Genomic DNA, 44,989 nt, shown 5'->3' on the forward strand with positions numbered 1-44,989 from the left:
TGTCTCGCAGAGGGAACTGCCTCGACAACGCGGCCATTGAGAGCTTCTTCGGTACGCTCAAGTCAGAGTTCTACTACCTCAATGAGTTCCGAGACGTCGAGGAGTTACGAACTGGCATCGACAGGTACATCAGGTACTACAATCACGACCGGATCAAGATCAAATTGCAGGGATTCAGCCCGGTCGAGTACCGAGCTCAATTTGCGAAGGCATAGTTCGTCCACCGTCCAACTTCTGGGGTTCAGTTCAACGTTTGGCGGGAACCAAACTACACCCGTTCGCCGCTCCCCAGCGCACGGCCGCCGTGAGTCGCCGGCAGCCGCTTACACCGCTACAGCATGGTGACCGAGGCAGCCCCCTTTTCTGCGAGCCTCATGCCATGCTCTTTCGTAAGACAGTCCTCCGTGTGCTCATAACGATCTGCGCGATTTTCGTGCTGCTTTTTGTGCCGCTACCCTGGCAGCCGATGACGCAAATTCACAGCGAGGTCACGATCCAGCGAGCGCCTGAAGAGGTGTTCGAATATGTGTCGACACCCGCAAACTGGCCGGCATGGCATCCATCGTCGCTGGCAGTGCGTGGCGCCACCGATCATTCGCTGCAAGTTGGAGAAAAGGTGACCGAGGACTTCAGGGTGGCGGGCCGCAATGGGACGGTCGTCTGGACGGTGGCGGGGCGCCGCGCTCCGACATTCTGGAGCATCGACGGCGACATCGATGGGAGGAGAGCAGGAACCGTCACATACACGCTGACGCCGATCGGCGCCGGCACGCGGTTCGAGCGCGATTTTACCTACGGGGCGCCAACTTTGCTGTTCTCGCTGCTCAACTGGGCAGCTCTGCGCAAGCAGATCGATGCCGAATCGACCGAAGCGGTGCGGCGCCTCAAGGTCAAGCTCGATGGCGGCGCTTAGATGGATTGCCGCGACTCGCCGCCCGCAGACCAAGGATTCGAATCCGATGGAAGTCCGGCATCAATCGCTGGCTCTGGCGATGGTCCGATTGCGACCCCGGAGCCGCCGGTCGTGCAGGCGGTATTGCGAGGGCGGGTATTTGAGTGGAACGGTCATTCCATACCGTCACTCGATGCGAAGTTATCGGCCTTACCCGACAGTCATCGTCAGATTGCCTGGCAAGCCATCGAATCCGTATGTGCGGCTTCGCACACTACGCCCACCCCGTTGGAGCCGAGACCTCGCTGGTTTACCTATCCTCGATGGTATCTCGTGGCTTCGCCCGAGGGCATGGACGATGCGGAGAACCCATGCGGCAAGTGGGTGACGAACCGTCGCGATGTCGAGGCGTCCACCACGAAGAGCGGGCGTGCCACGAGTCGGCATTGCCATCTTGGAGGGGACATTCGCCATGGAATTTATTGTTCAATGGAAAGGTGAGCCGGCAATGCAGCGGGCTGCAATTGAGCGCTTCATAAAGACAGGCGGCCAGCCGCCCGACAACGTCACGATGCTGGGCCGCTGGCATGCGGCCGGCGAGTTTAGGGGCGTTGCAATCGTTGAAGCGACGGACGCCAGCGCAGTCGCGGCAATGACGGTCCAGTGGGGGGATATCTTCTCCTTCACAACGGCGCCTGCACTAACTGACGAGGAACTCGGTGCTGTTTTGGCATCTCAGCAACGGTCGGCAAACTGAAATCCACAAGCGTTGGATGGGCGGGTCCGGAGCGCGTCGGGGGGGCGCGCTCAGAGCATATTCACGTTATGCCTTTGCCACCAACTCGACGTCCGGCGTCAATGCGGTTGAGCAAGCGGTTATCAGATCAGTGACAAAACATCACAAGGCCCAAGCCTAGATGCATCAGCCGCAGGACTGCTCCTGCATGGCGCGCAACGAAGCGGCTACTACGCCGACCTGCTGACATAAAACCCAAGACGCCTCAATGCTGGCAAACGCTGAATTGTCCGCGTAACTCGTCCGCCGGGTTCCGGATTAATGCAGCCGTTCCAACGGCAGGTTGATTCGCTTACTGAACGACAGGTCATGGCCCGACACCGGCACTTCGGTGGCAGCGGCGCGTTGAACAAATCGAATGCCCCAAAGGCCACCCGCAGCGCGGACCGCGGCCTTTGACGCGTTCCGGTGCCTGCTGCGCTTAGGCATCCGCGCCTCGAGGTATTGGCTCCCGCAGTCGCCGCGTATTGCGTTGACGGGACCCGTCTGCAAAGCGAACCTAGATCGGAGCAAGCATGGTCCCGCGGCAACGCCTGGCGCCACAGCGACAGGCGTACTCGCTGCCTGAATCGCGCGCTTTCGCCGAGACCTCAAGCGCGTAGTCGATAAACAGTTCCTCGCCTGGCTCGATGTCCCTGATCGCGTTGATGTAGACGCGGCCTGATTGTTCGATCGCCTCGCAGTTCGCCTTGCACGCATGGTTGAGCCACCTTGCGCCGTTACCGCTGCGACCGCCGTCAATGACGCGCCCGTCCGACAACCCGAACAGGAAAGTGTGCCCGGTGTCAGCGCGCCGTGCATAGGTGCGGGTCGCTTCCCGCCAGGTGGTGACGAGCCCCTTGTACTCAAAGATGCGCTCGCCGGCGGAGAGTACCCGCAGGGCGAAGACGCCCTTTCCGTGGATGGGAGAGTGCCGAACGGAAACGCGCTTCATGCCGGGAAAGTGTGAGGAAGGGAGGTCCGGAGTATAGCCGCACAACCAGCCCGCAACATGTAGCAGCGGATCGTTACGGGTGGCGTCGTCATGAGCCAGCGCATATGGGCCACTCGGGTCGCGCGCAGTGAACGGTGAGTTCCGCGCTGAGCCGGCGCGCGAACATTGTATTTGTATGGTGCATCCGGTGCGGGCTTGCGCGGCGCGGCTTTTCCGCAACCGGTGCATGAGCCGCCTCGAGGCAGGACACCTGATGCGCGGCGACCTCTCTTCGCGAGAACACTGCCGCGATGTCGTCGACGCCACCGTGAAGACCTTCGGAAAAATCGATGTCCTCGCAAATAATGCGGTTGATCCAGCCCATGCATTACTGCCTCGAAGATATTTGCCCGGAAGATGTGGTGCGTTGCTTTCTTACCAACATCTTCGCCATGTTTGACCTTTGCCAGGCCGCGGTGCCGCATAAGAAACCCGGCTCGGCGATCATCAACACGACCCCGGTCAATGCGAAAACACCGCAAGCAGGAATGCTCGTGTATGCGACGACGAAGGGCGCGATCGCGACCTTCACGGTAGGACTCGCCAAGCTGCGTGCCGCGCAGGGTATCCGCGTGAACTGGGTTGCGCCAGGGCCCGTGTGGACGCCGCTCCAACCATCGACTAAAACCCCGGACGAGCTCGCAAAGCGTGGCGGCGACACGCCGCTCGGGCGGCCCGGACACCCGCCGCTCGCATCCGATGAGGGGCAATATATGACCGGGGCGCTTCTGCCGGTCACCGGGGGCATGCCCACGCTGTGACGTCGGCGAATTCACAAGCGGTGGCACGCAAGTTGCGAGAGAAGTGGCAACCCACTTCTTTTGCGGGAGCCCGCCATGATTTCGCTGCCTTTTCCCCGGCTGCTGCAACGACTTGCAACACCGACCCGAGCCCGCGCTGCCTGCCGGCTTGCCGTACTTGCCCTCGCTGCCACCGCCGGCACCACAGCCTGCACGCAACAGACGGCAACGGTCGCGACCGCACCCACCGCGCCCCAGCCCGCGTCCTCGCCTCGTGCCGGGCTTCCGCAAGCCGCCCGTGACATGCATAGCTGGCACGGTGTCGCGCTCGATGTGAGCAGCATCGTCGAGCAGTCCTCCGCCAAGGCGGCATGAAGTCTTTCCTGGCCTAAGAGGAGGTAAGACCTATGTTTCAGGCGATTGTGTTCGACATAGACGGAACTCTCGTGGATTCGGTTGACCTGCACGCGCTCGCCTGGCAGGAAGCGTTCAGGCAGTTTGGCCATAGCGTCAGTTTCGAGCAGGCGCGCAGTCAGATTGGAAAGGGCGGCGACCAGTTGATCCCCACGTTCCTGTCTGACCATGACATCGCGGATCACGGAGCAGCACTCGAAGAATGGCGATCCGCGCGATTCAAGTCCGAGTATCTCGCCAGCGTTCGACCCTTTTCGTGTGTGCCGGAACTTTTTCTGCGCGCTCGCGATGCCGGGCTCAAGATAGCCGTCGCCTCCTCCGCCAAAGAAGACGAACTGCAGAAGTATCTGGAAATCGCCGGCGTAACGAAGCTGATCGACGCTGCCACCTCGTCATCCGACGCGGATCGCTCGAAGCCCGCACCCGATATCTTCGAGGCGGTGCTGGCAAAACTGCACGTTGACGCGTCCAACGCTCTAGCTGTGGGTGATTCTCCGTACGACGCCCAAGCCGCCAACAAGACCGGCTTGAACTGTATACGACTACTATGCGGTGGCTTCATCGAGAAAGACCTACGCGCCGCCGGTTGCATCGACGTCTATCCGGGGCCGGCCGCGCTTTACGCGTGTTTCGATTGGTCTCCTCTATCGTGCGACACCCGGTCGCCAGTGGGTGCTTAATCGTTTGAGCGTCTGTGGCGGTACGTTGTGCCGGGGATCGCCGTCGACTTCGGTGAACTCGATACGCATGGAACAGCTGCAGTATCTAGTCCACACGGGGCATTGGACGCTTGTCGTGTTCAAGCCATTCTGGCGCAATGCGCGTCGCGTTGTGCTGTGGTCGCACCTGAATTACGCGGACGGGTTGCGCGTCCGTAATTGCAAAAAAGGCGGGGGTCCTTCGCGAAGGACCGCCTGTGAAGTACGCCTGGATTGACGGGCAGTGCCGGCATTATCCGTCGTCGGCACTGTGCTTTGGACCGCCCTCCCGTTACCTGTCCGCGGTCTCGGCTATCGCTCGGCCAAGCTCGCAGAAAACAAGCAATCAAACAGGTGGCTCAAGACTCGCCTTTTCCGGCCTTGGCGGCGCGGCAACGCGCTGCCTTTCCACGACGGCCGCCCCAATCGCGGCCGCCGTGATGCCGTTCGTTACCCTGATACGACCTTAACTGAATGGCACTCCCGACCGATCGGATCAATTTCCCTTATAGAGTTGTTGTAGGCGCGCTGACTCGCCGCTATGTTGCGATTGCAACAGCTCGCGGTAGACTTGTTCTCTGGTTTTTCCAGTAGGCGATCCCGTCTCGCTGGTCGGCGCGGAATAGCCCCCAAAGGAGGTCGTGGTCACGTTGTTTGGAGTCGGTTCCTCTGCGGGCTGAACCGCAATAGCCGTGTCTTGCGCTAAAGCGCTCGTGCATAGAAGGGCAGCAGCGAAGGCCACCACGATGTGAAGTCTGTTCATTTCCAGGCACTCCAAAGAATATACATTCAGGAAAGAAGGCCTAGTCGTCCAATCAGGCGACACCTTCTTGGCCGGTGTCCGTCACCGCTCCGGCGTTGACGAGCCGTGTTATGGCGGGTCGACCTGATTTAAGGCTACGAAATCACAGTAAGCGATGCATCCATCAATTGATGGAAGTCAGGCAAATAGTTTGCTTCGCATTGCTACACATTTCTCGATACGAATTTGATATTACGGTTGCCTCTCCCAACGATCGGCAGCCTTCGCTCGCCCCCGGGAGCGACAACCCTGGGGGTGAAAGGAAATGACTAGGAAATTCAAGGCAGACCTGCTGCTCAGAAGGGGCCGGTCAACACGGTCAAGCGCTGAAATGAAGGCGCAAGTGCCGCGCCCGAGCATCGGGTGGCAGCCCGAAAACGGAGCTTGAGATACCCCTTGCCGCTGCTCGGTGGTTCAGTATGCCCAAACGCGGGGGGCCGGTCGGAGCGCGTGCGCCGGAGGCACGTAGGTCGCGGCGGCTCCGGCTAAGCGCACCGCGAGCAGGGCCAAAACAAGTCGTTTCATTTCGCTCATATCTGCCTCCAACGAAAGAGATCTTGCCCAAATCAGTCATCGTCTGTTTCGAGCAAGACTGGTTTGAACAAGTGCACGAGCTGGGAACCGCCGGCCCACTTTGACTATATTTAGATGGATCCCAGCTCGCCTCCTCCACCTGATGGAGATTTGCCAGTGATGCATCGCTCGAAGCGTGCGCATTCATCACGAAAGCTAGATGTCGGGCAGCAACGTGAGTGCGTTTCGCGTTCGGATCAGCGTGGAGGTCGCGATGCCATCTGACGGCGAGCTTTCAAAGGTCATCACTTCTATATACGATGCGGCAGTAGAGCCAGAGCGGTGGCCGACTGCACTCGAACGAGTCGTCGGCTTTCTGGGTGCCATGCACGCGCATCTGTGGGAGGGCGATGCGAAGGAGCGGCTGAGATCGGTCGGCTGGGCGGGCACTGCGCCGCGATTCGTCCAGGCGTATGACGAGCATTACGTGCGGATGGATCCGTTTGCATTGGCGAGGACCTGGCCATCTGGCACCATTTTGACCGATCCGATGATGGCTCCGAGAGCCGTAATCGAGCGCAGCGAGTTCTTCCAGGATTGGGCACGCCCCCAAGGTATGAATACCGCTGTCGGTACAAACGTTGCGTTGGACGGCGGCAACGTCGCCGTGCTGGTCGCAACGCGGCGTCAGCGTGACGGAAACTTTGACCAGGAACATCTCGACTTGCTGGCCGGACTCCTGCCTCACTTTCAACGCGCGCTGAGGATGAACCTGCACTTATGCGGTATGGACCTCGTACAGCACACTGCGAGCGCAGCGCTTGACGCGTTGAGTCATGCCGTTCTGATCGTCGATACCAGCTGTCACGTGATGTTTGCCAACCGCGTTGCTGAAGAATTTCTGTCTTCGGCTGACGGGATCGGATCAGGGCCGCTCGGGTTGTTCGCAATGACGACAACGCTGACGAACAGTCTTCGCTCGCTTGTGGCGCGGGCTACCGCTGTCGGCAAGGACCCGCCAACAGGTAGCGCACTCGCGCTGAGCCGCACGTCAATGAAACGCCCGTACCAGGCGCTCATTTCTCCTCTGGCTGTCGACGCCGCGCGGGCGCGGGGAGTATCGCGAAAACCTGCCGCGCTGATCTTGGTCGTCGACCCGGAACGCGTGCCCGATAGCGCCGAGCGACGGCTGCGGACCCTCTATAACTTGACCCGCATCGAAGCACGGGTCGCGTGCGAGATTCACAAGGGCGCGAGTCTGGATGCGGTCGCCGAATCGCTCAACGTTCAGCAATCGACCGTGCGGACACATTTGCATCACATCTTTCAAAAAACGGAGGCTCGGCGTCAATCCGATCTGGTGCGACTGATCGAGCAGATGTCCGGCTTACTTGACAACACTTGATCTGATAGGGCCATCAGAACGATGAGCTTTTCAAATGCCAGCCTTGGCTTTGCTTGCATTCTCCTCGCGAGGAAATGGTGTTGTCGCGCTAAGAAAGCAACTGTAGTGAAGGTCAAGGTTGAATGCGCAAAAGATCTTGCTTGCATGGCGTTGAGCTGGGTAAGCAGCTTGCGCATCCCTGCCACGAATGCGACCTTGGTTTTTTTGCCTCTGGCACGTAACTGATCGCAAAACGCGTTGATCCGCGGATTGGCCTTCTGGGCTGCAACGCACGCCATGTAAAGGGCACGCCGCACGATGTGGCGACCGCCCCTGATATGACGCTGTCCCTGATAGCCGCCGCTATCGGCGTTAAACGGGGCGAGGCCAACCAGTGGCGCAATCTGTCGCCCGCTAAGCGTGCCAGTTCAGGCAGAAAGGCGATGAGCGCGGCCGCTGTTCCTCTGCCGATGCCGGGCGCTGAGCGCAGCAAGGCTTCAGTTTTGCGCCAGAGTTCGTTCGAACGCATGAAGGAGTCGATGTCATTGTCGGCGTCCTTGAGACGTTGCTGAAGAAACCTGATGAGTTCGTCGATGCTGGCGAGCGTGGCCTTGCGAGCGCGTTTGCGGCGATTCTGCTCGGCGGTGAGCGTCTCAACCAACTGGGCTCTGCGCAGAACGAGAGCCTGCAACGGCTGGGTCTGCTCATCGTTCAAAGCCCGCACGGCGGGTTTAACCGCAGCACCGTAGTGAGCGATGACGCGTGCATCGATGCGGTCGGTCTTGGCGAGCCGGCCGGTGGATTTAGCGAAGTCGCGCACCCATTTGGGGTTGACTGCAACCCTGGGAAGGCCGGACTGGCACAAGGCTTCCAGAACAGCTCTTTCGAGCTTGCCGGTGGCTTCGAGCACGACCAGCTGAGGTTTGAGAGGCAGCAAACGGTTGATCAGATCAGATCGGCGATACCTTCGGGTGAATTGGTAACCCGGAAGTATTCAGTGGACTCGTGACAGGCCACGTCGAGGAATTCGCCGCTGACATCGATGCCGACAAACAAGGGAGAAGCGGAAGATGAATGGATTTGGTTCACCACAGCACCCATACTTGCAAAGTGCGAGCTCGATGCTCCAGTCAACTGTCCGGGTTCGGAGCGGTAAGTGGAAGCGGCGCCACAAGCTTTCTTTCGGGCTGCGAACCCTTGTAAGACAAACGGGCTGCCGCTTCCTGCGAAAGGAGAGGATCAGTCTCCAGACGCACTAACCAATATACAAGTTAGAGCCAGAGCTTATGGCAATATCGCCGATACTGTTCCGCAACGGACCGAGGTCCGGTCATCCAGCGGCGCAATGCTAATGTCTCTTCCTGGCCCGCCTCCGCCCGATGCGGTCGGCTGATGTCGACTGCCAGGAGCGGCCGTTCACATGCGGCGTCGCTCGGAGATTCAAGCGTCCGTGATCCCCCGATACCGTTCAAGCGAGAAGGTAGCCGGGCAGTGGGGAGAGTGTCGGAACGACGCGGGCTCATCTGTTTTGATAGGAATACTTATCCTAGTAGTTAAGTTGTTTTCACGTTTCCTATGCGGTCTTTGCGCTCGAGACCAGGGGCGAACTTTGGATGGACGTGGATTGATCACAGCAAGTATGCGCGAACTCGAGCGGGTTAAGGGCATCCGAGGCGGTCATTGACGACCGCCTGCGCTATTTTCAGCTGGTTGATCAGCAACTCGGCGAGCTACTGATCAACCAGCTGTGCCGGCGCAATGAAGCCTGCGGGCCGGCGGGACTAGTCTCGGTCAGGCGTGGGCGGCCGAGCAATTGGGAGATGTCAGTCGATCTGCAAACCCGCTTTAAGGCGAGGCTGTATGTGCACTTTGCCGATATCCAGCCTCGCCAGGTCGAATGGGGAACGTATCGCAAAGGTGTGTCACGGTCGAGGTGTCAGCTTTTGTGTACCACCTCAAACGAATATCCATCGGGATCGAATACATCGGCTGCATAGTAGCCTGGGTAGTATTCCATCCGGGCGCGGGGCGAAATATTGTTCGTCGCGCCAGCTGCAATGGCGGCGTTGTAGAACGCATCGACCGTCTGTTGATCGGGTGCCATGAAACCCCAATGGATCGCAGCAGGATTCGGTGTTCCCTGCTTCAACCAGAAACACGCGCTCTGGCCGTCGCCGAATCCCCATAGATCCGGATGGCCGTTTTCGCCTTTGTAGGGCATGAAACAACGGATGCCGAGCGGTTCTAGCGCGGCTTCATAAAACGCGAGCGAGCGCTCTACGTCGCTAACGGTCAGGATGATGTGATCGAGCATGGGTTCGGTTCTCCATTGAAATCGGAGGTTGATCATAAGCGCCGGTGCTGACAGTTCCTGTCAGGAGGGGGATTTCCCGCCGGCTAGCGGTTGCCGTCGACGGCTACAATCGGGGAGCGCTGGCGGACCATCTGCCAGCAGGCGCGATTTTTGTAGAGAAGAGGCATTGCATGTCACGTTCGGGGCGGTTGCTGCGCCTGATGGAGTTCCTGCGCACGAGTCGGCGCCCGGTAACGGCCGCCCGGCTCGCGGACGAGCTCGCTGTTTCGGAACGGACGGTCTATCGCGACGTCGCTGAGTTGATGGTGCAGGGTGTGCCCATCGAAGGCGGTGCGGGTGTCGGTTATGTGCTGAAACCCGGTTACTTCCTGCCGCCGCTAATGTTTGCCCGCGAGGAGCTGGAGGCGATTATGCTGGGTCTGCACTACGTCGATCAGCGCGGCGATGATGTACTGAAAGCGGCTGCAAAGGCAGCGAGGGCGAAGATCAGCGCCGTGTTGCCGCCGGATGCGGGAGTGACGCTCGATTTGCCGCTGGCGATACCCGGGCCGTCGATACCGTCCTTTCCCGACAACGTGGTGGAACTCGACCGTCTGCGTGCGGCAATACGGGCGCAACGCCGCCTGGAGATCGTCTATGCCGATGCAGCCGGGCGTCGCTCGCAGCGCGTGGTCTGGCCCGTACAGATCGGTTTCATGGACAGCGCCCGCGTACTTGCCGCCTGGTGTGAACTGCGAGGAGCCTTTCGTACGTTCCGGACCGACCGGATTCTCTCGGTAGTCGAGTGCTCGCGCTATCCGGCCCGTCGTGCTGATCTGATACTCGGATTGCACGAGCATCTCGCGCTTTCAACCTACGCGCAGGATGCTGACAAAACCTGACAGCTGTTTCGGCCACACTGCGGGTTCCCTGTACATAGGAGTTCGGCAGGTAGCCGAATACGCGCGTCATGACCACTATCCAGACACCTACGCCGCTGAAGCAATCGATGGGGGAAAGGCAGTTCCACATGCTGGCGACTGTATTGCAATCGATCGAGCCCGCATTTGACCGACCAACGTTCCTGACGATCGCACTTGACAGTCTCGACTCCCTGACGCTGATGGAACGCGTCAGGCGTGCCAGTGTCGCGATCGATGCGGGGGCACAGGCGCTGTCCGGCGGTTACGATGCCGTGCTGGCGTTGCTGATGGAGGCCGCGCCCATGCTCGGCCGGGGCTTCGTCTCACTCGTCGCGCCCGACTATATCGGGCAGTACGGTCGGCATACATTCGATCGTTCGATGGGCGCGCTGAAGTACTTCACGCCGTTTGGTTCATCGGAATTCGCGGTACGCGAGTTCCTGCGTGACGATGTGCGGCGCGCACTGTCGATCATGCAAGTCTGGTCGCAGGATACCGACGCCGCAGTGCGTCGGTTGGCGAGCGAAGGCAGTCGCCCGCGCTTGCCATGGTCGTTCCGGCTTCGGGAAATCGAGTCCGATCCATCTCTGGCGGCTTGGATTCTCGACAATCTGCGCGCAGACCCGAGCCCGTACGTGCGCCGCTCGGTGGCGAATCACCTGAACGACGTGACAAAGACACATCCCTCATGGGTGCTCGAGCGCGCAGCGCAATGGGGCACCGACCACCCGCATGCCCAGTGGACCATCCGACACGCGCTACGGACGCTGGTCAAACAGGGGGACGCAAGGGCACTAGCGGTATTGGGTGCTGAAAGCACGCCGGGTATCACCGTTGGTTCATTCCGCGTAACTCCAGCAAACATTGTCCTTGGCGAGACGATCACGCTTGCCTGTGAGGTAAGCTCCACGGCCGGGAGGGCGCAACGTCTGGTTGTCGACTACCGGATCGCTTATGTCAAACAGCGTGGCACTACGGCGCCGAAGGTCTTCAAACTAAAGTCTTTGATGTTGGAGCCGGGTCAGCACATCGTGCTCAGCCACGATCAGGTCATTCGCGATTTCACGACACGCACGCATTACACCGGTCGTCACGTAGTCGAGTTGATTGTCAACGGTGGCGTCGTTGCACAGGCAGCCTTCGACCTTACCCGGTGAGATGTTCGGTCAGCGTCAGCAGCCAACGTTGTCCAGCAATCGACCGATGGTGCTTTGAGCGATCTGGTCTGCAGCTTTCCTCCATCGACCGACGCCCGCGACACGTGAATCCGTGCGAAGCCGACCATGCCGCAGGCGAGCCGGGCGGCGCGCTCGGCCCGGCGCTTGCCGCGTATGATCGAGGCGTCTGAACTGTGTCCGCGGTCTCCGAACGCCAGGGCGCGGAAACAGGTTCCGCCATCTGTCGCGTGCCATTGAGCGAGGAAAGGGGAATACAGCGGATCCGGGAGTGCTATGCCTCAATCAGCAAACGCGAGCGCGAGCGCGAGGTCGAGGCGTCGGTGGTATTTGCCCCACTGAACAAGCAGGTGAGAGCCAAATTGACCATCAGAGAAGTCGCGGCGAAGGTGCACTGCAGACACGCCATGCGAAACGAGGCGCATCGCACCGAGACGCCTCCCATCACACCGGTTCACTTTCAGAGGATTTGTTCCGCGCGACGAATCGAGCTGATCATGGAACTCTCCTGCAGGAACGCACGGCTCCTTTCCCGATCGAGCGAGATCTCGTGCAGATCGCTCTGATTGCGCCTTCGAACGTCCGGGTCGCGCTCTTCCATCAGTTTCTTATTGCGAATGCTGTTCTGCTGGACGATCTCCTTTGCAACCGTGCGTCGCTGTCGCGAATATCGCTCGAGCACATCCTGGCCGGTTTCGTTCAACCACACGTCCGCAAGTTTGTGCGCGAGGTTGAACGCGTCATGGATGCCGCCGTTCAGGCCGAATCCCCCAATCGGATTGTTGATATGCGCAGCGTCGCCGGCCAGCAAGACGCGCCCCTTGACGAACGTATCGGCGACCCGTTGATGAACCCGATAGGTGCCTGAATAAGCGAGAGAAAACTCCCTGTCGGCGCCGAGCACCGCTCGCAGCCGGGCTTGTACTTCAGCTGGATCGAGCAGGGTGTCATCGGCGACGTCCGGGTCGGCAGGCATAGCGACGCGCCAGAGATTGTCCCTGGCGTCGTCATAGAGTTTCAGCACGACGGCCCACGCGTCGGGATCGGAGACGTAGGCCGTTCCCGTATATCCGAGTTCCTCGAGTGGATCAGCGACGTTAACCACGATGAACTTCTCGGGCCATGTGAAGCCGTCGTACGTGAAGCCTCCGGCCTTGCGCACATTGCTTCGAGCACCGTCGGCGCCGATCACCCACGGCACCACAGTCTCAAAGGGGCCGTCGCTGCAAGAGAACGTGAGATGAGCCGCTTCGCCGTTAGTGCGGACAGCCTCTAGCGTGACGCCAAAGCGCAGCTCGACGTTCGGTTGGCGGCTCAGCTCATCGAGCAGAACGCTGGAGAGATAGTGCTGCGGCAGATGAAACCGAAACGGAAAGTCGGTGACATCGGCAAGCAGCCCTAGGTCGAATTCGGCATATACGCCAGCGATTCGATCGCGCATCTGCCAGACCGGGATACGCAGGCCCATCTTCATTAATGCCTGCTCGACGCCGAGCGAGCGGAGAATTTACAGTGTAGGGGGATGGAACGCAGCGCCGCGCTGTTCGCGGGCGATTGTCGTGCCGGCTTCGTAGACGACGCATGGCACGCCGCGTCTAGCGAGACCGAGGGCCGTTGTCAAGCCGACCGGACCGGCGCCGATGATTGCGACTTTGTTGTCGTGGTGCATTTTCCTGTTCCGCTGGTGAGTTGACTGACACGCGCAGGGAGGGGCCCGAGCGTGGCTTAAAAGTTGTGCTGTATACCGAGCAGCACGCCTGTCTGCTTCGTGCCGGCCGTGGTGAAGTAACCCGATCCGACGGAGTACGAAGCGTTGCTGTTGTTCTGCATGAAAGCGACCATTGAGTAGACCGAAGTTCGCTTCGAGAGCAGATAGCTGCCTCGCAAAACGTAGAAGTTGGCATTTTTGTGGTCGGTGGTCGTGATACGCGATATCTCGCCGTCAAAGCGGATATCGGGGCGAAGCGAATACGAAAATCCGCCGTAGAAGATATTGGTCTCGTAAATGGATGCGGCCCGGGTTCGCCGATGCACGACACCTCCTGCAATTCTCAGCTTCTCGAACTGGACATATCCGCTCGCCATATAGCGGGTGGTCTTGTCGCTGCTGCCGGGAAGGGGAAGGGGCGACGAAGGGTCGAACGCGACACTGTTCGCAAGAGCGCCGGGGCCGCCGCGCAGTTCGTCGTAGACGAGTTGGCCGCCGGCAGCATCTCCCCAATATCCGATCAGGGCCGTGATCTGCCGGCACGCGAGCGGGTCGCCGGCCACGCCACCGGGGCAGTTCGACGCACTCGGGCTATATCCTGCACCACCATTGGCGGGGGTGGTACCTGGGCTCGACGCCGCGTCGCGCCCGAAGCTGTATGTGACGCCGAGCACGAACTGATGGTACGTACCGAGATAGCTGACGGCGTTGTCGGACCGCGCGTTCGGCAGATAGGGGTCGAGTGACGCAATCGAATAGACGCTGGGACCCAGCACCGTGCTGTTCATGAGGCCCATGTAGGTCATGTTGATCTGCCGCCCGAGCTTCAGCGTGCCGAGCGGACTCTCGATGCCGACCCAGGCCGAGCGGCCGAACAGTCGGCCACCATTCTGGAGTGTTCCCGAGCTGGGCGAAAAACCGTTTTCGAGCTCGAAGATTGCATCGACGCCGCCGCCCAGCTCCTCCCGGCCCTGCACCCCCCAGCGCGACGGAACGGCAGACGAGAGAGAAGTCATGCGTATGGCGGAGCCGTCCGGCGCCTGTTGGCCCGGTCCGCGCGCGACGTGGTTCTCCCAGTCGATGCCGGTATCGATGATGCCGTAGAGCGTGACAGAGCTTTGCGCATAGCATGTTGTGCTGATCATGAGTATGGACGTTAGCGCTGCGCCCCTGAAAGCAGGTTTGAACATGCGTCTCCAACCAATGTCGTAATGTTGATTTGTACCTGCAAACTAACGGCGCTCTTGCGCGATGTCGATTCGCAAGACGGCATTCGTTCTATTAGAAATCTGAATGGGGCCGGCGAGCCGCGCGACATATGGCTGTTCCTGATTGACGCGCGCGCGCTTGCAAAGGACCATATCGATCGGATTCAGCGTCTGGGAGACATGTCGGTGGCGATCAACAGCGGGTTGGGCGGGGCGCTCGACTTACGGTTACTCGTGGTGTTCGACGCCGTGATGCGCAGGGGCAGCCTGACGCTCGCGGGCGATAGCCTCGGCATGAGTCAGCCGTTGGTGAGCCAGTCGCTGGCGAAGCTGCGCCAATACTTCGGCGATCCGCTATTTGTGCGCACGTCGGCCGGCATGTCGCCGACGCCGCGTGCGCGCGAGCTTGCGCCGAAGATCGCGGCGATGATTCAGCTGATGGAAGAGGCGCTGGGAAGCCCGGATCAATTCAATCCCGCGACATCGACCCGGACCTTCAGCTTTGCCGCGACCGATTTCGGGGCCGCGCACCTGCTGCCGAAGCTATTGCGATATCTGGCGCAGCACGCGCCGGGCATACGCGTGAGAGCGACACATGCGCCTCGGCATGGCGTTGACGATCTGCTCGAAGACGGCGAGGTCGATCTCGCGATCGGCAGCTTCGCAATCAGCCGGGCTCCGTTCTATCAGCGTCGTTTGTACTATTCCGACTACGTCTGCCTTGCCCGTGCGGAGCATCCTGGCGTTCGTGGGGCCCTGACGCGGGAAGCTTATCTCTCGGCACAGCACGCGCTGGTCGCACCGCTGCCTGGCGGCTACGAAGCACTGGAGCGATTTCTGCTCGAGAACGTTCCGGCTTCCAATTTCGTGGTGACAGTGCCGAACTTCCTCACGGTGCTGACGACGCTGCCGAATTCGGATGCGCTTTTTACGCTGTCGAGGCGTGCCGGCGAGCAGATCGTGCAACTGCTTCACGCGCAGATGCTGGAACTGCCTGTCCAGATCCCAGGGTTCGTCGTGCGCCAGTTCTGGCACGAACGTTTTCACAAAGACCCAGCCAATAAATGGTTTCGCGATCTGATCTATTCGCTGCTTGCGGCGCCCGATGAGGCGGCGAGCGACGGCACGCGCGCCGTCGATTCCTCCGCGCCGGGCACCTGAATCGAGCCACCCGGCACCCTGCATGCCGTTTTGGCATGCGATGCATTAGCGCATGAGTCTGGCGGTTCACCCCCGCCGCTTCCATACTGCCTCCCATGCCTGCCGGCGAACCCGCCAGGCAACAGACGCCGCGCTGGCGCCTCACCCATCGGGAGACACTATGGAAACGGGTTTGATTCACGGGCTTCATCACATCACACTGTGCACGTCGACGGCTCAAGGCGACGTCGACTTCTTCGTCAAGGTCATCGGCCAGCGCTTCATCAAGCGCACGCTGTTCTACGATGGTCGCATTCCGATCTATCACCTCTACTTCAGCGACGCCGACGGCACGCCGGGCACGGTGATGACAACCTTTCCGATGCGCCGCACGGGCCTGATCGGGCGCAGAGGATCGGGTCAGTTCACAGCGGTTGCCTATTCTGTTCCGGCAGGATCACTCGACTTCTGGCGCGAGCATTTCGGCAGGAACCGCGTCGAGATCGTGGAGGAATCGGAGCGCTTCGGCGAGAAGTACTTGCGCGTCGTGCATGCAGGCATCGATTTCGAAGTCGTCGAGGACCCGTCCGACACCCGCAAGCCATGGAAATCGGACTATGTGCCCGAGCAATACGCGGTCCGTGGCTTCCACAACTGGACCGCGACGGTACGCGAGTTCGAGGATATGGACGTGTTCATGAAAGCGGCGTGGCACTTCCGTCCCACGATGCAGGACGGCAAATTTACGCGTTACGAAGCGGGTGATGGCGGTGCCGGACGGCGCATCGACATCCTGCACGAACCCGACATGCGGCAAGGCATGTGGACGCTCGCAGAGGGCATCATTCACCACGGTGCGTTCGACGTACCCGACTACGATGCGCAGTCGCGGGTCAAGTTCGACACCGAAGGCATGGGCTTCACGGACTTTTCCGACCGCAAGAACCGCGGCTACTTCGAATCGGTCTACGTGCGCACACCGGGCGGCGTGATGTTCGAGGCGACCAAGTCGCTGGGCTTCAAAATGGACGAGGAGGAGTCACTGCTTGGCAGCGAATTGAAGATCTCGCCGCAGTTCAACATTTCCCATGACGAACTTCGCAAGCTGATGCAAGTGGAGGATCCGATCCATGTTTGAACAATTCATCTTCAAGACACGCGCCGGGCGCACGGGAGTATGTCCATGAAATCCTTCAAGCTGGTCGGGCAGGGACCTCGCAAGGTGCTACTTTTTCCTGGCTTGCTCGGCACGCGCGATGCATTCGACGACATGCTGCGCTACGCCGATCTCGATGCGTTCCAGTACGCCATAGTCGAATACCGCGGCTATGGCCACTCGAAGAACGAGCCGGGCCTGTTCACGCTGCGTGAGGTCGTGATCGACGCCGTGCGCCTCGTGGAGTTTCTCGGCTGGAACCGGCTTGCCGTTGCCGGCCATTCGCTCGGCGCACTTGCGGCGCAGATGCTCGCGGTGGCGTTGCCGCATCGGGTTGATGCGATCGTGTCGATCGCCGGTTTGAGCGCGAAGGGTGCGAGCGCTGATCCGCAAAGACAGCGCTTTATGCAGGAACTCGCACACTCGCGCGAGAGGCGCGAGGCGCTCGTTCATGGGGCGACTGGCAACCGTTACGCGGACGGGTTTGCCCGCGCACTGGTAGCCGTGACGTGGGACAACATCGATGGCGACGCGCTGACAAGCTATGCGATCGATGCGAGCCGCACCGATATTCACGCTCAGGTTGAGTCTCTCGAGACGCCGGTTTTGGTGCTCGTCGGCGAATGCGATCCCAACTGCTCCGCAGCGGCTGCCCGCGAAACGATGCTGCGCTGGTGCCGACTCGCGACGTTGCAGGTCCTGCCTGGAGTCGGCCATTTTCCGATGGTCGAAGCTCCCGCGCAGACGCTCTCCGCACTGGAGCACTACGTTGCAGCCGGGCATGCCGGCACGTCGGATCAAGCCGTGAGCGAGGCGGCAATCCCAGCCTGAGACAGCATTGCGCCAACGGCGGCGTGCTGGTTGGAATCTGCACCGCACGCTGCTGCGTGGCGTCCGCTGGCGGTCAGGCTTGCTATTTCAAACCGACTTTATACGGGTTCGCGATGTTGCAACGATCGTTCGTCTATTCTCCGCTGCCCGCACGCGTGGTGTTCGGCACCGGCAGCCTCGGCAAACTCGTCGACGAGTTCCTCGAGTTGCGCGTGAGCCGCGCGCTCGTCGTCTGCACGCCGGAACAGTCCCATCTTGCCGACGAGGTGGCCGGCCGCCTTGGCGGCCAATGCGTCGGCGTCTTCCCGAAGGCCGTCATGCACGTGCCCATCGAGGTCGCACGCGAGGCGCGCGATTGTGCGAGGCACGTCGGCGCGGACTGCATCGTCGCAATCGGCGGCGGTTCAACGATCGGCCTCGGCAAGGCGATCGCCCTCGAGTCGGACATGCCGATCCTCGCAATCCCGACGACCTACGCCGGGTCCGAGATGACGCCGATCTACGGCATCACCGAGGGCCGCGAGAAAAAGACCGGGCGCGATGTACGCGTGCTACCGCGCACGGTAATCTACGATCCGGCGCTGACGAAGTCGCTGCCCGCTAACATGAGTGCGACGAGCGGCATCAACGCGATCGCGCACTGCGTCGAGGCGCTCTACGCGGACAACGCGAACCCGATTACGTCGATGATGGCCGAAGATGGCATCCGGAGTCTCGCTAATGCGCTACCGGTGATCGTGCAGCACGCCGAGGATCTCGACGCGCGGACCGAGTGCCTGTACGGCGCGTGGCTGGCTGGTTCGGTCCTCGCGGCAACGTCGGTCGCCTTGCACCACAAGCTTTGTCACACGCTCGGGGGCATGCTTGACCTCCCGCACGCTGCGACTCATACGGTCGTGCTGCCTCATGCGGTGGCGTATAACGCCTCGGCCGCTCCCGTGGCGATGGTGCGCATTGCGCGCGCGCTCGGTGCCGACGATGCCGCCCAAGGCTTGTTCGATCTCGCACGGCAGCTCGACGCGCCAACGTCGCTCGCGGCGTTAGGTGTGTCGTCGGCGGATCTCGATCGGGTCGCTGACGCTGCATTGCAATCCGCCTATCCCAATCCGCGTCCACTGGAGCGCGCTGCCATTCGTCATCTGCTGGAGGACGCCTGGCACGGTCGGCGTCCGCGGCCCATGGCGGGGATGATCTAGCGCAGGACCGCAACCTGGATGCGGGAAGTGTGCGAGATACCCACCCGCACGGTCGAGATTCTCAATGTCTCATTAAATAGGATTCCTTTATGGATACCCAGCAAAAGACGGGCAGCCTCACCCTGCGGATGACGATTGGCGACTTCCTGCTTCGCCGTCTCGAGGAAGCCGGCATTCGGCACTTGTTTGGCGTTCCCGGCGACTACAACCTCACGCTATTGCAGCAGCTCCACGATAGCGGCGCGCTGGAATGGATCGGCACGACGGGTGAGCTGACGTCTTCCTATGCTGCGGATGGCTATGCCCGGCTCAATGGGCTCGGCGCTCTGCTCGTCACGAATGGGGTTGGCGCCCTGAGCGCGCTCAACGGCGTGGCCGGTGCCTACGCGGAGCACGTTCCCGTAATCTGCATCTGCGGGTCGATACCGCTAAGGTCCATCGATCGCGGCCTCGGCATGCACCACACCATGGCCGACGGGAACTTCGACCACTTCCTCCGCGCGTTTGCGCCGGTGACCGCGGCGCAGACCAGGATCACCCCGCGCAACGCGGCCATCGAGATCGACCGCCTGATCCTCACCGCCTGGCGCGAGAGGCTCCCCGTGTACATGGAGTTGCCGTCCGATATCGCTTACCTCGAGATCGAAGTGCCTGTAGCTGCGCTCGCTTTCGCCGATGAGCCCAGCGATCCAGAACGGCTGCGCTCGTGCATCGCCGCGCTCGCGCAACGGCTGTCCGCCGCTACGACGCCCGCGATCCTCGTGGACGCGGATGCGAGCCGATTTGGCGTCGTTCCCGAACTCGTGGAACTGGCCCGCAAGATAATGGCTCCCGTGGCCGTGATCAACGCAGCCAAGGGCGTATTCGACGAAACCTTCACACATTACGTTGGCATCTACAACGGCAAGGGCAGCGAACCGGGGGTTCGTGAGACGATCGAGAGCAGCGGCTGTCTGCTCGCCATTGGCTACCGCCCGATCGGAGTGACCACCGGCGACTTCACGGCAACGCTCCCTATCGGCACGATCCACGCTCGCGGCTATGCCGTGGACGTCGGTGAGGAAAACTATCAGGCGGTCACGCTCAAGGAAGTGCTACGGGGCGTCATTGATGCGGTCCCACAGGTCAGCAACAGCGCTGCGCGCCCAGCGCGCGCCGTTGCCGCTGCCGTGCCGGACACGGCCATCGACGTTTCCGCCACGTTGACCCAGGCTGCCTACTGGCAGGCCGTAGAGGCCTGGTTGCGGCCCGGCGACGTCCTGTACGTCGACAATGGCACGTCGTTTTCCCTGCTCGGGCTGAAGCTCCCTCCGAACTGCTCCTTCATCGGCTCGATCAACTGGGGGTCGATCGGTTATTCGGTTGGCGCCCTGCTCGGTGCGCTGACTGCGGCGCCACATCGTCGCCACGTGCTGCTCATCGGCGACGGCTCCTTCCAGGTCACGGCGCAGGAGCTATCGACCATTCTGCGGCACGGTCACAAGCCGGCGATCCTGCTGATCAACAACGGCGGCTACACCATTGAGCGCGGCTACCTCGGCAAGACCGAACCCTACAACGACATCGCCAACTGGGCTTATGCCGATCTGCCAAAAGTGCTCCATCCAGGCGACACGGCACGGTCGTTCGTGGTCAAGACCTGTGGGGATCTGCGAAACGCCTTGAGCGCGCCGAACGACAAACTGCTCTTCGTCGAATCGATCATGGACCCCTGTGACGCTCCGGCCGCCATCACCCGAAGCAGCAACCTGGGAGCCGAGCTCGACTACGGGCCTCGCGGCCCGCAACACCGCGCCAACTTGCAACTACGTCCCGACTGACTGGCAACGAAGGCAACACCGTGATGACGGGACTCAACAAGATGTCTGGTTTCGACCGGTTTGACCACGGCGTCTATCTTTTGCGTCGGAATCGAGCGCTTATCGCGTGCTGCGCAGGTCCTCGCACCAACACCACCGACGGTGTGCCGCTAGCAGGCTTCCGAAGCCCTGATCCGGTAGCCATACCGATCATGGAATGACTGCTAGCAACCCAGCTCACTTGCCAGTTCTTCGAGGCCGTCCACCATCAAATCGAAGTGACCAGGCTTCGGTATCGCCTCGACCACGCGACCGGCGCCATATTCCAGCGGACGCGAGACATAACATGTCCGCAGCCCGCACTTCGCCGCCGCATCCAGATCGGACGGATGCGAGGCCACCAGCATGACTTCATCAGGCTGACAGCCGAGGAACGCGGATGCACCCAGATAGGTCTCGGGATCCGGCTTGTAATGACGAAACACGTCCGCCCCAAATATTGCATCCCACGGGAGTCCTGCCGTTTTCGCCATCCGCACGAGCAGCGCAACGTGCCCGTTGGATAGCGGCGCAATGACATATCGCGTACGCAGTCTCTGCAACCCCGCCACAGAATCGGGCCACGGCGGCAACTCATGCCACATTCGGACCATTTCATCGGCCGCGGCATCATCCAGCCCGATGATGCCGAGCTCGAGTGCCAGCTTTTGCAGCGACTCCAGCTGCAATACATCCAGCACGGCCCACTCCCGCTCGCCAGTTCGTACGCGCTGCAGCGACGGTGGATAGGCCATTCGCCATGCATCCACGAGCCGAGGCCAGTCTGCGGCGATCCCACGCGCTTTCCCCCATTCATCGAGGCTGGAAATCAATCCTCCCCGCCAATCCACGACGGTCCCAAAGGTATCGAACAGCAGCGCCCGGACAGTCATCATGATCGATGTTCCTCGCTTGTGTCAGTCCAGCAGGTCCGGTTGTTCCTTGACGATGCGGGCATAGAGGAGCTGGAACTGGAACCAGCCCGCCTGCGCGGTGCCAACGATCGAATACGCCTGACGCGCAGCGGCGTCGGAAATCGTCCTCAGCGGTGCGCCGGTGCGTGCCGCCGCGGCCTCCGCCAGCAGTTGTACCTGGCAGGAGCGCTCCATGGTGATGAACCACCACGCGGCCTCGTCCACGGTATTGCCAACCGTCAGCAAGCGGTGGCTCTGCAGGATGGCCGCCTTGTGCGGACCCAGTGCATCCGCTATACGCTGGCCTTCGTCCAGTTCAACAGCCACGCCGCCGAAGTCTTCGTAGACGGCGTGGTCCTTGTAGAACGCGCAGACGTCCTGCGTGATCGGGTCTAGCAAGCGGCCCAGCGTCGACCATGCCCTGCCGTAGGTACTGTGTGAATGCGCGGCGGCCACTGCGTCAGACCGGGTCTGGTGCACGCGAGAGTGAATAGCGAAGGCGGCCGCGTTGACCGGATAGTCGCCCTCCACGACATTGCCGTGGTGGTCGCAGCGAATCAGGTTGGAGACTTGCACCTGACTGAAGTGCACGCCGAACGGATTGACCCAGAACGTATCAGTGAACTCCGGATCGCGCGCCGTGATGTGACCTGCCGCGCCTTCGTCGAAACCGAACTTCGAGAATAGCCGGAAGGCTGCCGCGAGGCGCTGCTTGCGATGAAGGCGTTCCTGCGCCGGCGTATCAAAATGCGGAGGGCGAGGGAGATTCCGATATCGGGCTTCGAGTCTTTCGGGGAGGCACGCGACGATTCCATTGTCGGGTGCGGCCTGCGTTTGCGGGGCGTTCATGATGGTGTCTCGTGGAGGGATAGTTGAGTGATTTGACGGGTATCGCGCCCGCCCGTCACCGTGAATCGACCGCCCAGTCTCGTGAACAGGTTGGACGTACGCGTGATGTCACGGATCAGTTCGCTTTAGGTCCAGCACTCGGCCTCCCGATATCCGGCTGCGGTCAGAAAAAATGAGAGCGCGGGCGCCGACGGATCGATTGCTGCGCCGCGGCGGATCATCTCGTAGGTGTTGGCCGGGAGGTCAACCGGCAACCCTTGCGCTTCCAGCGCCAGCACGTCGTGGCGGTTCGCAGTGCGTTTCATGCTGATTCGTCCACAACGTGGTTGTATTCGCGGGCGCTACCGGCTGACCCGCTGACCTGTGCGACTGCCGGCGGCGGGTTTCTCGGGCCTCGCTCGCCGTAATCGAAGTCGGCCAGTCGACCGGCGAACTGTTTCAAAAGCGCAGGTGCGTCCATCGCCGGCAGCACCAGTTCGATGAAGACGAGCCGGTCGGCCGTTTCCGCCTGCGTGAGCGCAGCCTCCAGTTCGCCAACCGTTTGCACAACGAACGACAGCGTGTTGTCGCGCCGGTTGAACACACGTGGTAACTCCGCATAACGCCAGTCGTCGACATCGTTGTAGGCGGATCGTGCACCCAGAATCAGCCGCTCGATCGTGTAGCCGCCATTGTTCAGCAGGAAGATTACGGGCTTCTGGTCACGACGCAGGATCGAAGAAAGCTCCTGCACGGTGAACTGGAACGATCCGTCGCCGATGAAGAGCAGATGCCGCCGCGACGGTGCGGCCGTGAGCGAGCCGAACAGCGCAGGCAGCGCGTAACCCACGGCGCCCCAGGTCGGCGCCGCGATGTAGCTTGCGGCGGCCGGCAGGCTCAGCGAGACGAGCGCTGCATGCGCCGTGCCGGCCTCGCCGATGATCACGTCACCGGGTCTCAGGAAACCACGCACGCGCGGCCATAACGTTGCGTGCGTCAGCGCTTCGTCGGCTTGCGACGGGTCCCGCTCCACGTTGCTCGCGACAACCGGGGAATCGATTGCCGCCGGGCGGGCGACTGGCTTCGCGCCTTCCACGATCCTGGCGAGCAGGTCTCGCAGCATGACGCCCGGCATTTGCACCGCGCCGATGCTCAGATCGTGCCGGCGCAAATCAATGAAGGTATCGCGGCCGATGCGCTGCGAGAACAACCCCGTGCTCGAATCGGTAAAGCGCAGGCCGACGCCGATCACACAATCGGCATTCTCGATGGCGTCGCGCACCGGGCCTGCGCTCGCCGCGCCGGCATAGATGCCGAGATAGCGCGGCGACGTTTCGTTGAGCGCGCCCTTTGCCGGCATGAGCGAGGCACAGGGAATGCCGCATTTTTCCGAAAGCTTCTGCACCAGATCAGTCACGCCGAAACGGTCGGCATCCGCATCGACGACGAGCACCGGAGCTTGGGCTGCATTCAGCGCGTCGACAATGCGCTGAACCGCAACGCGCAGTTGCTCCGGATCGCTGGACGGGTCCGTCATCACGAGCGGGACGTCCGGAACCTCGACGAAGATATGCGTGACATCCGATGGCAATTGCAGATGAACTGGCCGCCGTTCGAGCCAGCACGCGCGCAGCACACGGTCGATTTCGAATGCGGCGTTTGCGGGTGTGATGCGCGCCTGAGCAACGGTGAACTCGGCCATGCAGCGGCCGACGTTGTCGTAGTCGCCGTCAACTAGCGTGTGGTGGACCAGCGCCCCGCTATGAATGGCATGCAGGGGCGGCGCGCCGGTGATATGCACGACTGGCACGTTCTCCGCATAGGCGCCCGCGATACCGCCGATCGCAGCGAGATCGCCCACTCCGAAGGTCGTGACGAACGCGGCGAGGCCCAAAGTACGGGAGTAGCCGTCGGCCGCATAGGCGGCATTCAGCTCGTTGCAGTTGCCGACGAATTCAATGCCGTCGGCATCCTGAATCTGTTCGAGGAACGACAGATTGAAGTCGCCGGGCACGCCAAAGAGGTGGCGTACACCTGCCTCCGAGAGCCGTCGGGCAAGAAAGGCGCCAATTTGCATGCGCATGTTACAAATCTCCACGGTGAAACGGCTGGCAGCGGGCTGCGGCTACGAGGGGACATCAAGGCTGGACGAGCCGGGCATGGTCCGAGTCGAGTGACATGCCGGGGCCTGCGTCGTTGCGCATATTGGCGAGCCGGGCGCCTTCCTGGCGCGTAATTTCATACAGCTTCTCGGGATGGTCCCGCATGATCTGCAGTGCGGCGCCCTCCATTCCGTCTGCCACCACCACCTCCCTTCTTTGCTCTGCGATGCCCTCGAGGATGCTGCCGGCAGCAATGTTCACGTCGATTCCACGCTCGATGTTCGGGTCTGAGCGCCCGCGCCGCTCGCCGTTGCCCTCGACGGCGTTGATGGCAATCGGCGTTTTTACGGAGCCCGGCAGGATCACGGTGACCGCGATGCCGTGTGCGGATTCGATTTCGGCCCGCAGTGCAGAAAAGTATCCGACCACCGCATGCTTGGCGCCGCAATAGCCTGTCCTGAGCGGCACGCCGATCTTGCCCGCCACGGAGCTGACCGCCGCGATGTGACCGAAACCTCGCTCGATCATGCGGGGAAGTACGAGCTGGGTGAGCGCGACGGGCGCCAGGTAGTCGACTTCCATCAGCGCGCGGTACACCGGCAACTGCGTATCGACGGCGAGACTGCGCTGGCTGATGCCTGCATTGTTGACGAGTATGTCGATTGCCCCATGCCAGTTCCATGCTTCGTCGACGACGTCCGGCAGTGCATCCCAGTTCGTGGCCTCGAATGGGAGGACGAGCGCCCTTTGCGGTGCGTTTGCCGCGACGCGTCCGAGCGCAACCGTTTGTCTTCCCGACAAGATGACGTAGGCGCCGCGATCCAGCAATTGGCGGGACAATGCTTCACCAATGCCCGACGACGCGCCCGTTACCCATACGACCTTGCCTTCAAACGCCATTACATGCTCCTCGTATTTTTCTTCGCGTGTTTCCGGTGCCTAGTTCAGGTAGCTATCGTCGACGCGAGCCAGTTTCCGCAGCAACGCGGACCAGACAAACTGGCCACCCAGTCCTTTGGTCTGGGTTCGTGCCGACTCCTGAGCGCTACTGACGATTGCGGAGTCGATGAACTGCAGCTCGTCGCCGGTCTGCGCCGCGAGCTGTATCTGGCAGGTTTGCTCGAAGAGATACATGGCTAGAAACGCATCCGCAATTGTGGCCCCGACCGTCAGCAGCCCGTGATTGCGCAGCATCAGGAATGTGGAATTGCCGAGGTCCGCCTGGAGTCGCGGTTTTTCCTCGTCGTGTAGTGCAACGCCTTCGTATGCGTGATATCCCAGAGACCCGAGCACGAATGTCGATTGCTGCGATATGGGCAAGATGCCACGCTTTTGCGCACTCACCGCAACGCCTGCGCGCGTATGCGTGTGGATCGCGCATTGCACGTCGCTGCGCGCTGCGTGAATCGCGCTGTGAATGACGAAGCCCGCGCGATTGACGTCGAATTGCGAGTCACGCACCTTGTGGCCCTCGCCATCCACGAGCACGAGCGACGAGGCTGTGACCTCGTCGAACAGCAGGCCATAGGGGTTGATCAGAAAATGATGCTGCGGTCCCGGCAGCCGCGCACTGATGTGCGTGAACACGAGATCGGTCCAACCGTATTGGGCAATCAACCGGTAGCAGGCGGCAAGATCGCAACGCAGCGCCCATTCTTCCGCACTGACGACGTCTTTGAGGGAGGGAATATTCATGGTCGTAGCAATCCTTGAGGGTGAGGGCGATTATGTTGCTGCGTCGGCGTAGATGCTCGTGCGCGGACGCGCCATCAAACGTCGGAGCATGGGTTCGAATTCGCCGATCGGCAGCGTTTGCGCGTGCGGATCGAAGGCCGGCGCGTCGTACAGTTCGCAGAACTCGACGGTCCGCTCGTAGTGCGGGTGTTCCCGCAAACGCTCACGCATGTCCCGATCCATGCCGAGATGATGGAAGAAGTAGTGACCCTGGAAGATTCCATGGTTCTGAACCATCCACAGGTTGGCTTCGCTTACGAACGGCTTCAGGATGGCCGCTGCAATGTCCGGATGATTGAACGCGCCGAGCGTGTCGCCAATATCGTGAAGCAGCGCCACCACGACGTACTCCTCATCGCGCCCGTCGCGCAGCGCGCGCGTGGCAGTCTGCAGGCTATGGGTGTAACGGTCGACGGGAAAGCCGCCGTAGTCACCCTCAAGCAGCTTCAGATGCGCGATCACGCGATCTGGCAACGCGCGCGCAAAGCCGGGAAATTCGGAGCTGATGTGCTCCCAGTCTTCCCGGGTACTCTCCTTCATGTCCTTGAACGTGGCTCTCGCAGTCACTGTCCTGTCTCCATTCGCGTTGGACTTGTCGGGCCGCCTAACCAGGCGGCTCGATCACATGCTACGATCGCGGATGTTCGCCGGTCTGTAAGATCTCAGGCATTTCAAGGCTTTTCAGCCAGCTTTCGATGCGTCCCACTATGGAATTCAGCGCTTCCCTCGTTGAGAAGTTGTCCCGCAACGGGTGGTTTGCCTCGCTGCCCCTCGCGGAACAACAGAACCTGGTCGTCAACAGCACGCTGATCCGGATCGACATGTGCGAGCCGCTGTTTCGGCGCGGCGACGCGCCAGACGGCTTTTACGGCGTCGTCGACGGGCGTCTGAAAGCATCGAATGTGCGCAGCGACGGCAAGGAAGCGATTCTCGCGATCCTGGAAGCGGGCAACTGGTTCGCGCAAATGTCCGCCGTTACCGGCTGGCCATATGCTCACGACATTCTTGCGCTCGAACCCGCGCAAGTTCTGAGGTTTCCGCTTGAAGCGTTTAACGCGTCGATGGAACGCGCCGTGTTCGCAAAGGCAATCGCCACGCTGGTCTGCCAACACACGAGCCTTCTCTATCAGATGATCGAGGACGCGACGCTGCATTCCACCCGCACGAGGATAGCGCGTCGTCTCATGCGCCTCGCGCGTGGCGACGCTACGCTGGCGCCGGAAAACCGGGCGGACATCCCCGTCTCGCAGGACACGCTGGCGATGATGCTTGGCATCTCACGTCAAACGCTCGCGCTCGAACTCAAGGAGATGGCCGCGCAGGGGGCGATTGCGCTGCGCTACGCGCATGTGGAAATCGTCTCCATGGATATCCTCAGGTCATTTGACGACTAGCTCGCGACAACCCCGGCCGCAACGGCGCCGCGGTGCGCCCGGCGCGCAGGAGGCCCATCAGAAGCGATGCGTGGCACCCACGGCAACGAGCGTCTGGGACGCCCCAAAATCTGCCGCGCCGGTGGAAGTGACGACCCGGATGCCAGGCCAGCTCGTCGCGGCGCTGCCATTGTTCTTCATGTAGCCCGCCCGCAGATACAGGCTGGTCCGTTTTGACAGAAAGTGGTCGTAACCGATCTGGACGCCGGGCGTGTTGTCGTGCGCGCCGCGCACGTTGCGCTCGAAGCCCTCGATCTCGACGACGTCCACCGAAGTTGCCTGGATCGTTGCGCCGACACCGGCAATGCTCACGGAATGTGCCGCCCCGACGAGCGCCGCTGCAGAGCCCCCTTGCGGGTCCTTCGGACGCGCGTACGTATACACGAGCTGAATATTCGCGATGCCGATCCGGTAGGCGAGGGCGCCGGTGTAGTGTTCGCTTGCGACCAGATTCATCGAAGTGAACGGGCCCACCGTGATCGTTTCCGTTCCCGGGCGCTGGGCCTGATAGGCAAAGCCCGCGTAGAGCCCGTATCCGGTGTAGGTTGCCGCCACGTCGAGCACGTTCCCCGTCGTGGCCGGCACGGGTTGCGTGACTGTCGTGCTGAACGCGTACATCGCGTAGAGCCGCACACCGCCCATATTCGGCGACTGGTACTGCATGGCATTGCTGGTGCGCCCGGTGATGGACTGGGTCGCGAGCGTGTTGCGGTCCACGGCCAGCACGGCGGCGGAAAGCGGCGACAGGACCTCGTTCAGCGCAAACGGATCGGCGTTATAGGCCACGAGGAAAGTGGGCTGGTACTGCCGTCCAAACGCGAGCGATCCGTATTTCTCGTCGAACAGTCCGACCCAGGCCTGACGATAGAACAGCTTCGTCGTGTCGGCGAACAGGGTTCCGTTGTTGAGGTTGTAGCCCGTTTCAATGTCAAACCTCGCCTCGGTTCCTGCGCCGAGATCCTCTTTCCCCCGTAGCCCGAAAAGCGAACCCGTCGCTCCTCCGCTTCTTTGCGAATACGAAGCCGCGCCGCCGTTATTCAGGTATTGCACGAATGTATCGAGCACGCCGTACATCGTCACGCTCGACTGCGCCGCCGCGCTTCCGACCGTGAGCAGTAACGTCGCGCCGCATAGTGCCTTTGCCGTCAATTGCATGTGTCTCCCTTGGGTTGTTTGCCACGCCTTGGCAGCGCGGCGAGTTTTTCTCTTTGCGAATCTGACTTCTGGCGGCCTACCTATCACTGCGGGACATGGCTTGGCGAGGGCAGAACCGAGAGCGCGCGCTGCCGCCACGTGAGAACGCTCGCGCAGACGAGCAGGACCGCGACGAGATACAAGCCGATAGCCGTGCTCCCGGTCAGCGTTTTGATCAGACCCATCGCAGACGGGCACAGTGCGCCCGCGAGCCCCGATACGGTCGTGATGGTGGCGATCCCGACTGGCGCGGCTTCTTTCGGCAGCATGCTCGTAGCCAGCGCCCAGAAAAGCGGAAATGCTGCAATGAGTCCCGCCATCCCGGTCGTCACGAGCGCCATCGACATCCAGAAGCTGCATGAGGTGCAGTTCGTGGCGGCAAGTCCGAGCGCCGCCACGCCAAAACAGACGGCAAGGTTCTTCCGGTGTCCGCCGCGCGCATCTGAGCGGCCCGCTAGCCAAAACATGGCAAGCATCCCGAACGAATAGGGAATGACAGAATAGAAACCTATTACCTGAATACTCGAAGCCTTCCACCTTTGAATCATCGCGGGCAGCCAGAAGCTCATCGTGTAGGTGCCGTAGCAGAGCGCGAAATACAGGTAGGCAAGGATCAGGAGCGAGGGAAGTCGCCAAGCTGCCTGTAGCGCGCCATGCACAGGCGTATGAAATGGCTGGCGTGCTTGCCCGACTTGTGAGGCAATCAGCTCGCGCTCCTCTTTACCCAGCCACTTCGCCTGTTCAGGGCGATCACTCAGATGTACATAGGCGAGGATCCCCAGCAGGCAGCAAGGCAAACCCTGCAGTACATACATCCACTGCCATCCGCTAAGGCCGCCAAGTCCATCGAGATGCTGGATAATCGCTCCCGACAGCGGACCGGCCAGGATTCCGGCCACGACGCCGGCGGACATGAGCATCGCGACGATCCTGGCGCGTCGCTCAGGCGGATACCAGAATGTCAGGTAAAGCATGACGCCCGGAAAGAACCCCGCTTCGAACACACCAAGCAGAAAGCGCACCACATAGAATTCAAACGGAGTCCTGATGAACATGGTCGAAGCCGATGTCATCCCCCAAAGAAACATGATTCTCAAGAGCGTCTTACGGGCGCCGATTCTCTGCATCGCGAGATTGCTCGGAATCTCGAAGAGGAGATAGCCGACGTAAAACATGCTCGCGCCGATGCCATACGCCGCGTCGGTGAAGCCCAACTGCGGCTTCATTTGCAGTTGTGCGTAGCCGATGTTGATGCGGTCGATATAGTTGAATACGAAGGAGAGGAACAGCAGCGGCATTAGCCGCAGCGTGATTCGCCGCCAGGTCGCATCCGTATCAGCATTCCAGAGCGCTGCCGTGCAGACATCATGCGTTACAGCGCTATTGCAGAACGCGCGCAGGGCGCCCGCATCAGCTTCCGAAGGTCTTGTCATTGCGTCGTCTCCGCGTGCCATTGTTCGGAACGCGCTTGTGCGCGATCCGTGAGGCGCTCGACGGAGTCATCGCCGCGCCGTTCCTGATCGACGTGGCGATGGTAAACAAACAGAGACTTTGCAAAAGTTAAGTTCGTTGCAATCCTGGGGATAACTCGGGGTAGAAACGAAACGCGGCGACGGCAGCGCGTTCAGGCCGTCAAAGCTGGTATGCGCGAATGGAAGAGCGCAACGTCCCGGCCTGGCGCGAAGTTCGCCGGTCGTCTGCAACCTGTCGCATACAAACGTGGCATTTGCTCGGTGACGCGGGCCAGAGCTCGTGCAATCCGAGCGTGCAGAGCACTATGTTCTGCTCACCCGGTCAAGTCCTGATTAACACGTGGAATTGGGATCGGGATGAGGGTGACTGTCAGCGATCGAATCGGGTTACCATGCTTGTTTAACCTAAATATAAAGGGCAACTTTTCGCTTGTTGCATCCTTTAGCTTTCTCGGAAAACCCCAAAGGGGAAGCGAGGTTGGCGGGGGGCTGAATCTCAATTTCGACGCCGATGTTGCAGTATCTGCACTCGCAGCAAGCATGTCCCGAACCGGAAGCCGTTTCGAATACTTATCTTGTCGATACGATTTGATGGGAAAACGTCTCTTTAGGATATCGGTTGCGTAAGCATATTTCTGAAAACTGCGGCTCAAAGTAATCGATACGGGCGGCGTATCCCTTCTTGCGCCATAATGGCGCCTGTCCAGACGAACCATCTAGCAGGCGGAGAAGTGGAATTAAGAGACATCAAGATTTTTATTCGCGTGGCGGAAGATGGTGATTTCTCCGCAGCGTCAAGGAATCTCGCAATAACGCCATCCGCGGTAAGCAAAGCAATCACGCGACTGGAACGCTCTTTGAATGTGCAGTTGCTGAGCCGCAATTCACGCGCGTCCAAGCTGACCGCTGAGGGGGCAATCTTTCTCGGTGCCGCCCGCAACGTTGTTGAAGCCGCGCGTGAAGCCGAGTCCATTGTTTCCGCGGAGCCTTCAGGAACGCTACGCATTCGCTCCATACCGACTTTCGCAGTCTGTCAACTCGCGCCCTACGTACCGGACTTTCAGCGGCGGTTTCCAAAACTGCGCCTGGAGTTTTTATTGACCAATGAGAGACTCGCAACCCTGGACGACGGCGCTGATATCGCTTTCGCACTGGGGACCCTCGAGTCATCTGCTCTTGTTGCCCGTCAGATGGGTTCCACACGCTGGATTGTATGCGCGGCACCGGCCTATCTCGCCGCACATGGCCTTCCCCGCACTGCGGGGGAACTTGCCGAACACCAATGCCTGAACCTCTCCGGTCCGGCGCAGTGGCGGGAGTGGCCTGTTGCAAAGGGCATTGAAGCAACCTGTGGGTCTGCGTCCAATCAGGGCGAAATGGTTCTGGCCCTTGCGCGCGCCGGCGCGGGAATTGCCCGCTTGGCGGAATTTCATGTTAGCCACGACCTTGAACTGGGCCGATTGGTTTCTCTGCCTGAGGCACTGCAAGATCCTATGGAAACGCCCGTCTGGGCCGTCTACGAGAAACGGACACATCTGAGCCCCCGGATCAAGGTATTCTTGGACTACTTTGAATCGATTCTCCGCCCCTCTCCCTGGCAGCAACCCTCTCCCCAGTAGCCGAAGTTTGCAACCTCCATGCGCCGCCTTCCATGCTGGTTGGCGTAGTGGCATTCGACCTCCACGCAGCCTTTGCCTGCCAGGCACAGAAGCTATTCCTGGACATCCCTAGATGCGGGATGAGCGACCAATTACTGTTCATGCATTCGTAGCCAGAGCTTATTAGCTTTGGCAACTTTACTTTTCGAATCCATGAAGCAAATCCTCGCAAATTCCGGAACTCCCCCAGCAGACACGATGGCAGTGGGTCGATACATTTTCGCTGGCCTATGCGCAAGCCTCGTCAGCATTGGGCTCGCCAGGTTCGCCTATACGCCATTGATCCCCTTTCTTATCGAGGCGCACTGGTTTGGCGCAAGCGACGTCTTGTTTCTCGGTGCTGCCAATCTGGCCGGATACCTGATCGGCGCCGTCATGGGGCCCACCCTGACGCGATGGATCTCGCGCGTCAGTCTGCTGCGACTGATGATGCTGGCCGTGTCTGCCTCCTTCCTCGCATGCGCCTTTCCTGTCTCCGTACATTGGTTCTTCGCGTGGCGCCTGGTTTCTGGCGTTGCAGGTGGAACCATAATGGTCTTGCTCGCCGGGACAATACTTCCCCATGTTCCACCGTCTCGCAAAGGGCGCGCTAGTGGTGCTATCTTTGTGGGATTGGGGATAGGCGTGGTGGCCTCCGGCACTATCGTGCCCCTATTTCTTGCGTGGGGGCTACGAGAAGCGTGGATTGGGCTTGCCATGGTTGCACTGCTGCTAACTTGCGCCAGCTGGTTCGCCTGGCCGGCACATGGCGTAAGCGAGCCGGCAGGTCTTCCGTCGTCGGTTGGGCGAGTATCGCCGGCAAAGTCGTCGGTGAAGCTACTGTACGTACAGTACGCGCTGATGGCGATAGCACTCGTCCCGGCGATGATTTTTCTGGTTGATTTCGTAGCACGTGGTCTGATGGCAGGAGCGCAAATTGGCGCCGCTTTCTGGATTCTCTATGGTGTCGGCGCTCTAATTGGGCCGCCCGCCTATGGATTCCTCGCCGACCGTCTCGATGGACAGCGAGCCGCCGCGGGAGTCTTGACTCTTCAGTTGTTTGCTGTGCTGGGCCTCGCGACGTTCCACAACCTGGTGGCGCTGGGCGCGGTGACCCTCGTCGTTGGCAGCTTCCCGACAGGAATCGTGCCACTGACGCTGACGCGTATCCACGAAATCATTCCCCAACATGGACCGAGCCAGAATAGTGCCTGGAGTCTCGCAACTACCGCCTTTGCCGCGTGCCAAGCCATTGCCGCATATGCATTCTCCGCAATCTTCAGCATCAGTGGTGGCAACCATCGGCTACTGTTCCTGCTTTCTTCTGCCCCGCTCGTTATCGCGATTCTTATCGCGGCGGGACCGCGAATTCTGGGCAAGGGCGTCTATTCAACGACCACTACCCTTTAAGAGCACCGCGCACGCGTCGCGTCGCCGCCCGAAATGGCGGAAACGGATCGCAGTCCTATCTTTTTACGGTGATTTTACCGACAGTAGAAACTCTCAGCTTGTGTCCGCCTGCATCGATATTGCTGAGGGCTTACGTTTGGCGTGAGGTCTTGAGGAAAAGGTTCACAAGGAATGTACAAAAGATACGTGGCGGAAAGTCGTCGAAGGCATTTGATCTACGCGCGGCAACGCAGCAAGCCGAATCGACGTTCGATGGAGCATGGCAGCATGCTTACCCTTCACGATGCAGTCAGCCAGGCGTCTGGCAGTCGAGTCTCAAGGCGTCGTTTGAGGCAGCGTCGCGCTCTGCTCAAGAGACGATCGTGGTCTGAGCTGGATTTCCTTCGTCACGGCTGCTAGCTCGCCCGAGCCGCAAGCCCTTCCGTTTCCCGCCTGGCGACTGAGTGCCGGATTCAAAGGCCCCTCAACGCTTCATGCAGCGTCGAGCGAAACTGTTGCACAGCAGGCGACATGTACGTTCTTCGTCTATAGAAAAGTCTGATCCTGCTTTCGAATAGTGCTGTTTCGTAGGGCAACGCCACGAGGTCGCGCCCCACATAGGTTTGAAGCATCTGCTCGGTCAGCATCGTGATGAGATCGCTGTTACGCAGCAACGCTGTCATCAGCGAAATCGATGCGTCCGTTTCGACCACTGCCCGTGGGGGCGCCAGATCATGATCCTGGAAGTAGCGGTCAACGATCCTGCGCAGTCCGTGACCGGGCTGGGGCAGGAGCCATTTTGCCGCTTGCAGCATGCCTGGATCGGCAGGCGCGCGTGCAAGCGGATGGCCTTGTCGCGCGACGACCCGATAGCGCTGGCTACTGACCTCGTCGGACTGAAGTTCGTCGTCCGTTTCCCCATCCGGCATGAAGCAGAGCGCCAGATCCAGTTGCCCATCCTTTAGTTCATCGAACAGCAGTGCTGAAACCTGGACGGAAACCCGGAACGAGACCGCGCTTTCACGCATTGAATAGCGGGCGACAGTGGGCAGCAGCGCGGATTCCAGCAGCGCGGGCACGACACCCATTCGAATCGTACCCGCGGACGCCGACTTCGCCGCTGCCATTTCCGCATAGGTTTGTGCGACCGACGTGCCTATGTCGGCTGCCCGCTCGACCAGCACGCGTCCCGCGGCGGTCAGCTCAATGCCTCGACCCTTGCGGTCGACCAGGCGCGTGTCGAACTCGGCTTCGAGCCGCTGCAGAATCTTTGACACAGCGGATTGCGTGAGCCCTGTCTTCTGTGCGACCCGATGCAGATTGCGCGTTTGTGCGAGCAGGGAGAACACGCGTAGGTCTTCGATTCTCATTCTATGCCTGCCACCAGTTGCCCCAGCCTGACTCTAGCCGAAAAACGCCGCCCGCGGTGCCGGTATTCCTCGCGGGAATCAAACGGCGCCGCGCTTTCTGCACCGCGCGCCGAATAATGAAGGCATCTCGTTCGGATCGAATCAAGGAGGGTATCGTGTCTAACGTTTCCAGCGCCGGCACACGTGGTATCGACGCGCAAATGGCACCGGGTAACCGCCTGGCGATGGTCGCTGTCATGCTGGCCGTTGCACTGGCAACGCTCGATACCGCCATAGCGAACACGGCGCTGCCTGCTATCGCCACCGGTCTCCACTCGACGCCATCCGAGTCGGTCTGGGTCGTCAACGCCTATCAGCTCGCGATGGTCGCGACAATCCTGCCGTGCGCTGCCCTGGGCGACGCCATCGGCCACCGGCGTGTCTACATTGGCGGCCTCATGGTATTCACGGCCGCATCGCTGGCTTGTGCAACGGCACCGACGTTGCCGCTGCTCGCCACCGCGCGGTTGCTGCAAGGGCTGGGCGCAAGCGCTATCACCAGCGTCAGCATTGCGCTCGTCAGCGCGCTCTATCCCCCAGGCAAGCTCGGACGTGGCGTTGGGGTCAATGCGCTCGTCGTGGGCGTGGCTGTTGCCGTCGGGCCCACCACGGCGTCGGTGATCCTGTCTTCGGCGTCATGGCCGTGGCTCTTCATGATCAACGTGCCGTTGGGCCTCATTGCGCTGGTCTTCGCGTTGTCCGCACTGCCACAGACGGCCAAAGGCGTGCACCCATTCGATCCGGTTGCCGCCTTGTTAAATGTCGTCACCTTTGCGTCGCTGATTTTCGCACTCGGCGAAGGGGGCCAACGCGCGCCTGCTATCCGCATGCTCGGCGCGCTGGCCGTTGCAGTCCTGTTCTGCGCTTGGCAGATTCGACGCGAGGCAGGGCGTTTCGCGCCGATGTTGCCCGTGGACCTTCTCAAGCGACCGGTGTTCGCACTGTCGGCAGTGACCGCCGTTTGTGCATTCGCCGCGCAGGGCCTGGCATTCGTCTCGCTACCGTTCTATTTCGAAAACGTGCTGCATTGCAGCCAGATCGAGACGGGTTTCCTGATTACGCCGTGGCCTGTCGTCGTTGCGCTTGTAGCGCCCTTTGCCGGGCGGATGTCCGACCGCTACCCACCGGGATTGCTGGGCGCAATCGGGATGGTTTGTCTGTGCGCCGGGTTCGTGTCCCTCGTGCTCTTGCCCGCGCAGCCCTCCGTGTATGCCATCGCGGCTCGGATGGCGATCTGCGGCGTGGGATTCGGCTTCTTTCAGTCACCGAATATCAAAGCGCTGATGGCAAGTGCGCCGCAGCCGCGCAGCGGCGGAGCAAGCGGGGTGGTCGCAACCGCTCGTCTGATCGGGCAAGCCGCGGGTGCTGCCCTGGTCGCACTGTGTCTGGGTGCGCACCGCGGACACGGGCCCACGTTCGCACTGGCAGGCGGTGCCATGTTTGCGGGCATAGCTGCCATCGCGAGCGGATTGCGTTTGCGGGCAAATTCGAAGCAGACGGGGAGCTTCGGGGGCTGATTGTTTTCAACCCTCTCGCCCCTACAGGCGGTAGTCCGTTGAGGAACGCGTGTGCCAGGATGGCGGCAATCGGCTCACCGGTACGAGTAACTGATTCCCGAACCCGACGCGGGGTAATCGTCCTGTACTGCACAAACTGCCGAGTTGGTTGGGCCGAGCCGGTATTCCAAAGCGGAATATAGACGCAGCGATGTTTGATTACCGTGCCGACGACCCACTACCTAAACTGGGGTCATCAGGCAGCGATTGGTCTTCCAGGCGCCGCCGCTTTCGTAATAGTAATGATGGGGCAAGTTAATGGATCAGACAGCTCAATCTCGCTTGGTGGCGGGTAAGGCCACCCCGCGCGGACGTTTCCCCCACGTGGTTCGCGCAGGCGATTTTCTTTTTGTGTCGGGGACCAGCTCGAGGCGGCCGAACAACACGTTTGTCGGTGCCGAAGCGGACGGTTTTGGTACGGCGAATGTCGATATTCGTGAACAGACGCGCGCAGTAATCGAAAACATCCGGGATATCCTGCGTGCCGAGGGCGCAGACCTCTCAAACCTGGTCGAGGTGACGGCGTTTCTCGTCAATATGAACGACTTCGGCGGTTACAACGAAGTTTATGGCGAGTACTTCGACGAGACCGGTCCGACGCGCACGACGGTGGCCGTGCATCAGCTTCCCCATCCTCTGCTGGCTATCGAGATCAAGGCGATCGCCTATGCGCCGCGTGCGGGCGAAGGCAACGCATAGCCATCCATGGCAACGTACAAAGCCAAGAGGAGGGGACATCCATGCTGAAATATGGCAAGCCGTTCAGCTTCGCGCGCTGGATCGAGGAGCACGCGGATCTGCTGAAGCCGCCGGTCGGCAACCAGCAGATCTGGGAGGACAGCGATCTGATCGTTACAGTCGTCGGTGGTCCGAATCATCGGACCGACTTCCATGACGATCCGCTTGAGGAGTTTTTCTATCAGATTGCGGGCAACGCATACCTGAATCTGATGATCGACGGCAAGCGGGAGCGCGTCGATCTGCGCGAGGGTGACGTGTTCCTGCTGCCACCTCATGTGCGCCATTCGCCGCAAAGGGCGGAGACGGGCAGCGCCTGTCTCGTGATTGAGCGGCACCGGCCGCAGGGTCTGTTCGACGCATTCGAGTGGTACTGCCCGAACTGTGACCATCTCGTGCACCGAATCGAGGTGCAGCTGAACAGTATCGTCGACGATTTGCCACCGCTTTTTGCCGGTTTCTATCAGTCTGAAGAAAAGCGCACGTGCCCGCATTGCGGCACGCTTCATCCGGGCCGCGACGCCGCTTGACACTGCAGTCGCTTCCAGGCCTGGGCGTCGTCCCGGCTTTCTGTCTGCTTCTTCACGCGGTGGTCCCAGCCGATGCATCGATGAGTAATCGCTCGTGCGCCGGGCCGGACGACGCGGCGAGTGGACATCTTCGCACCCTACGGCCGGCTGGGCGGCCCCAACTACTGCCTCACGACTCGCGCGAGGTTGCCTCTGCCGAGCTACCTGCCCGAGGTCGGCGTGGCGCGCGAATGACGGCTGTACCCGCCGCGCGCGATGCGAAGCTGGCACGTCCCGCAGGCTCGGCGGCGCGCCACGCAGTGCGTCCGGGGAGTACCGCTGCTAAGATCGAAACTTACCGTTCCCTACGATCGGCAGTCTCAACATGCATCGGTATCCTCTCAGCCAGATCGGACTTAGCCGCAATCTGAAGCTCAGCCAGCTGCTCATCTTCGACCGGGTGCTGGAGACCGGATCGATCCTGCGCGCCGCTAACGACCTTGGCCTGACTCAGCCGGCGGTGACGAAGGTCATCCAGGAGCTGGAGTCGTCGCTGGACGGCGCCTTGTTCGCGCGCTCGAACCGCGGCGTTGTGCCGACGGATCTGGGGCGCGTCGTCGGGCGGCGCGTCAAGTCGCTTCTGGCCGAGTTTCGCCACATGACCGACGAGCTCGATCATTTCCGCTTTGGCACGGCGGGGCATGTCGTCGTCGGCACACTCATCTCGGCGTCCGCGCATCTGCTGCCGATGGCGATCACGCGTTTGAAGTCCCGCGCGCCGGACGTCCTCGTCACTGTGCGCGAAGGTCCGACCGCGCAGCTTTTTCCGGCGCTCGCCACGGGCGAACTCGACATCGTCGTCGGGCGGCTGCCCGAGGTCGACCTGCCGATCTCCGACGCGCATGCGTTGACCCATCACCCCCTGTTCGACGATTCGCTCGCTGTCGTGGTCGGCAGCGGGCACGAGCTCGCCCGCGCGCCCGTCGCCTCGCTGCGCGATCTTGCGAACGTACCGTGGATCTTGCCCACTTTAGAGTCGCCGCTGCGCCAATCGGTCGAACGGATGTTCCGGCAGGCGGGCCTCTCGCTGCCCGCCGATCTGATCGAATCATTGTCGGTGCTGACCAATCTGGGCCTTCTGTTAGAGGCGCCGCGCGTGGCCGTGATGCCCCGCGTTGCGGCCACGCAGTTCATGCGCGTCGGCTTGCTGCGGATTCTCGACATTCCCGAGAGCGGTTCGTTCGGCACCATCGGCTATTCGGTGCGCACAAACAAGGCGCTGAGCCCCGTGTGCGAAACCTTTGTGGCCTGCCTGCGCGAGGTGTCGGAGGCGTCGGCACCGGGTTGAGTATGGCTGCACGGGTATTCCAGCCGCTTATATCTGCAGTGCAATGTTTGATTGTTCAGCGTTCGGGGGCATTACTACACTGGCTGTACACCATTCAGCTAGCAGGAGTGCCCATGAATACCGATGCCCGCCCGCAGGTGGCCTTGCCGACGCGGCTGCGCAATTTCATCGACGGTCAATTCGTCGACGCGGCCGAAACCTTTGCCAACCTGAGCCCGATCGACGGCCGCGAGCTGTCGCGTGTGGCCGAGGCCGATGCCGCCACGGTCGATGCCGCGGTCAAGGCCGCGCGACGCGCGCAGCAGGGGCCTTGGCGCAAGCTGAGCGCCCCGCAGCGCGCGGACTGGCTGCATCGGATAGCCGACGGGATTCAGGCGCGCTTCGACGACTTCGTGGCGGCCGAAGTGGCCGACACGGGCCGCCCGATCGCGCAGGCTCGCAGCCTCGACATCGCGCGCGGGATCGCCAATTTTCGGACCTTTGCCGACCTCGTGAAGACCGCGCATGGCGAGTTCTTCGAAACGTCGACGGCCGACGGCGAAATGCTCAACTACGTGACGCGCAAGCCGCTCGGCGTCGTCGGTGTGATTTCGCCGTGGAATCTGCCGCTCCTGCTGTTCACATGGAAGGTGGCGCCCGCACTCGCAATGGGCAATTGCGTCGTCGCGAAGCCTTCGGAAGAGACGCCGACCTCGGCGACGCTGCTGGCCGAAGTGATGCGTGACATCGGTCTGCCAGCCGGTGTTTTCAACCTGATCCACGGCCACGGCGCGAACGCAGCCGGCGAGTGGCTTACGCGCCATCCCGGCATCGACGCGATCACGTTCACGGGCGAGTCGAAGACGGGCAGCGCGATCATGAAGGCCGTCGCTGACGGCGTGAAGAACGTCTCGTTCGAACTCGGCGGCAAGAACGCGGCTGTCGTTTTCGCGGACGCCGATTTCGACGCAGCCGTAGATGGCCTGCTGCGCTCGAGCTTCACGAATGCAGGGCAGGTGTGCCTGTGCTCGGAGCGCGTGTACGTCGAGCGGCCGATCTTCGAGCGCTTCGTTGCCGCGTTGAAGGCGAAAGCCGAGACGCTCAAGGTCGGCTCGCCGTATGCGGCTGGCACGACGACTGGCCCGCTGATCTCGCAGGGACATCGCGAGAAGGTGCTTGGCTACTATCGGCTCGCGGTCGAGGAAGGCGCGACCGTGGTCACAGGTGGCGGCGTTCCGCGCTTCGGCGACGCGTGCGACAGCGGCGCGTTCGTTGAGCCGACGATCTGGACGGGGCTGCCCGATGACGCACGCTGCGTGACCGAAGAGATCTTCGGGCCGGTCTGCCATATCGCGCCGTTCGATTCTGAGGACGAGGTGATCGGTCGCGTCAACGGCAGTGCGTACGGTCTCGCAGCAAGTGTGTGGACGACGAACCTCTCACGCGCGCATCGCGTCGCACCACAGATCGAAACGGGCATCGTCTGGGTCAACGCATGGTTCGTGCGCGACCTGCGCACCCCGTTCGGCGGCGCGAAGCTCTCGGGCTTCGGGCGCGAAGGGGGGCGCCATTCGATGGACTTCTACTCAGAGTTGACCAACGTTTGCGTAAAGGTGGCGTGATGGCGACTCAGGTACAGACCCTGCAGGCGATCGCCGATGCGCTCTGGAATGCTCAGCAGCAACCGTTCGCGCCGGTGCCGCCCGTGCGGGACGCGATCGCAGCGATCGACGGCAACGCGCTCGAAAACGCATACCGCGTGCAGAGCCTCAACATGAAGCGGCAGATAGCGTCCGGCGCGCGGCTTGTCGGGCGCAAGATCGGGCTCACGTCGAAGGCCGTGCAGGCGCAGCTCGGTGTCGATCAGCCCGACTTCGGCATGCTGTTCGACCACATGGCTTACGGCGACGGCGAGGAGATTCCCTTCGCCCACACGCAGCAGCCGAAGGCCGAGGCGGAGGTCGCGCTCGTTCTCGAGCGCGACCTGCTGCACGAGCGGCACACGATCGCCGACATCCTCGGCGCAACCGCCTATGCGCTCCCGGCGATCGAAGTGGTCGGCAGCCGCATCGCGAACTGGGACATCCGTCTTTCCGACACCGTCGCCGACAACGCGTCGAGCGGGCTCTTCGTGCTCGGCAGCCGGCCCGTGAAGCTCGACGCATTCGATATCGTCGGCTGCGGGATGGTCATGGAGCGCAACGGCGACCCGGTCAGCGTCGGCGCGGGGGCGGCCTGCCTCGGCAATCCGCTCATCGCGGGGATCTGGCTCGCGGACACGATGGTCCGCGTCGGCGCGCCGCTTTGCGCCGGTGACATCGTGCTCACGGGCGCACTCGGTCCGATGGCCCCGGTCGCCCGCGGCGATGTGTTCGAGGCGCGCATTCAAGGCCTCGGCAGTGTCCGGGCTCTGTTCTCCAATCAAGCGGGATCGACATCATGAAAGACAACTATCCACTCTGCGTCGCCGTGATCGGTTCGGGCAATATCGGCACAGATCTCATGATCAAGCTGCTGCGGCATGGAAAGCATCTGAAGATGGGCGTGATGGTCGGCATCGACGCGGCGTCCGAAGGCCTTGCGCGCGCGGCGCGGCTCGGCGTGGCGACGACGGCCGAAGGCATCGATGGTCTTCTCGCCATGCCCGAATTCCGCGACGTGGCCATCGTGTTCGATGCGACCTCGGCAGGCGCGCACCGGCGCCATGCGGAACTGCTCGGCGCGCACGGCGTGACCGTGATCGACCTGACGCCGGCGGCCATTGGCCCGTTCGTGGTGCCCGTCGTGAACCTGAGCGAGCATCTCGACGCGCCCAACCTCAACATGGTGACCTGCGGCGGGCAGGCAACGATTCCAGTCGTGCGGGCCGTCTCGAAGGTGACGCCCGTCCATTACGCGGAGATCGTTGCCTCGATCTCGAGCCGCTCGGCAGGTCCCGGCACGCGCGCGAACATCGACGAGTTTACCGAGACGACCTCGCGCGCGATCGAAAGCGTCGGCGGCGCGGCGATCGGCAAAGCGATCATCGTGCTGAACCCGGCCGAGCCGCCGCTGATGATGCGCGACACCGTCTACTGCCTGGTCGACGATGCGGCCGACCGTGGCCGCATCGAAGCGTCGGTTGAAGCGATGGTGCGCGATGTCGCGGCCTACGTGCCCGGCTACCGCCTCAAGCAGGCGGTGCAGTTCGACCGCATCGCGTTCCCTGCGCAGTTCGCCCCCGGCGGCGACCGGCCCGCGCAAGGCCTGAAAGTCAGCGTGTTCCTGGAAGTTGAGGGCGCCGCGCACTATCTGCCGTCCTACGCGGGCAATCTGGACATCATGACTTCGGCCGCGATGCGGGCGGCCGAGCAGCTTGCGGCCAGCCGGCTCGCAGCGTGAAGCGAGGAATACGATGAATCCCACTGAACGGAAAATCTACGTCTCCGACGTGACGCTGCGCGACGGCATGCACGCTGTGCGCCACCAGTATTCGCTCGAGCAAGCCGTCGCGATCGCGCGCGCGCTCGACGACGCGGGCGTTGACAGCATCGAAGTTGCGCACGGCGACGGGCTCGCCGGATCGAGCTTCAACTATGGGTTCGGCGCACACACGGACCTCGAATGGATCGCCGCCGTGGCAGCGACCGTCGAGCGCGCGAAAGTCGCGACGTTGCTGTTGCCCGGCATCGGCACCCTGCACGACCTGCGCGCGGCCTACGACGCCGGCGCCCGCATCGTCCGCGTTGCGACGCATTGCACTGAGGCTGACATCTCAAAGCAGCACATCGAGTACGCGCGCGAACTCGGCATGGATACGGTCGGCTTTCTGATGATGAGCCACATGACCACGCCCGGGGACCTCGCTCTTGAAGCGAAGAAAATGGAGAGCTATGGGGCGACCTGTATCTATGTCGTGGACTCGGGCGGCGCGCTCAACATGCGCGACGTGATCGAGCGCGTTCGCGCGCTGAAGGCCGTGCTGAAACCCGAAACGCAGACCGGTATCCACGCGCATCACAATCTGTCGCTCGGTGTCGCGAACTCGATCGTCGCACTGGAGGAAGGCTGTGACCGCGTTGACGCATCGCTGACCGGAATGGGCGCTGGCGCGGGCAACGCCCCGCTCGAGGTCTTCATCGCGGCCGTGGACCGGATGAAGATGAACCACGGCTGCGACGTGAAAAAGCTGATCGACGCAGCCGAAGATATCGTGCGACCGCTGCAGGAGCGGCCCGTGCGTGTGGACCGCGAGACGCTCGCGCTCGGATACGCGGGTGTCTACTCGAGCTTTCTGCGCCACACAGAGGCGGCCGCCGCGAAGTACGGGCTCTCCGCCTTCGACATCATGGTCGAACTCGGAAGCCGCCGGATGGTCGGTGGCCAGGAGGACATGATCATCGACGTAGCGCTCGATCTTCTGAAGCAGGGGCAACCAGCCACCGAGGAGGCCCGATGAACATCGAACAGGCGGCACGACGCGTCGACGACGCGGCGCGTTATGCGAGCGCGATCGAACAGATGGGCACGAGCGAGGCATTCCAGGTTGAGGACGCCTACCGGATTCAGCGCGCTTCGATCGCTCTTCGCGAGGCGCGCGGTGAGCGGACGATCGGCATCAAGCTTGGCTTCACGAGCCGTGCGAAGATGATCCAGATGGGCGTCGACAGCCTGATCTGGGGCTGGCTGACCGATGCGATGCTTGAAGAGGAGGGCGCGCCGGTCGACCTCGCGCGCTTCATTCATCCGCGCGTGGAACCCGAGGTGTGCTTCCTGACGAAGCGCGACATCGACCGCCCGCTGACGGCGCTCGAGGCCCTTGGCCATCTTGAGGCCGTTGCGCCTGCGATGGAGATTATCGATTCGCGCTACCAGGCATTCCGCTTCACGCTCGAAGACGTAATCGCCGACAACTGCTCAAGCGCCGGGCTTGTGGTTGGTGCATGGTCGAACCGGTTCGATGTGCTGCGCAACGCGGGCGTGCTCATGCGCTTCGACGGCCGCGACGTGCAGGTCGGCTCGACCGCCGCAATTCTTGGAGATCCGCTGCGCTCGATTGTGCAGGCTTCTCGCGTCACGAGCGAAGCGGAAGTGGTGCTGCCGGCCGGCTCGCTGATCATGGCCGGTGCGGCGACCGCCGCGCAGGCCCTGAGACGCGGGTTGCACGTGCAGTGTGTGGTGAGCGGAATCGGACAAGCGGAATTCACGACGCAACACGAAGGCGGCCACGTGAACGAGACAACGCGGAACGACTAACGCAGGAGCCCAACACCATGACATTGCGAATTGACATGCATGCGCACTTCTTTCCGAAGATTTCGCGGGAGGCGGCGGCACGCCTCGACGCGCAGCACGCGCCGTGGCTTGCGATCGATGCCGACGGGGAGAGCGGCATGATCATGAGCGGTGACCAGCCGTTTCGGCCGGTCAACCGACCGTTGTGGGATACCGCAAGGCGCGTTGAGGAGATGGATGCGCTTGGCATCGACATGCAGCTGATGTGCGCCACGCCTGTGCTGTTTGGCTACGGCTACCCCGCGACGGCGGCGCTGGAGTGGGCGCAGCGCTTGAACGACTATGCGCTCGAATTGTGCGCAACCGCGCCGAACCGGCTGATGACGCTCGCGCAGGTGCCGCTGCAGGACATCGAGCTGGCCTGCGCGGAGGCGTCGAGGGCGTTTGCTGCCGGGCACCGCGGCGTTCAGATCGGCAATCACGTCGGGCCGAAGGACCTCGATGACGAGGGCCTCGTCCAGTTTCTCACGCACTGCGCGAACGAAGGCATTCCGGTGCTCGTGCATCCGTGGGACATGATGACCGACGGCCGCATGAAGCGCTGGATGCTGATATGACTCCGCGTGTCAATCGGGATCGTTTTTGCCTGTTTGAGTTGCACGCAATCTGAATTTCCTGAGGGCGGCGTAGCAGTAAATCTCGACGGTGAATCACGCTGATATCCGCGGGTTGGGTACCGCATTACAGTGGTCCGTCCGATGAGCCTGCCGCTATCTACTGACGCAAGTCGGATGAGATCCGTTGCCTAGCATCTCCGCGGGTTACTCGTATGCCGGGCTACGCCGCCTTCAGG

At 61.6% G+C, this 44,989-nt stretch carries 41 protein-coding genes and 3 pseudogenes; 27 read left to right on the forward strand and 17 right to left on the reverse strand.

All coding sequences use genetic code 11. The annotated features are described in order from the left end of the window. The 3 genes from M3I53_RS33935 to M3I53_RS33945 form a co-directional block, all read left to right on the forward strand. The coding region (locus M3I53_RS33935) for an IS3 family transposase (protein WP_254320160.1) at positions 1–215 on the forward strand (215 nt) is incomplete at its 5' end. Positions 216–379: 164 nt separating this feature from the next. Then, positions 380–913 carry an SRPBCC family protein gene (locus tag M3I53_RS33940; RefSeq protein ID WP_254320161.1) on the forward strand — a complete coding sequence of 178 codons (534 nt, stop codon included), beginning with the start codon at positions 380–382 and terminating at the stop codon, positions 911–913. Positions 914–1,364: 451 nt separating this feature from the next. Then, on the forward strand, positions 1,365–1,649 hold the full coding sequence (locus M3I53_RS33945; protein WP_254320162.1) for a DUF3303 domain-containing protein: 285 nt from the start codon (positions 1,365–1,367) through the stop codon (positions 1,647–1,649). A 538-nt stretch (positions 1,650–2,187) separates the two neighbouring features. Here the strand turns inward: M3I53_RS33945 and M3I53_RS33950 are convergent. Both M3I53_RS33950 and M3I53_RS33955 read right to left on the reverse strand, forming a co-directional pair. Continuing rightward, entirely contained in the window at positions 2,188–2,622 is a 435-nt protein-coding gene (locus tag M3I53_RS33950; protein WP_254320163.1) for an SET domain-containing protein, read from the reverse strand. Between the two features lie 88 nt (positions 2,623–2,710). Beyond that, positions 2,711–2,986 (reverse strand): hypothetical protein, encoded by a 276-nt coding sequence (locus tag M3I53_RS33955; RefSeq protein ID WP_254320164.1) that lies wholly within the window; start codon positions 2,984–2,986, stop codon positions 2,711–2,713. Here M3I53_RS33955 and M3I53_RS33960 point away from each other — a divergent pair. From M3I53_RS33960 to M3I53_RS33970, 3 genes are all read left to right on the forward strand, one after another. Continuing rightward, positions 2,985–3,422: an SDR family oxidoreductase gene (locus tag M3I53_RS33960; protein ID WP_254320165.1), complete on the forward strand. Its 438-nt coding sequence runs from the start codon at positions 2,985–2,987 to the stop codon at positions 3,420–3,422. The genes M3I53_RS33955 and M3I53_RS33960 overlap by 2 nt on opposite strands. 75 nt (positions 3,423–3,497) lie before the next feature. After that, positions 3,498–3,776 (forward strand): hypothetical protein, encoded by a 279-nt coding sequence (locus M3I53_RS33965; RefSeq protein WP_254320166.1) that lies wholly within the window; start codon positions 3,498–3,500, stop codon positions 3,774–3,776. 32 nt (positions 3,777–3,808) lie between these two features. Continuing rightward, entirely contained in the window at positions 3,809–4,495 is a 687-nt protein-coding gene (locus tag M3I53_RS33970) for an HAD family hydrolase (RefSeq protein ID WP_254320167.1), read from the forward strand. A 514-nt stretch (positions 4,496–5,009) separates the two neighbouring features. Here the strand turns inward: M3I53_RS33970 and M3I53_RS38725 are convergent. After that, the gene (locus M3I53_RS38725; RefSeq protein ID WP_375542621.1) at positions 5,010–5,276 is read right to left on the reverse strand and encodes a DUF4148 domain-containing protein; all 267 of its coding nucleotides are present in this window, start codon (positions 5,274–5,276) and stop codon (positions 5,010–5,012) included. Between the two features lie 772 nt (positions 5,277–6,048). Between M3I53_RS38725 and M3I53_RS33975 the strand changes: the two genes are divergently transcribed. Continuing rightward, a complete protein-coding gene (locus M3I53_RS33975) occupies positions 6,049–7,233 on the forward strand; it encodes a helix-turn-helix transcriptional regulator (RefSeq protein ID WP_254320168.1) in 1,185 nt (394 codons plus the stop codon). 143 nt (positions 7,234–7,376) lie between these two features. Here M3I53_RS33975 and M3I53_RS38730 read toward each other — a convergent pair. Together M3I53_RS38730 and M3I53_RS33995 are read right to left on the reverse strand one after the other, a co-directional pair. Next, positions 7,377–8,313, reverse strand: a pseudogene (locus M3I53_RS38730) (IS110 family transposase); the annotation flags it as partial. Positions 8,314–9,148: 835 nt separating this feature from the next. Next, the gene (locus tag M3I53_RS33995; protein WP_254320170.1) at positions 9,149–9,526 is read right to left on the reverse strand and encodes a VOC family protein; all 378 of its coding nucleotides are present in this window, start codon (positions 9,524–9,526) and stop codon (positions 9,149–9,151) included. 170 nt (positions 9,527–9,696) lie between these two features. On the opposite strand from M3I53_RS33995, the gene M3I53_RS34000 reads away from it, so the two are divergent. Beyond that, positions 9,697–10,407 (forward strand): YafY family protein, encoded by a 711-nt coding sequence (locus tag M3I53_RS34000; RefSeq protein WP_254320171.1) that lies wholly within the window; start codon positions 9,697–9,699, stop codon positions 10,405–10,407. A 68-nt stretch (positions 10,408–10,475) separates the two neighbouring features. After that, complete coding sequence (locus M3I53_RS34005; RefSeq protein ID WP_254320172.1) at positions 10,476–11,585, forward strand: DNA alkylation repair protein; 1,110 nt, start codon at positions 10,476–10,478, stop codon at positions 11,583–11,585. 478 nt (positions 11,586–12,063) lie between these two features. Here M3I53_RS34005 and M3I53_RS34010 read toward each other — a convergent pair. Next, positions 12,064–13,272: pseudogene (locus tag M3I53_RS34010) on the reverse strand (FAD-dependent oxidoreductase). Positions 13,273–13,328: 56 nt separating this feature from the next. Beyond that, positions 13,329–14,501: a porin gene (locus M3I53_RS34015; RefSeq protein WP_254320173.1), complete on the reverse strand. Its 1,173-nt coding sequence runs from the start codon at positions 14,499–14,501 to the stop codon at positions 13,329–13,331. A 21-nt stretch (positions 14,502–14,522) separates the two neighbouring features. Between M3I53_RS34015 and M3I53_RS34020 the strand changes: the two genes are divergently transcribed. From M3I53_RS34020 to M3I53_RS34040, 5 genes are all read left to right on the forward strand, one after another. After that, a complete protein-coding gene (locus M3I53_RS34020) occupies positions 14,523–15,680 on the forward strand; it encodes a LysR family transcriptional regulator (RefSeq protein ID WP_254320174.1) in 1,158 nt (385 codons plus the stop codon). A gap of 160 nt (positions 15,681–15,840) precedes the next feature. Next, positions 15,841–16,797, forward strand: coding sequence for a VOC family protein (locus M3I53_RS34025; protein ID WP_254320175.1), 957 nt, complete (start codon positions 15,841–15,843; stop codon positions 16,795–16,797). A gap of 45 nt (positions 16,798–16,842) precedes the next feature. After that, positions 16,843–17,646, forward strand: a complete 804-nt coding sequence (locus M3I53_RS34030) for an alpha/beta fold hydrolase (RefSeq protein WP_254320176.1) — start codon at positions 16,843–16,845, stop codon at positions 17,644–17,646. A gap of 113 nt (positions 17,647–17,759) precedes the next feature. Further along, entirely contained in the window at positions 17,760–18,842 is a 1,083-nt protein-coding gene (locus M3I53_RS34035) for a maleylacetate reductase (protein WP_254320177.1), read from the forward strand. An 89-nt stretch (positions 18,843–18,931) separates the two neighbouring features. After that, entirely contained in the window at positions 18,932–20,662 is a 1,731-nt protein-coding gene (locus M3I53_RS34040; RefSeq protein ID WP_254320178.1) for an alpha-keto acid decarboxylase family protein, read from the forward strand. Positions 20,663–20,865: 203 nt separating this feature from the next. On the opposite strand, the gene M3I53_RS34045 is transcribed toward M3I53_RS34040, so the two are convergent. The 7 genes from M3I53_RS34045 to M3I53_RS34075 all read right to left on the reverse strand — a co-directional run bounded on the left by M3I53_RS34045 (position 20,866) and on the right by M3I53_RS34075 (position 26,825). After that, positions 20,866–21,576 carry a haloacid dehalogenase type II gene (locus M3I53_RS34045; RefSeq protein WP_254320179.1) on the reverse strand — a complete coding sequence of 237 codons (711 nt, stop codon included), beginning with the start codon at positions 21,574–21,576 and terminating at the stop codon, positions 20,866–20,868. A 21-nt stretch (positions 21,577–21,597) separates the two neighbouring features. Continuing rightward, complete coding sequence (locus M3I53_RS34050) at positions 21,598–22,443, reverse strand: class II aldolase/adducin family protein (protein ID WP_254320180.1); 846 nt, start codon at positions 22,441–22,443, stop codon at positions 21,598–21,600. Positions 22,444–22,568: 125 nt separating this feature from the next. Beyond that, entirely contained in the window at positions 22,569–22,748 is a 180-nt protein-coding gene (locus M3I53_RS34055; protein ID WP_254320201.1) for a hypothetical protein, read from the reverse strand. Beyond that, positions 22,745–24,505 (reverse strand): alpha-keto acid decarboxylase family protein, encoded by a 1,761-nt coding sequence (locus M3I53_RS34060; RefSeq protein WP_254320181.1) that lies wholly within the window; start codon positions 24,503–24,505, stop codon positions 22,745–22,747. Before M3I53_RS34060 ends, M3I53_RS34055 begins: the two co-directional genes overlap by 4 nt. A gap of 55 nt (positions 24,506–24,560) precedes the next feature. Beyond that, positions 24,561–25,424 carry an SDR family NAD(P)-dependent oxidoreductase gene (locus M3I53_RS34065; protein WP_254320182.1) on the reverse strand — a complete coding sequence of 288 codons (864 nt, stop codon included), beginning with the start codon at positions 25,422–25,424 and terminating at the stop codon, positions 24,561–24,563. 39 nt (positions 25,425–25,463) lie between these two features. After that, a complete protein-coding gene (locus tag M3I53_RS34070) occupies positions 25,464–26,219 on the reverse strand; it encodes a class II aldolase/adducin family protein (RefSeq protein ID WP_254320183.1) in 756 nt (251 codons plus the stop codon). Positions 26,220–26,249: 30 nt separating this feature from the next. Beyond that, on the reverse strand, positions 26,250–26,825 hold the full coding sequence (locus M3I53_RS34075; RefSeq protein WP_254320184.1) for an HD domain-containing protein: 576 nt from the start codon (positions 26,823–26,825) through the stop codon (positions 26,250–26,252). A 128-nt stretch (positions 26,826–26,953) separates the two neighbouring features. Between M3I53_RS34075 and M3I53_RS34080 the strand changes: the two genes are divergently transcribed. Beyond that, positions 26,954–27,652 (forward strand): Crp/Fnr family transcriptional regulator, encoded by a 699-nt coding sequence (locus M3I53_RS34080; protein ID WP_254320185.1) that lies wholly within the window; start codon positions 26,954–26,956, stop codon positions 27,650–27,652. Between the two features lie 57 nt (positions 27,653–27,709). Here M3I53_RS34080 and M3I53_RS34085 read toward each other — a convergent pair whose 3' ends face one another. Together M3I53_RS34085 and M3I53_RS34090 are read right to left on the reverse strand one after the other, a co-directional pair. Further along, a complete protein-coding gene (locus M3I53_RS34085; RefSeq protein ID WP_254320186.1) occupies positions 27,710–28,846 on the reverse strand; it encodes a porin in 1,137 nt (378 codons plus the stop codon). 83 nt (positions 28,847–28,929) lie between these two features. Continuing rightward, complete coding sequence (locus tag M3I53_RS34090) at positions 28,930–30,318, reverse strand: MFS transporter (protein WP_254320187.1); 1,389 nt, start codon at positions 30,316–30,318, stop codon at positions 28,930–28,932. A 770-nt stretch (positions 30,319–31,088) separates the two neighbouring features. On the opposite strand from M3I53_RS34090, the gene M3I53_RS34095 reads away from it, so the two are divergent. Both M3I53_RS34095 and M3I53_RS34100 read left to right on the forward strand, forming a co-directional pair. Further along, the gene (locus M3I53_RS34095) at positions 31,089–31,976 is read left to right on the forward strand and encodes a LysR family transcriptional regulator (protein ID WP_254320188.1); all 888 of its coding nucleotides are present in this window, start codon (positions 31,089–31,091) and stop codon (positions 31,974–31,976) included. Positions 31,977–32,168: 192 nt separating this feature from the next. After that, positions 32,169–33,404 (forward strand): YbfB/YjiJ family MFS transporter, encoded by a 1,236-nt coding sequence (locus M3I53_RS34100; RefSeq protein ID WP_254320189.1) that lies wholly within the window; start codon positions 32,169–32,171, stop codon positions 33,402–33,404. A gap of 452 nt (positions 33,405–33,856) precedes the next feature. Here M3I53_RS34100 and M3I53_RS34105 read toward each other — a convergent pair whose 3' ends face one another. Then, the gene (locus M3I53_RS34105; RefSeq protein ID WP_302057955.1) at positions 33,857–34,753 is read right to left on the reverse strand and encodes a LysR family transcriptional regulator; all 897 of its coding nucleotides are present in this window, start codon (positions 34,751–34,753) and stop codon (positions 33,857–33,859) included. A 200-nt stretch (positions 34,754–34,953) separates the two neighbouring features. Here M3I53_RS34105 and M3I53_RS34110 point away from each other — a divergent pair, with 200 nt between their 5' ends. From M3I53_RS34110 to M3I53_RS34155, 10 genes and pseudogenes are all read left to right on the forward strand, one after another. Next, positions 34,954–36,309: an MFS transporter gene (locus M3I53_RS34110; protein WP_254320200.1), complete on the forward strand. Its 1,356-nt coding sequence runs from the start codon at positions 34,954–34,956 to the stop codon at positions 36,307–36,309. A 297-nt stretch (positions 36,310–36,606) separates the two neighbouring features. Continuing rightward, positions 36,607–37,047, forward strand: coding sequence for a RidA family protein (locus tag M3I53_RS34115; protein WP_254320191.1), 441 nt, complete (start codon positions 36,607–36,609; stop codon positions 37,045–37,047). A 41-nt stretch (positions 37,048–37,088) separates the two neighbouring features. Continuing rightward, the gene (locus M3I53_RS34120; RefSeq protein WP_254320192.1) at positions 37,089–37,616 is read left to right on the forward strand and encodes a 3-hydroxyanthranilate 3,4-dioxygenase; all 528 of its coding nucleotides are present in this window, start codon (positions 37,089–37,091) and stop codon (positions 37,614–37,616) included. A gap of 364 nt (positions 37,617–37,980) precedes the next feature. Further along, the gene (locus M3I53_RS34125) at positions 37,981–38,943 is read left to right on the forward strand and encodes a LysR family transcriptional regulator (protein WP_254320193.1); all 963 of its coding nucleotides are present in this window, start codon (positions 37,981–37,983) and stop codon (positions 38,941–38,943) included. 113 nt (positions 38,944–39,056) lie between these two features. Then, entirely contained in the window at positions 39,057–40,544 is a 1,488-nt protein-coding gene (locus M3I53_RS34130) for a 2-hydroxymuconic semialdehyde dehydrogenase (protein ID WP_254320194.1), read from the forward strand. Beyond that, positions 40,544–41,365: a 2-keto-4-pentenoate hydratase gene (locus M3I53_RS34135; RefSeq protein WP_254320195.1), complete on the forward strand. Its 822-nt coding sequence runs from the start codon at positions 40,544–40,546 to the stop codon at positions 41,363–41,365. The genes M3I53_RS34130 and M3I53_RS34135 overlap by 1 nt, the downstream gene beginning before the upstream one ends. Further along, the gene (locus tag M3I53_RS34140; RefSeq protein WP_254320196.1) at positions 41,362–42,303 is read left to right on the forward strand and encodes an acetaldehyde dehydrogenase (acetylating); all 942 of its coding nucleotides are present in this window, start codon (positions 41,362–41,364) and stop codon (positions 42,301–42,303) included. The genes M3I53_RS34135 and M3I53_RS34140 overlap by 4 nt, the downstream gene beginning before the upstream one ends. 13 nt (positions 42,304–42,316) lie before the next feature. Then, positions 42,317–43,360 (forward strand): 4-hydroxy-2-oxovalerate aldolase, encoded by a 1,044-nt coding sequence (dmpG, locus tag M3I53_RS34145; RefSeq protein WP_254320197.1) that lies wholly within the window; start codon positions 42,317–42,319, stop codon positions 43,358–43,360. Then, positions 43,357–44,157 (forward strand): 2-keto-4-pentenoate hydratase, encoded by an 801-nt coding sequence (locus M3I53_RS34150; RefSeq protein ID WP_254320198.1) that lies wholly within the window; start codon positions 43,357–43,359, stop codon positions 44,155–44,157. The genes dmpG and M3I53_RS34150 overlap by 4 nt, the downstream gene beginning before the upstream one ends. A 17-nt stretch (positions 44,158–44,174) precedes the next feature. Next, positions 44,175–44,747, forward strand: a pseudogene (locus M3I53_RS34155) (amidohydrolase family protein); the annotation flags it as partial. Positions 44,748–44,989 lie beyond the last annotated feature (242 nt).

The sequence above is a fragment of the Paraburkholderia sp. CNPSo 3272 genome, assembly GCF_024206495.1.
Classification (GTDB): Bacteria; Pseudomonadota; Gammaproteobacteria; order Burkholderiales; family Burkholderiaceae; genus Paraburkholderia.

Excerpts from the sequence above, each read along its gene's own strand:
- M3I53_RS33940 (WP_254320161.1), top strand. The coding sequence starts at position 380 with ATGCTCTTTCGTAAGACAGTCCTCCGTGTGCTCATAACGATCTGCGCG.
- M3I53_RS33945 (WP_254320162.1), top strand. The coding sequence starts at position 1,365 with ATGGAATTTATTGTTCAATGGAAAGGTGAGCCGGCAATGCAGCGGGCT.
- M3I53_RS33950 (WP_254320163.1), bottom strand. The coding sequence starts at position 2,622 with ATGAAGCGCGTTTCCGTTCGGCACTCTCCCATCCACGGAAAGGGCGTC.
- M3I53_RS33960 (WP_254320165.1), top strand. The coding sequence starts at position 2,985 with ATGCATTACTGCCTCGAAGATATTTGCCCGGAAGATGTGGTGCGTTGC.
- M3I53_RS33955 (WP_254320164.1), bottom strand. The coding sequence starts at position 2,986 with ATGGGCTGGATCAACCGCATTATTTGCGAGGACATCGATTTTTCCGAA.
- M3I53_RS33965 (WP_254320166.1), top strand. The coding sequence starts at position 3,498 with ATGATTTCGCTGCCTTTTCCCCGGCTGCTGCAACGACTTGCAACACCG.
- M3I53_RS33970 (WP_254320167.1), top strand. The coding sequence starts at position 3,809 with ATGTTTCAGGCGATTGTGTTCGACATAGACGGAACTCTCGTGGATTCG.
- M3I53_RS38725 (WP_375542621.1), bottom strand. The coding sequence starts at position 5,276 with ATGAACAGACTTCACATCGTGGTGGCCTTCGCTGCTGCCCTTCTATGC.
- M3I53_RS33975 (WP_254320168.1), top strand. The coding sequence starts at position 6,049 with ATGTCGGGCAGCAACGTGAGTGCGTTTCGCGTTCGGATCAGCGTGGAG.
- M3I53_RS33995 (WP_254320170.1), bottom strand. The coding sequence starts at position 9,526 with ATGCTCGATCACATCATCCTGACCGTTAGCGACGTAGAGCGCTCGCTC.
- M3I53_RS34000 (WP_254320171.1), top strand. The coding sequence starts at position 9,697 with ATGTCACGTTCGGGGCGGTTGCTGCGCCTGATGGAGTTCCTGCGCACG.
- M3I53_RS34005 (WP_254320172.1), top strand. The coding sequence starts at position 10,476 with ATGACCACTATCCAGACACCTACGCCGCTGAAGCAATCGATGGGGGAA.
- M3I53_RS34015 (WP_254320173.1), bottom strand. The coding sequence starts at position 14,501 with ATGTTCAAACCTGCTTTCAGGGGCGCAGCGCTAACGTCCATACTCATG.
- M3I53_RS34020 (WP_254320174.1), top strand. The coding sequence starts at position 14,523 with ATGTTGATTTGTACCTGCAAACTAACGGCGCTCTTGCGCGATGTCGAT.
- M3I53_RS34025 (WP_254320175.1), top strand. The coding sequence starts at position 15,841 with ATGGAAACGGGTTTGATTCACGGGCTTCATCACATCACACTGTGCACG.
- M3I53_RS34030 (WP_254320176.1), top strand. The coding sequence starts at position 16,843 with ATGAAATCCTTCAAGCTGGTCGGGCAGGGACCTCGCAAGGTGCTACTT.
- M3I53_RS34035 (WP_254320177.1), top strand. The coding sequence starts at position 17,760 with ATGTTGCAACGATCGTTCGTCTATTCTCCGCTGCCCGCACGCGTGGTG.
- M3I53_RS34040 (WP_254320178.1), top strand. The coding sequence starts at position 18,932 with ATGGATACCCAGCAAAAGACGGGCAGCCTCACCCTGCGGATGACGATT.
- M3I53_RS34045 (WP_254320179.1), bottom strand. The coding sequence starts at position 21,576 with ATGATGACTGTCCGGGCGCTGCTGTTCGATACCTTTGGGACCGTCGTG.
- M3I53_RS34050 (WP_254320180.1), bottom strand. The coding sequence starts at position 22,443 with ATGAACGCCCCGCAAACGCAGGCCGCACCCGACAATGGAATCGTCGCG.
- M3I53_RS34055 (WP_254320201.1), bottom strand. The coding sequence starts at position 22,748 with ATGAAACGCACTGCGAACCGCCACGACGTGCTGGCGCTGGAAGCGCAA.
- M3I53_RS34060 (WP_254320181.1), bottom strand. The coding sequence starts at position 24,505 with ATGCGCATGCAAATTGGCGCCTTTCTTGCCCGACGGCTCTCGGAGGCA.
- M3I53_RS34065 (WP_254320182.1), bottom strand. The coding sequence starts at position 25,424 with ATGGCGTTTGAAGGCAAGGTCGTATGGGTAACGGGCGCGTCGTCGGGC.
- M3I53_RS34070 (WP_254320183.1), bottom strand. The coding sequence starts at position 26,219 with ATGAATATTCCCTCCCTCAAAGACGTCGTCAGTGCGGAAGAATGGGCG.
- M3I53_RS34080 (WP_254320185.1), top strand. The coding sequence starts at position 26,954 with ATGCGTCCCACTATGGAATTCAGCGCTTCCCTCGTTGAGAAGTTGTCC.
- M3I53_RS34085 (WP_254320186.1), bottom strand. The coding sequence starts at position 28,846 with ATGCAATTGACGGCAAAGGCACTATGCGGCGCGACGTTACTGCTCACG.
- M3I53_RS34090 (WP_254320187.1), bottom strand. The coding sequence starts at position 30,318 with ATGACAAGACCTTCGGAAGCTGATGCGGGCGCCCTGCGCGCGTTCTGC.
- M3I53_RS34100 (WP_254320189.1), top strand. The coding sequence starts at position 32,169 with ATGAAGCAAATCCTCGCAAATTCCGGAACTCCCCCAGCAGACACGATG.
- M3I53_RS34105 (WP_302057955.1), bottom strand. The coding sequence starts at position 34,753 with ATGAGAATCGAAGACCTACGCGTGTTCTCCCTGCTCGCACAAACGCGC.
- M3I53_RS34110 (WP_254320200.1), top strand. The coding sequence starts at position 34,954 with ATGGCACCGGGTAACCGCCTGGCGATGGTCGCTGTCATGCTGGCCGTT.
- M3I53_RS34115 (WP_254320191.1), top strand. The coding sequence starts at position 36,607 with ATGGATCAGACAGCTCAATCTCGCTTGGTGGCGGGTAAGGCCACCCCG.
- M3I53_RS34120 (WP_254320192.1), top strand. The coding sequence starts at position 37,089 with ATGCTGAAATATGGCAAGCCGTTCAGCTTCGCGCGCTGGATCGAGGAG.
- M3I53_RS34125 (WP_254320193.1), top strand. The coding sequence starts at position 37,981 with ATGCATCGGTATCCTCTCAGCCAGATCGGACTTAGCCGCAATCTGAAG.
- M3I53_RS34130 (WP_254320194.1), top strand. The coding sequence starts at position 39,057 with ATGAATACCGATGCCCGCCCGCAGGTGGCCTTGCCGACGCGGCTGCGC.
- M3I53_RS34135 (WP_254320195.1), top strand. The coding sequence starts at position 40,544 with ATGGCGACTCAGGTACAGACCCTGCAGGCGATCGCCGATGCGCTCTGG.
- M3I53_RS34140 (WP_254320196.1), top strand. The coding sequence starts at position 41,362 with ATGAAAGACAACTATCCACTCTGCGTCGCCGTGATCGGTTCGGGCAAT.
- dmpG (WP_254320197.1), top strand. The coding sequence starts at position 42,317 with ATGAATCCCACTGAACGGAAAATCTACGTCTCCGACGTGACGCTGCGC.
- M3I53_RS34150 (WP_254320198.1), top strand. The coding sequence starts at position 43,357 with ATGAACATCGAACAGGCGGCACGACGCGTCGACGACGCGGCGCGTTAT.